Raw genomic sequence first — 55384 nt, 5'->3', positions numbered from 1 at the left:
CGTCGAGCCGGGCGACCTCGTGCTCGTGCACACCGGCTGGGCCTCGTGGTACCTGGCGCTGGACCGGAAGGCGCGCACCGAGGTCCGCGACCGTCGCTGCGCCACCGGGTTCGCGCAGCGTCGCGCGCTCCCCCGGTGGCTCTGGGACCACCGGGTCGCCCTGTTCGCCACGGACACGTTCGCGGTCGAGCGGCTGCCCGTGGTGCCCGACACCGAGTTCGCCGGGTCGGCCGTCGACGACGCCGGGATGATGCACCAGGAGCTCATCGCCTCCCTCGGGATGCCTCTCGGCGAGCTGTGGCGTCTCGACGCCCTCGCGACGGCGTGCGCGCAGGACCAGCGCTGGCACTGCCTCGTCGTCGTCAAGCCGCTGCACCTCGAGGGCGGGGTCGGCTCGCCGGCCAACGCGACGGCGCTGCGCTGAGCGAGAGGCGTCCTGGTCGACAGGGTCAGAGCCGGCGGCTGAGGGCCGAGGCGGCGTTGCGCACGGCTGCCGACCACGCCTCGATCCGCGACTCCGGGAACGTCTCGGTCGTGCCCGCCACCTGGAGGGCGGCCACGACGTCGTCGCCCAGGCGCACGGCGGCCGCGACGGAGCGGGCACCGATGACGCGCTCCCCCTCGGAGACCACGTAGCCGCGCGCTCGGATCGTCACGAGCGCCTCGCGCCACGCCTCGACGTCGATCTCGACGCCGCTGGCGGTGACGAACGGCACCGCCTCGTCGACCACCCGCTGCTGCAACGACTCCGGCAGGTAGGCGGCGAGCACCTTGCCCGCTCCCAGGTGCAGCGGCAGCCGCTCCCCGACGGGCAGCTCGTAGCGCAGCGGGTTGGACCCCTCGACGCGGGCGATGACGGCGCGGCTGGTGCCGGTGCGCACGAAGACCGACGAGGCGAGCCCGGTCTCGGCGGCGAGGTCCTGCAGCACGGGACGGGCGTTCAGCACCAGCGGGCTGCCGGTGAGGAAGGCGTGCGCCCCGAAGAGCAGGCCGACCCCGGCGCGGTAGCGGTTGTCCTCCCGCTCGACCCGGCCGCGGGTCTCGAGCGCACCCAGGATCCGCTGGGCGGTGGCCACGTGCAGCCCCGAGCGGCGGGCGATCTCGCTCAGCCGCAGGCCGTGGGGCGCGGCCTCGAGGACCTCGAGCACGTCGATGGCGCGGTCGAGCGAGCGCATCGTCGACGCGTTCGACTCCGCCACCACCATGCCTCCTCAGGTCTCGGGCGCGCTGCCCGACGAGAGCCGATCCTACGGGAGCGTCGACGTCGCCCCACGGACCCGCGGCAGCCGGTCGTGCCGCCGCGGGGACCACGACCGGGGCCGGTCCGCGCGTGCCGAGCACCTCGTCCGGGCGAGCCGCGGACCTCGTCCGCGAGCTGCCCGTCGTGATCTTGGTCACACCATGGGCCATTCTCCGGAGATCCCGTCTGACCTGCGCAGATCCAAGTTGGAACGGTGTAGTTCGCGACCTACAGTGGCGACATGGTCGTCGTCTTCCTCACCTTCCTCAGCCTCGTCCTGACGCTCTTCGTCGGCGCCATCTTCCTGCTCGGGGCCCACCGCCTCGTGACGATGGTCGTCCGCTACGTCGAGACCCATCCGACATACTCCGAAGATGCCCGCCGGACGCTTCGCTCCCTCGCCGTCCGGCGACCTGCACGTCGGTAACCTCCGCACGGCGCTGCTCGCCTGGCTGTTCGCTCGCTCGACCCGGCGATCCTTCGTGCTGCGCGTGGAGGACCTCGACCGCGTCCGTCCAGGCGCGGAGCAGCGCCAGCTCGACGACCTCCTCGCACTCGGGCTCGACTGGGACGGGCCGGTGGTCCGCCAGAGCGAGCGCCTCGCGGCGTACGACGCGGCCGTCCAGGCGCTCGCCGACGCCGACCTGGTCTACCCCTGCTTCTGCACCCGTCGCGAGGTCCAGGAGGCGCCCACCGCACCGCACCTGCCCCCGGGCGCCTACCCGGGCACCTGCCGCGACCTGACCGACGCGCAGCGCGACGCCCGGGCCACGGCGCGGCCGGCCGCCCTGCGGCTGCGCGCAGCCGTCACCTCCTGGACGGTGCACGACGTCCTCCACGGTGACGTCGAGGGCGTCGTGGACGACGTCGTGCTGCTCCGCAACGACGGCACCCCCGCCTACAACCTCGCCGTGGTCGTCGACGACGCGGCCCAGGACGTCGACCAGGTGGTCCGGGCCGACGACCTGCTCACGTCGGCGGCCCGCCAGGCCTACCTCGCGTCGCTGCTCGACCTGCCCCAGCCCACCTACGCCCACGTGCCCCTGGCGGTCAACGTCGACGGCCGTCGGCTCGCGAAGCGCGACGGTGCGGTGACCCTGGCCGACCTCGGTCGCGACCGCGCGTGGTCGATGGTCGTCGAGTCGCTGGGTCTCGTCGGAGACACCCCGGCCGAGCTGTTGGAGTCCTTCGACGCCGCGGCGGTGCCACGCCGACCCTGGACCGTGCTCGGCTGAGCCGCCGACGAGGCCGGTGGTCCGGGCGGTCAGTGATCGGCAAGGAACGACTCCATCAGCCGGGTGACCGCCTCCGGCTGCTCGACGGTGCTGGAGTGACCGGCATCCGGCACGACCTCGAGCCGCGCGCCAGGGATGGCGGCCGCGATCGCCTCCGCCTTCGCCACAGGCGTCGCGACGTCATCGGCGCCGACCACGACGAGCGTGGGGGCGGTGATCAGGGGCAGCTCGTCGACCACCGGCTGCCGGTCGGTGACCCCGAGGATGGCGGCGCGCATGCCGCGGCGGTCGACGGTGCGCAGCTTCGCCACCCACGGGTCGACGACCTCCGCGCGTCGCGGCGACGCGAGCAGGTGCGGACCGAACATGAGCGGCTCGACCTTGCCGCGCACCGGCCCGATGCCGAGCCAGCGGTACACCCGGGCGAGCAGCCGGTACTGCGCCACCTTGTCCGGGTCCTCGGGGCCGGCACTGGTGTCCAGCAGCACGAGCGAGCGGACCCGCTCCGGGTGCCGGGCGGCGAGGCGCATCCCGACGAAGCCGCCCATCGACAGACCGGCGTAGTGCACGGCCCCGAGACCCAGGTGGTCCAGCAGGGCCACCAGGTCGTCGGTCAGGGAGTCCATGTCGGCGGTCCCGTCCTCGGCCGCTGGCGTGTCGCCCTGGCCGCGCCAGTCGACGGTGATGCAGCGGTACCGGTCGCGCAAGGCCGCCACCTGCGGGTGGAACATCCACCCGCTGAACAGCAGACCATGACCCATCACGAGGGTCGGTGCACCCGGCCAGGGCTCGCCGGTGTCGGTGTGGTGGAAGGAGATCCCGCGCAGGTTGGCGTGTGGCACGGGTCACAGGGTGCCACAGGTCGGCGCGACGTGCCCGCGTGCGACGACGCCCCCTCCCCTGCCTCGAGTGAGGCCGTGGGGAGGGGCGTCGGGTGGGCGCGAAGGACCTCAGATGAGGTTCTTCTCCTGCAGCCACTCCTTGGCGACCGTGGCCGGGTCGGCCTTCTCGTCACCGTCGACGCGACCGTTCAGCTCGATGAGGTCCTCGGTGGTGAGCTGCTCCGACACGGCGTCGAGCGTGTCCTCGACCGTGTCGCTGGCCTTCGCCTCGTTGATCAGCGGCACGATGTTCTGCGCCGCGATGAGGTTCTCCGGGTCCTCGAGCGTCACCAGGTCGTTGGCGGCGATCGAGGGGGTCGTGGAGTAGATGTTCGCGACGTCGACGTCGCCGTCCTTCAGCGCCTTGACCGTGGCCGGTCCGCCGGAGTCGCTGATCGCCGTGAAGTCGACGTCCTCGACGCCGTAGACCTTCTTCAGGCCGGGCACGCCGTAGGAGCGGGTCTCGAACTCGGGGTTGCCGCCGACCTTGACGGTGCCGAGCTTCTTGAGGTCGCCGATGGAGGTGATGCCCTCCTTCTCCGACAGCTCCGACGTCACGTTGTAGGAGTCCTTGTCCTCGGCGGCGGCCGGCTCGAAGGTCTCCAGCTTCTCGGGCAGCGCGTCCTCGAGTGCGTCGTCGACGGCGCCGGACTCGGTGGCCGTCGCGTTCTTGTCGAAGTAGAGCAGCAGGTTGCCGGTGTACTCGGGGATGAGGTCGATCTCGCCGTTCTCGAGGGCCGGGATGTAGGCCTCGCGCGCGCCGATGCGCAGCTTCTTCTCGACCTTGACGTCCTTGGCCTCGAGCGCCTGGGCGTAGATCTCGGCGATGATCTCGGACTCGCCGAAGTCGGCCGACCCGATGACGATCGTGTCGGAGTCGGAGCTGGAGGCGCCCGACTCGGTGGGGTCGCCGCCGCAGGCGGTCAGCGTCAGGGCAGCGGCCGCGAGCGCGGCGCCGAGCCCGATCTTGTGCACGGACATGTCTCTCCTAGGGGGTGGTCGTGCTCTGGCTGGTGGGGGTCGGATCGGTGCTGGAGGAGGCGGTCGTGGCGCGTCGGGAAGGGCGGGCGCGCCGCTCGGCCGCCGCCTGCGCGACGGCGAACAGGCCGTCGAGCAGCAGCGCGAGGACGACCACCACGACCGACCCGCCGACCATCTGCGGGTAGTCGCGCACGGCCTGGCCGTCGAAGATGTAGCGCCCGAGGCCGCCGAGGGACACGTAGGCCGCGACGGTCGCGGTCGCGACCACCTGCAGCGTCGCGGCGCGGAACCCGCCGACGACGAGCGGCAGGCCCAGCGGCACCTCGACCCGCGTGAGCACCTGCCACTCGGTCATGCCCTGCGCGCGGGCGGCGTCGACGGTCTGGGGGTCGACGGACTCCACGCCCGCGTAGACGCCAGCGAGCAGCGGCGGCACCGCGAGCACCGTGAGCGCCAGGATCGGTGCGCCGAGGCCGATGCCGAGCAGGAGTGTGAGCAGCGTCAGCACCCCGAGCGTGGGCAGGGCGCGCAGCGCGCCAGTGACCCCGATCGCCAGGCCGCGGAAGCGGCCGGTGTGCCCGATGTAGAGGCCGAGCGGCACGGCGACCGCCGCGGCCACGACCAACGTGAGGCTCGTGTAGCCCAGGTGCTCGAGCACCCGGTTCGGGATCCCGGTCTGACCGGTCCAGTGCGCGCCGTCGGAGAGCCAGTCGACGGCGTCGGAGACGACGCTCATGCCTCGCCCCCGAGAGTCACGGCGCTCTCGGCGACCCGACCGCCCGCGAACCGACGCCAGAACGGGCCCTGGGCCCGCCGGCTCTGGCGGTCCCACGGCATGAGCAGCCGTCCCGCGAGCACCAGGAGCGCGTCGAGCACGAGGGCCAGCACCACGATGCCGACGAGGCCGACGACGATCTCGGTGAGGAAGTCGCGCCGGTAGCCGTTGGTGAACAGCGAGCCGAGGCTGGAGACGCCGATCAGGGCGCCGACGCTGACCAGGCTGACGGTCGAGACGCTGACCACGCGGACGCCGGCGAGCAGCACCGGGCCGGCGAGGGGCAGCTCGACGCCGAAGCCCCGCTGCCGCGAGGAGTAGCCGGTGGCGGTCGCAGAGTCGAGGACGGCCGGCGAGACCGACGTGAACGCGTCGGCGGCCGTGCGCACCATGATCGCGACCGCGTAGACGCTGAGTGCCACGACCACGTTGAGCGGGTCGAGGAAGCCCGTGCCGATGATGCCGGGCAGCGTGACGAAGAGGGCGAGCGACGGGATCGTGTAGAGCACGCTGCCCACCCCGAGCAGGGTGCCGCGCAGCCGTGGGTGCCGGCTCGCGTACCAGCCGATCGGCACGGCGAGGAGGAACCCGATGACGAGAGGGACGACGCTCAGCCAGGTGTGCTGCCAGAACAGCTCGAGCACCTGGTCACGGTTGCGCCACGCCCACTCCACGGGTCAGCCCTCCAGGACGCCGGCGGGACGTCCCGACGCGTCGACGACGACCTTGCGGCCGTCACGATCCTCCACGTGCAACGAGCGGCCGCCCTTGTCGAGGCCGACGAAGCTGGCGACGAAGTCGTCGGCGGGACGGGCGAGGATGTCGGCGGGGGCACCGACCTGGGCCACCTCGCCGCCCTTCTTGAGGATGACGACCTGGTCGCCGAGCGCGAACGCCTCGTCGATGTCGTGGGTGACGAACACGATCGTCTTGTCGAGCTGGGTCTGCAGCCGACGCAGCTCGACCTGCAGCTCGAGCCGGACGATGGGGTCGACGGCGCCGAACGGCTCGTCCATGAGGAGGATGTTGGGGTCGGTCGCGAGACCGCGGGCCACGCCCACGCGCTGCTGCTGCCCGCCCGAGAGCTGCCCGGGGTACTTGCGCGCCTGCGACTCGTCGAGCCCGACCGTGCGCAGCACCTCCAGCGCCCGCTCCCGCGCGGCCTTCTTGTCGGTGCCGTTGAGCCGGAGCACCGTGGCGACGTTGTCGACGACCTTGCGGTGCGGCAGCAGGCCGGCGTGCTGCATGACGTAGCCGATGCTGCGTCGCAGGGCGACAGGGTTCTGCGTGGCGACGTCGACGTCGTCGATCAGCACCTGGCCGGCGGTCGGGTCGACCATGCGGTTGACCATCCGCAGCAGCGTCGTCTTGCCACAGCCGGAGGAGCCGACGAACACGGTGGTGGTGCGTGAGGGGATGGTGAGGTCGAAGGAGGCGACGGCCTGGGTCCCGTCCGGGAACGTCTTCCCGACGGACCGGTACTCGATCATGGGACGACAGTCTCCCCGGCCCCACTGACATCGGCAATCGGAAGGGTCGAGACCGGGAGTCCGGCCGCACGCCAGGCATGGATCCCCCCGACGACGTCGGTGGCGTCGAGGCCGAGCGAGCGCAGCGCTGCCGCCGCGAGCGACGACGTGTAGCCCTCGGTGCACAGGACGATCCACTCGGCGTCCCAGGTCGCCTGCGGGAGGCTCGCCCCCGACTCGGGGTGCAGACGCCACTCGAGGTGGTTGCGGTCGACGTGCAGCGCACCCGGCACGACCCCGTCGGCCTCGCGCTGCCACTGCGGTCGGATGTCGACGAGGACGGCGCCGGCGCGGACCCGGTGGGCGGCCTGATGGGGCGTGACGCGCACGAGCTGACGTCGGGCGTCGGCGAGCAGCGCGTCGACGGAGGCGAAGCGCGCGCGACGTCGGGGCGGCTCGGCGGGCAGCGCGCTCACGATGCGACCCGTCCTGCCGCGGGGCCGCGGACGCTCTCGGGGGCGGCGATCTCGGGGTCGTCGCTCCAGACGTGCGCGAGGCGCACGAGCTGGTCGGCGCCGTCGGAGCCCCGCTCGACGTCGAAGAAGTCCATCCGCTCGAGCGGGGGCGAGTACACGTGGACGCTCACCGCGGTGGCCTCCCGCGTGTTGCGCACGTCGTGCACGTAGCCGGGGCCGAACGCCACCACGTCGCCGCGCGTGCGGGTGCTCTCCTCGAGCTCGCGCGCGGCCGGGTCCCACACGAGCTCGTCGAGCTCGCCGGCGACGACCGTGAACGCGCCGCTGGACCCGCCGTGACCGTGGAGCTGCGTGCCCTGCTCCTCGGTCCAGGAGATCAGCCAGACGTCGACGTCGGCGTCGTGGTGCAGGCGCACGTGCCACCGCTCGTCGGGGTCGGCGTGCACGGAGTGGAGCTCGGCACGCACCTGCTCGGCCACACAGGTCGCCTGCTCCACGAGCTGCGCGAGGGGCAGGGCGTGGCGGCGACGTCGTGGGCTCATGGGTCTGATCGAACCGTTCCCCGCGCCCCAGCGGACGACGTCCCACGATGCGGAAGGGTCGCTGACGAGGGGATGGTCGTGATAGATCCGCGCCGTCGCGCCTCTGGCCGCGCCGCCCAGGAGGGGGGCCTGGTGTGGGTGGTCGCGGGGATGGGATACAGTTGCGTCCGCGGTTGAGCCGCACTGCAAGGCCCCGTGGCGCAGTTGGTTAGCGCGCCGCCCTGTCACGGCGGAGGTCGCGGGTTCGAGTCCCGTCGGGGTCGCAGAGAAGCACGAGGAAGGGCCCACGCCGCCAGGCGTGGGTTCTTCCTCGTGCTGCGTGTCCTCTGCCCTTGGGGTTGGGCCCCACCGCAAGGGCGACTCCCCCACCCAGCCCTGCGTGGGGGAGATGCCTTGGGGTTGGGGGGACTGCCTGGCATGCACGTGACGGTGTCTGGTGGATCACAGCGGGAATGCTGCCGTTCGACCTTGTCGTTGAACGTTCCATGACTTCCACGAGCACGACGCCGTACGTCCTCGACGATGCGGCCCTCGACACCCTGTTCCGTGAGGCGCGCACCGCCAACACGTTCACCGACGAGCCGGTGACGGTCGACGACATCCGGGCGATCCACGACCTGTTCCGCTTCGGCCCGACGGCGATGAACAACCAGCCGCTGCGCCTCGTCGTGGTGCAGAGTCCCGAGGCCCGCGAGCGCCTGGTCCAGCACATGGGCGGCAGCAACAAGGCGAAGACCGCCTCGGCGCCGGCCGTCGTCATCGTCGCGGCCGACGAGGCGTTCCAGGAGCGTCTCGAGGAGCACTTCCCCCACGCGCCCGGCGTGCGGAAGATGTTCGACGACGATGCCGAGCTGCGCGTCGACAACGCACGTCTGAACACCGCACTCCAGACGGGCTACCTGATCCTCGCCATCCGCGCGGCGGGTCTGGCCGCCGGTCCGATGGCCGGCTTCGACCGCGCCGGCGTCGACGCCGAGTTCCTCGCGGGCACCTCATGGCGCTCGGAGTACGTCATCAACATCGGGCACCCCGGCCCCGACGCCTGGGCCGACCGGCTGCCGCGCATCTCCTTCGACGACGCCGTCACCGTCGTCTGAGCCCCTCGTCACGGGCGACGGTCACCGCCTGCGCGCTCTCCCGGGGGCGTGCGATAAGGTGATCGTCGCCCGGTACGACGACGGGCGAAGGTCAGGTAGCTCAGTTGGTAGAGCGTCCGCCTGAAAAGCGGAAGGTCAGCGGTTCGACCCCGCTCCTGACCACCTCCACGGTCCATCTTCCCGGACTGGCCCTCTCTTGTGGCACCACGAGCGCTGCGGCACGCGCTTCAGACGATCGCGTTCTGCTGGTAGAGCTTGGTCAGCGTGGTGCCGGGACCGTGCTCGACGACGTCGCCGTCCCCGATCCCGGCCCGGCGCATCCACGCGCAGCAGGCCCGCCGCTGCACGGGTGAGGCCAGCTGGCGGACGAGCAGCTCGCGGTACTCCGTGCTGGGCGTCGGCCCGGCAGTTCCGGTCCGGATCAGCCTCGGGTGATGTTGTGGTTCACCCGGAGCACGTTCATGGGGTCGTAGGCCTCCTTGGCCGCGCACAGCGCCTCCCAGTCGGCGTCGTCGTAGGCACGTCGGACCCGACGACGTGTCTGGTCCTTGCTGAACAGGAAGCCGGGCAGCGCCTTCTCGGGCAGCCACGGCGCCAGCGCGTCGAGCACGGAGCGCTGCGCGGCGAAGACCTCCTCGCGACGGTCCTCGAACGCCGGGTTGGTCACGAACAGCTGGTAGCCGCCGCGGGCGTGGCTGGCCGTCGACACCGAGACGGTCGAGGCGAGCACGCCACCCAGCTGGCGCAGCTCGACCCCGCCGAACGGGAGCGTCGCGTGCTGCCCGGCCACGGACACGAGCGCCTCGACCGCGTCGTCGGGAAGCTCGTCGAGCACCCTGGTCTCGATCCACGCCGGGGTGGCCCGCGGCGGGTCGAGGTAGACCTGGCCGATCTGGTCGTAGGGCATCGGCCTGACGGTGTCGGCCTCCACCGTCAGGGCGCGCAGCGGCTTCAGGAGTGCGTCGGCCGCGTCGAGGGACCCGACATAGGCCACCCGGACCTGGACGAAGTAGCGGTTGCGCTTCTCCGGCGGCGTCTGCGGCAGGTCGGGGAAGCGGAGCACGACGAGCGAGGAGCTCATCTCCTGCGGCAGGTCTCGGCTCCATGCAGCCCACGTGCGGATGACCTCGTCGACGTCCTCCTCCCCAAACGTGATGGTGCCGCCGACGAAGGACTCGAGCACCGGGGTGGCGATCTCGGCCGACACGATCACCCCGGCGTTGCCCCGGCCTCCGAGCGAGGCGGCGAACAGGTCGGGCCGCTGGGTCGGCGAGCAGACGTGGAGCTCGCCGTCGACCGTCGCCACCTCCAGCGACCGGACCGTGTCGGCCGCCAGTCCGTGACTGCGGGCGAGCACGGGCAGCCCCCACCGGAGAGGTAGCCCGCGACGCCGACGTCGGGCGAGGAGCCGCAGAGCGCGACCCGCCCGGCGGCGACGACGGTCGGCAGGACGTCGCGCCAGCGGACTCCCGCGCCGACGACGACCGTGTCGGGTCTCAGCTCGACGTCGTCGAGCCCGGACAGGTCGAGCAGGATCGAGCGGCCCAGCTCCACCGAGGCGCCGTGGCCGGTGGCCTGGACGGCCACGGGCCAGCCGTGCTCGTCGGCCACGCGGAGCGCCGCGGCCACCTGGCCCCCGGTCCGAGGACGCACGACGAGGGCCGGCGGGACGTCGAGGGTCAGGTTCCACCCGCGCCAGTCCTCGTCGGTCTGCGGCACGAAGGCCGCGACGGGCTCCGGCAGTGCCGCGAGCGTGCTGTCGAGATCCGCGCGCAGGTACCCCGGGCCCGGCTCGACGACGTGCCACGGCGCGACCCCCCGGTCCTGTCCGCGACGCGACGAAGTCGGTCGTCGTCGAGGCGACCGTCCGGCCGGCGACCTGGACCTCGGCCGTGCCGCTGCCCCGGTACGTCTCGCCGTCGATCACCGCGTCGACGGCGATGTGCACCTGGACCGGGTGCTCCCGGTCGAAGAGGGTCTCGACGAGCGTGTACGAGAACCCTTCGGCTCGCGACGTCCACGCGCCGTGGCCCTCGCTCGCCGGGGTCCGCAGGGCCACGGTGCCGTCGCCGGCGAACGACAGGAGGAACGCGTCCTCACGACCGTCGTGCGGCGCGACACCCTTCCAGGTGCCGACGGGGGTCTTCTCGATCGGGTCCATCGGTGGGTCTCCTTGTCTGGCCGGTGCGGCCGGTACGAGCCGTCCCGCTGGGGCGTGGGAGGCGGCGAACGATCAGGGCAACGCTTGTACACTCGTGACGGTCCGGCCGGCCCTCGACGGGCCGCGAGAGCTTCCCAGCGCTGCGTGACCCGCAACCGGGTCGAGTCGAGAGGACGTCATGGAGAAGACCGCACCACTCAGTCCGACCTCCAAGGGAGGGCTGACACGGCAGCGCATCCTCGACAGTGCTCGGCGGTGCTTCGCCACGCACGGGTACGAGCGGACGACGATCCGTCGCGTGGCCGAGGAGGCCGAGATCGACAAGTCCTCCGTCATGAAGTACTTCGGCACCAAGGAGAACCTGTTCCGCGAGTGCGTGGCCTGGGACATCCCCATCGACGCTCTGACCTCCGAGGGCCAGGAGGAGTCGGCGCAGCGGTACGTCTCCACGATGCTGCGCATGTGGGAGGCCGACCCGCACTCGCCGATGGCCGTCCTGCTGCGCACCAGCATGACGAGCGAGCTCGCCGCGTCGATGCTCCGAGAGCACATGACCCGTGCGTCGATCGACGTCATCGAGCGGCACATCGACGCCGACGAGGCCCGCCTGCGCGCGGCGATCTTCTCCGCGATCATGATGGGCCTGGCGAGCGGTCGGCACATCATCGGGCTGCCGGACCTCACCGACGCCGACATCGACCGCATCGTCGAGGTCGCGTCTCCTATGGTCGCCACGCTGCTGCACCCCTAGACCGGTCCAGCCGGGGTCGTCCGGCTCTCGCGCCGCCCCTCACGCTGCGACCCCTGCTGACCCTCGACCGCGGAGTCACGGCGCACGGTCAGCGCGACCACGACCGCCGCGAGGACGTAGATCCCCGCGACGGCGAGGAACGCGGTGGTGAATCCCTCCGAGAGTGCCGCGCGGGCGGAGGCGAGCAACGTCTCGTCCCCGGTGGACTCGGCCCGCAGCAGCTCCTGGGCCGCGGACGGCAGCTGGCCGGTGCTGACCTGGGTGGCCAGGACCACGAGCGTCGCGAGACCGATGGCGCCACCCACCTGCTGGGCGGTGTTCATGACCGCCGCCGCAGCACCCGAGTCGGGGCCGTCGACGCGGGACATCGCCGAGATCGTGAGCGGGACGAAGGTCGACCCCAGGCCGAGGGCCGTCACCACCATGGGCGCCACGATCGCCGTGGCGTAGCCGGAGTCGACGTCGAGGAAGCTCAGCCAGAGCATGCCGAGCGCGGTGACGGACAGGCCACCGCCGGCGATGACGGCCGGCGCGAGCCGCGGGAGGAGCCGCGGCGCCAGCACCCCGGAGCCGACGAAGATGGCCGTCGCCCAGGGCAGGTAGGCCAAGGCCGACTCGATCGCGGAGTACCCCAGCACCTGCTGCATGTAGAGCGTGAAGAAGTAGTACGTCGCGAACATCCCCGTGCCGAGCAGCAGCATCGCGACGTTGGCGCCCGCGCGGGTCCGGTCGCGCAGGATGGCGAGCGGCAGCAGCGGGTGCGCGACACGGTCCTGGGCGACCACGAAGACGCCGATGAAGACCGCGGCCGCTCCGTAGAGGGCGATCGAGGCCGGGTCGCCCCAGCCGTGCTCACCACTACGCGTGATCGCGTAGACGAGCGAGGTCACGCCGAGGGTGCCGAGGACCGCGCTCGGGATGTTGAGCTCGGAGCGGTGGCGCTCCCCCGACCGCAGGTAGCGGGCCCCGAGGAACAGGGCGACGGCGATCGGGATGTTCACCAGGAGCACCCAGCGCCAGCTCGCGTAGGACGTCAGCACGCCACCGAACAGCAGACCCGCGGTGGAGCCGAGCCCGGCCATCGCGCCGTACAGTCCCATCGCCCGACCTCGCGCCTGTCCCTCGAACGACGTGGCGATGAGCGCGAGGGCGGCGGGGGCCACGATGGCCGCACCCATCCCCTGCAGGACACGGGCGCCGATGAGGACCTCCTGCGACCAGGCCAGACCACCGAGCAGCGAGGCGCCGGCGAAGAGCACCAGGCCGACCCGGAAGATGGCGACGCGCCCGAGCACGTCACCGAGCCGGCCACCCAGCAGCAGGAAGCCGCCGAAGGCGAGCGCGTAGGCGTTCACGACCCACGCGAGCAGCACGCCGCTCATGTCGAACGCCTGCTGGATGCTGGAGAGCGCGATGTTCATGATCGTGCCGTCGAGCACCACCATGAACTGGGCGCCGGCGATCACGGCCAGGGCCAGCCCGGGCCTCGTGACCCCCGGACTGTCGGTGGCGGTGGTGACGGTCTTCTCGGTGGTCATGGAGGTCCCCTGTCGTCGGCGGTGGCGTCGCAGTCCCGTAGAAGTGTACAAGCGGTGCTTTCTCAGGATAGCGAAAAGTAGCCAGGTGTACACCCCCGCCGCCGTCGGTGTCCCTGGGGTGTGCGGACTGTGGCCCGACCGGCGGTCAGGACCAGGCGGCGCAGACCAGCAGACCGCGCGCCTGCACCCAGCGGCCGGGCACCTCCGCACGGACGACGGACGCGCTCGATCCGTCCGTGACCGTCGCGACGAAGCCGTCGCCGTCGTCCAGGCGCACCTCGGCGCCGCGGAAGCCGGGCGAGGTGCCGTGCACGGGGAACCAGGCCTTGAAGACCGCCTCCTTGACGCAGAACAGCAGGCGGTCCCAGGCGACCTCGGGTCGCGCGGCCGACCGCTCGGCCAGCCAGGTGCGCTCGGTCGCGCTCGCGATCCGCGCCAGCACGGTGGGTGGGAGCGCGGCAGCCGGCTCCGCGTCGATCCCCAGGGCGCGCCACCGCGACGCCTCCCCCAGCGCGGCGGCGACGTAGCCGTCGCAGTGCGTCACCGACCCCACGACACCGACGGGCCACGTCGGCGCCCCACGCGCGCCGGGAAGGATCGGCACGGGCGCACGCCCGAGGTCGACGAGGGCCTCGCGGGCGAGCCGCCGACCCGCGGCGAACTGGCGTCGCCGACGCGGCACGGCGGCAGCGACGACCGCGGCCTCGTCGGGGCTCAGGCCCGAGTCGTCACCCTGCAGGCGCAGGTCCGCCACGAGCTCGCGCGCCACCACCCCGGCGGGCACCAGCCCGGCGAGCAGCCCGCCGTCACCGCCGCCAGCTCGCGTCCCCATCGCCCCAGGCTAGGGCCGTCGCCCCGCTGGGGAACGTCACCGCCCGGTTCTCGGCGTCACTCCGGCGACGACGTCCCGAAGCGCGCGGGCTGCGGGTAGCGCGGGGAGAGCGTGTCGCCCGATGAGGTGCCGGTGAGCCGGCGCTTGATCCAGGGCGCTGCATGGGTGCGGGCCCAGGCCAGGTTCTCGGCACGCAGCTCACGCGGGGTGCGGACGACGGCCTCGCCGAGCGCGAGCGGCTCGAGGTCGTGCGCGACGCCGAGCACGTCGAGCACGGCGATGGCCATGCGCTGGTGACCCGCCGACGACATGTGCAGGCGGTCGACGTCCCACATCCGCGGCTCGCGGTACTCCCGCATGCGCCAGAAGTCGACCAGGCGCGTGCCGTGCCGTTCGGCCACCTCGCGGACGAGCTCGTTGTAGATCGCGAACCGGCCACGCCCGGCCGCGAAGATGGGGAACCCGGCCGGGTCGAACGCGGTGAACAGCACGACCGTCGCACCGGTGCCGACGAGCCGGCCGACCGCGTCGTCGTAGCGCGCCACGAGCGCGTCGACGTCGACCCTCGGCCGCATGATGTCGTTGCCGCCGGCGTAGAGCGTGACGAGGTCCGGCCGCGCCGCGAGCGCCGGCTCGAGCTGCTCGTCGAGCACCGCACCGAGCTTGCGACCGCGGATCGCCAGGTTCGCGTAGGCGAACGACGAGCCGACCTCCTCGGCCCGCGCGGCGAGCACCTCGGCGACCCGGTCGGCCCAGCCCCGCACCCCGTTCGGCAGCGTCAGGTCGTGGTCGCCGACGCCCTCCGTGAACGAGTCCCCGAGTGCGACGTAGGTGCGGTAGGTCATCGCTCCAGGCTAGGAGCCCGCTCCCGGCGGACCGCGGCCTGGTCCCCGTAGGCTGACGACATGGACCTCGGACTGGCAGGCAGGACGTACGTCGTCACCGGAGGCTCCCGCGGCCTCGGCCGCGCGAGCGCGGAGGTGCTGGTCGCGGAGGGCGCGAACGTCGTGCTGTCGTCGCGCTCGCAGGAGTCCGTCGACGCCGCCGTCGCGGAGCTCGGCGAGCTCGGACCGGGTGGGGTCGCGGGCCTCGCGGCCGACAACGCCGACACCGCCACCCCCGCCGCGCTCGTCGCGCTCGCCCAGGAGCGCTTCGGCGCCGTGCACGGAGCCCTCGTGAGCGTCGGCGGCCCGCCTCCGGGCACCGTCCTCGGCCGCAGCGACGAGGAGTGGCGCGGTGCGTTCGAGAGCGTCTTCCTCGGCGGCCTGCGGGTCGCCACGACGGTGGCGGAGGCGATCGAGCCGGGCCAGGGCGGATCGATCGCGCTCGTGCTGTCGACGTCGGCCAAGGCACCCGTCACGGGGCTCGGGATCTCCAACGGCCTGCGACCCGGTCTCGCGATGGCCGCCAAGGACCTCGCCGACGAGCTCGGACCCCGCGACGTGCGGGTCAACGCGCTGCTCCCGGGACGGGTCGACACCGAGCGCGTGCGGGAGCTCGACGCCCTGTCGGGCGACCCCGACGGGTCCCGCGAGCGCGCCGCCGCCGGCATCCCCCTGCGGCGCTACGGCCGACCCGAGGAGTTCGGGCGGGCGGCCGCATTCCTGCTCTCCCCCGCCGCCGGCTACCTCAGCGGCGTCATGCTCCCCGTCGACGGCGGGATCTCGCGCACCCTCTGACCAGCACCGGCGTCACCGGCGCGGCAGCACCGTGTCGGCCGGCGCGGTCCGGTCGGCGGGCGTCCACCCCGGCGGGCCGAACAGGTAGCCGAGCTTGTCGCGCAGCCGCGGGCTCGAGCGGACGTCGCGGACGATCTCGACGTAGTCGCCGTACTGCAGGCGGAGCAGGTTGTAGGTGTCGACCTGCTTCGTCAGCCCGTACCGGGGACGCTGCAGCTCCGGCGCGAACGACCCGAACAGGCGGTCCCAGACGATGAGGATGCCGCCGTAGTTCTTGTCGAGGTACTCGGGGTCGCTGCCGTGGTGCACGCGGTGGTGCGACGGCGTGTTCATGACGTACTCGACCGGTCGGGGCAGCCTCCCGACCAGCTCGGTGTGGACGAAGAACTGGTAGACGAGGTTGAACCCGAAGGCGACGTAGAGCGTCCAGGGCGCGAATCCGAGCAGCGGGAGCGGCAGCCAGAAGAAGAACTCGAACCACGGGTTCCACTTCTGGCGCAACGCGGTGCCGAAGTTCATGAACTCGCTCGAGTGATGGGCCTGGTGGCCCGCCCACGCGATGCGCACCCGGTGGCTGAACCGATGGTGCCAGTAGTAGCCGAGGTCGACGCCGAGGACGACGAGCACCCAGTACCACCAGGTGTCCGTCGGGAGGTGGAACGGCGCCACGTAGGCGTACACGGCGACGAAGCCGAAGAACGTCACCACCTTGAACGCCGTCAGGAACACCAGCGACAGGACCCCCATCGAGATCGACGTGCGGGCGTCCTTCAGGGCGTAGCCGCTCGTGCTGTCGTCGTGGTCGAGCCAGCGCAGGGCCGCCAGCTCCACGAGGATCGCGAGCACGAAGAACGGGGCGGCGTAGGTGACCGGGTTCTTGAGCGGGTCGAGCAGGTCGTGCACAGCGCCTCCAGGTATATGACTTGCGGGTAAGTTACCACCGGTTCATACCCGCGCGCCAGACCCGGATAGAGTCCGGGCCATGGCCGCTCGACCCAACGCCGGCACCAAGGGGGTCCCCCGCGCCGACCGCGAGCGCCAGATCCTCGCCGTCGCCTCGGTCGCCTTCGGCACCCACGGCTTCGTCGGCACGAACGTCGCCGACGTCGCCCGCGCCGCAGGCATCTCCAAGCCGCTCGTCTACGCCTACTTCGGGTCGAAGGAGGGGCTGTACGCCGCCTGCCTCGACCGCGCCGGCGCGCTGCTCGGCGACGAGATCGAGCGCGTGGCGCGTGGCGACGTCGTCGGCCTCGAGCGCGGCGTGCGGACGCTCGAGGGCATGTTCGACGTGCTGGAGGACCAACGGCACGTGTGGCGTCTGCTGCACGACCGCAGCGCGCCGTCCACGCCCGAGGTGGCCACCGTCGTCGCGGCGCACACGGACCGCATCCACGCCCTGGCCCACGAGGGGGTCAGCGAGCTGCTCGCCCTCGCCGGCGTGCAGGACGGCCTCGACGTCTCCGCGATGACCGCCACCTGGCTCGGCATCGTCGACTCGCTCATGGACTGGTGGGTCGCCCACCCCGAGCAGAGCGCCGCCGACATGGTCGAGCGGGTCACCCGCCTCGTCGCCGCCCTGTTCACCGACGCCGCCGGCGCCACGCGATGACGGCACGACCGGGCGTCGCGGTGCTCACCGGCTCCTCCAGCGGCATCGGCGCCGAGGCGGCCGTGCAGCTGGGACGTCGCGGCTGGACGGTGTGCCTGCTCGCCCGCCGCGCCGACGAGCTCGCCGCCGTCGCCCAGCGGGTCCGCGAGGCCGGCGGCACGGCGCACGTGCACCCGGTCGACCTCACCGACGACGCCGACGTCCGGTCGGTCGTCGACGTGCTGCTCGCCGAGCACCCGCGCATCGACGTGCTCGTCAACAACGCCGCCCGCTCCATCCGGCGCCCGATCCGCGAGTCCGTCGACCGGCTGCACGACTACGAGCGGACGATGGCGGTCAACTACCTGGGCGCCGTGCGGCTCACGCTCGCGCTGCTGCCCCGCCTGCTCGAGCAGGAGCGGGTCGACGGCTCCCGCGGTCACGTCGTGTTCTCCTCGACGATGTCGACGCAGCTGCCGATCCCGCTCTTCTCGGCGTACCTCGGCAGCAAGGCAGCGCTCGAGTCGTTCGCCCGGTCGCTGCTCGCCGAGCACGGCCACGACGGCGTGACGACGACGGTGGTGCACTTCCCGATGGTGCGCACGCCGATGTCCGGCGCGACCGCGATCTACGCGGCCATGCCGATGATGAGCCCGGACAAGGCGGGCGGCTGGCTCGTCCGCGCAGCCGTCGACCGGCCCACCCGGGTCACCAGTCTCGGCGGCGCGGTGTCCGAGGCCGGCATGTCCGTGCTCCCGGGCGTGCTCACCAAGGTGGTCACGCCCGGCATCCGCCGCATGGACCGTCGACTCGCGCGCCGCACCCGCGACGACTGAGCCGCGCCGTCAGCGGTCGTCGGAGCGCCCGTCGGCAGGCCCGATGACGCCGGCCCGCTCGAGGGCCCGCAGCACCAGCCCGGCGCCGATCACCGCGGCACCAAGGGCGAGGAGCACTGTCGAGGCGACCGTCACGGACGACAGCACGAGCAGGGCGCCGCGACCTCCCGAGAAGCCGTCGGGGACGAGGAGCTGCAGCACCAGGGGGATCGCCGCGCCCGTGACCAGCAGCACCACCCCACCGACGAGGATCGAGCGGGCCTCGACGTACGGGGGCGTCATCGCGTCTCCTGACCGGTCCCGGACCGCCCAGGAACCTGCGCGCAGCCTAGCGGCGGGAGTAGCATCCTGGGCAGACCTCACCACCCCCGAGGTCGACCGTCCGCGCGTCGGCCACCCCTACCGACGCCCTCTGCAAGGAGCCACCCATGCCCGACCCCGTCTTCAGCCACCCGCACGAACAGGTCGTGTTCTGCCACGACGAGGCGACCGGACTGCGCGCCATCATCGGCCTGCACTCCACGGCCCTCGGCCCCGGCCTCGGCGGCACGCGGTTCCACCCGTACGCGAGCGAGGCCGACGCCCTCGCCGACGTGCTGGCCCTCAGCCAGGGCATGGCGTACAAGAACGCCCTCGCCGGCCTCGACCTCGGCGGCGGCAAGGCCGTGATCATCGGCGACCCGCGCACCCAGAAGACCGAGGCGCTCCTGCGGGCCTACGGACGGATGGTCGAGTCGCTGAACGGTCGCTACTTCACCGCCTGCGACGTCGGCACGTTCAGCCCCGACATGGACGTCATCGCGCGCGAGACGTCGTACGTGACCGGTCGTACGGTCGAGCACGGCGGCGCCGGCGACTCGTCGGTCCTGACCGCGTTCGGGGTCTACCAGGGCATGCGCGCCAGCGCCCAGCACGTGTGGGGCGACGCGTCCCTGGCCGGACGCACGGTCGGCGTCGCGGGCGTGGGCAAGGTCGGCAAGCACCTCGTCGAGCACCTGGTGGAGGAGGACGCCCAGGTCGTCGTCACCGACGTCGACGCCGAGGCACTGGGACGCCTCACCGCCCGCTTCCCGCAGGTGCGGGTCGTCGGGTCCACCGACGAGCTCGTGCGCGAGCAGCTGGACGTGTACGCCCCCTGCGCGCTCGGCCGCGCACTGAGCGACGACGTCGTCGACGTGCTCAGCGCCCAGGTCGTCTGCGGTGGCGCCAACAACCAGCTCGCCCACGAGGGCACCGCGAAGCTGCTCACCGAGCGCGGCATCACCTACGCCCCCGACTACTGCGTCAACGCCGGCGGCGTGATCCAGGTGGCCGACGAGCTCGACCCGCAGGGCTTCAGCTTCGAGCGGGCGCAGGCGCGCGCCACCGGCATCTTCGACACCACGCTCGCGGTGCTGGAGCGGGCCGCCAGCGAGCACCTCACGACGGCCGAGGCGGCCGACCGTCAGGCCGAGCAGCGCATGCGGGAGGTCGGCGGCCTGGGCCGCATCCACCTGCCGCGCTGACTCACGACGACGCCACGCCCGGGTCCTGGGCGTCCACCGCCTCGACCATGGCGCCCAGGAACCGGCGGACGACGTCGATCTCGTCGTCGCTGAAGTCCTGCATCGCCTCGGTCATGGCCGCGGCAACAGGACCGAACATCGATCGCGCCGTCTCCCCGGCGGACGCGGTCATCTCCAGGCTCACCCGGCGTCGGTCGCCGGCGTCGTGGGACCGCTCGACGTGCCCGGACCGCTCGAGCCGGTCCAGCAGCGTGGTGGTGGCGGAGGGGCTGAGCATCAGCTCGCGCGCGAGCACCCCTGGCGAGAGCGGGGAACGCCCCTGCTCGCGGGCGCGCGCCAGCGCGAGCAGGGCCGACAGGTCGGAACGATGGAGGCCGCGCGCGGCCCCCGCGCGGTCGGCGTAGCGGGACGATCGCTCGGTCAGCTCGCGGACGAGGCGCACCACGTCCAGGCGCTCGCCGGTGGCCCAGGGCACCGCGCCCGCGCCGCCCTCGGGGTCCGTCGACCCGTCTTGCGCGCTCATGTCACCCATCCTATCCTTCTGGCGTGGAAACTTTCGATCATCGAACATTCTCCCTCGCCCGACTCGTCGGGCGTGGACGGTCCGTCGTCGTCCTCCTGCTCGGCCTCGTGATCGCCGGGGCCGTCCTCATTCTCGCGCCCGCAGCCACCCAGAGCACCAACGCCTCCGTGAACCTGCCTGACGACGCGGAGTCCGCGCTCGCCCAGCAGCGCCTCGCCGCACTCCCTGGCGGCGACGACGCCCCTGCGATCGTGGTCGCCTCCCGCGGCGGGGACCGGCTGTCGCAGACCGACCTCGCCGCGCTGGAGCGGCTCGGCGGCACCCTCGGCTCGAAGCTCGACACCCGGGTCGCCGGCCCGGTGCCGTCGCAGGACGGCACCGTCGCGCTGCTGACCGTTCCCCTGGAGGGCGACGTCGACGCCGAGCAGAACACCGAGCGGGTCGAGACCCTGCGCGCCGAGCTCCGCGACGGCCTGCCCGACGGCCTCGACGCCCAGCTGACCGGCGCCCCCGCGATCCAGGCCGACCTCGGCGCAGTCTTCGAGGGCGCCGACGTGCGCCTGCTGCTCGTGACGGCTGCCGTGGTGGCCCTGCTGCTGATCGTCACGTACCGCAGCCCGTGGCTCTGGCTCGTGCCCCTGGCCGTGATCGGTCTGGGCGACCGGGTCGCCGCGAAGGTGGTCGAGGCGGTCTCGCACTGGAGCGGCGTGCCGATCGACGGCTCCACCACCGGCATCACGTCGGTGCTCGTGTTCGGCGCCGGCACCAACTACGCCCTGCTGCTGATCGCGCGCTACCGCGAGGAGCTGCGCCGCCACGAGGACCGCCGCGAGGCGATGCGCCAGGCCGTCGGTGCCGCGGGCCCCGCGATCCTCTCCAGCTCAGGCACCGTGGTGCTCGGTCTGCTGACGCTGCTGCTCGCCGACGCCCCGTTCGTCAGCCGGATCGGCCTGGCGGGCGCCGCCGGCATCGTCGTCGCCGTGCTCTTCGCGCTCGTCGTGCTCCCGGCCGCCATGTCGATCCCGGGCCGCTGGTTGTTCTGGCCGTTCGTGCCGCGCGTCGGCGACCCGGACCCGTCGGAGCGCGGCGTGTGGCGCCGGGTCGGTCAGCGCGTGACGCGCCGACCCGTGCTCGTCACCGTCAGCGGCCTCGTGGTCCTGGTGCTCATGGCGCTCGGCACGCTCGGCCTGCGCACCGGACTCGGCCAGGACGAGCAGTTCCTCGACACACCCGAGTCGATCACCGCCCAGCAGACGCTCGCGTCGGCCTTCCCGGCCGGGTCGTCGTCCCCGACCACGGTCGTCACGACGCCCCAGCTCGCCGAGCGGGTGGTCCGCGCCGCGGCGGACGTGCCGGACGTGCGGTCCGCAGAGGTCGGGCGATCCGGCGACGGCGTGGCCGAGGTCAGCGTCGTCCTGGACGACGAGCCCGCGAGCGACGCCGCGCTCCGCACCGTGGAACGACTGCGCACCGCCGTCGACGACGTCGACCCGAAGGCGTTGGTCGGCGGGCAGGACGCGCAGGCGCTGGACGAGGCCGACACCGCACAGCGCGACCGCACGGTGATCATCCCGGTCGTCCTCGCCGTCGTCCTCGGGATGCTGCTGCTCCTGCTGCGCTCGGTCGTGGCAGCGGTGCTGCTGGCCGGGACCACCGTGCTGTCCTACCTGTCCGCCCTCGGCGTCGGGTGGCTGGTGTTCGACCACGTGCTGGGCTGGTCGGCCACGGACGTGAGCACGCCGCTGCTCGGGTTCATCTTCCTGGTGGCGCTCGGCGTCGACTACAACATCTTCCTCACCGCCAGGGCGCGCGAGGAGATGAGCCGGACCGGCGACGCCACCGGGTCGATCGTGACGGCACTGGCCGTCACCGGCGGCGTGATCACGAGCGCCGGCATCCTGCTCGCCGCCGTCTTCGCGGTGCTCGGGGTGCTGCCGCTGGTGCTGCTCGCCCAGCTGGGGGTCCTCGTCGGCTTCGGCGTGCTGCTCGACACCGTCGTCGTGCGCGGGGTCGTCACCCCGGCCCTCGTGGCGTGGTGCGGGCGTCGGTTCTGGTGGCCGAGCAGGCTCGCCCGGACGCCTCGGCTCCCGGGCTGACGGGCGCGAGCAGCACGATCAGCACGATCGACCGCGCACGCGCGAGCCGGTCCGGACCGACGTCCGGACCGGCTCGTCACGTCACCGACCGCCACGGCCAGACGTCAGGACGTCCGACGACGCGCGATCACGTCGACCACGTCCGCACGACTGCGGACGCACGCGAACAGTCGCCCCGACGGGCGACCGGGGGAACGGGCCTCAGCTGGCCGCTTCGTCCCCGTACTTCCTCGCGAGATCGGCGTACTGGTCCGGGATCGGGTCACCCGAGTCCTGGTGGAGTTCCTGTTGCAGATCGTCGAAGTCCGGATCGAAGGTCCGGTACTTCAGGTCGCGTGCGACCTTGGTCTGCTTTGCCTTTGCACGGCCGCGCCCCATGGGTCCGACCCCCTCGCAGAGAAATCGTCAGTATGTCGTGGTGCCTACCCTACCGAACAATCTCGAACGCGCTGGCAGCGGGGCCACGAGTCACGCGTGTCGGTTCTCCAGCGTGACCGTCCCGCCGGGACCGTGCACGCCCGCCTCGGCCACCTCACCCGCGACCCACGCCTGGATGCCGTGCTCGCCCAGCAGCCGCACGGCCGCGTCGGCGTCGTCCGGATCGACGAGGGCGACCATGCCGACGCCGATGTTCAGCGCCTCCTCCAGGTCGTGCTGGGAGACGTCGCCGAGGTCGGAGACGAGGTCGAAGATGGCCGGACGCGTCCAGGTGCTGCGGTCGACCCGCACGGACACGGTGTCGGGGACGACGCGCTCGAGGTTGGCCGCGAGTCCGCCGCCGGTGACGTGCGACATCGCGTGCGTCCGGGTGCGACGGACGAGGTCGAGGCAGGGCAGCGTGTACAGGCGGGTGGGCGTCAAGAGCGCCTCGCCGAGGGTCGCGCCGAGCTCGGGCACGTGGCGGTCGAGCGACCACTGCGCCTGGCCGAAGAACACGTGCCGGGCGAGGGAGTAGCCGTTGGAGTGCAGACCCGACGACGCCATGGCCACGACGACGTCGCCGGGGCGGACGAGCTCGGCACCGATCAGTGCGTCGGCCTCGACGACGCCGGTCGTAGAGCCGGCCACGTCGTACTCGTCGGGGTGCAGCAGCCCGGGGTGCTCGGCGGTCTCGCCGCCCAGCAGCGCGGTGCCGGCCTCGGCGCACGCCTGCGCGATGCCCTTGACGACGGCCGCGATGCGCTCGGGCACGACCTTGCCGCAGGCGATGTAGTCGGTCATGAACAGCGGCTCGGCGCCGCAGACGACGAGGTCGTCGACGAGCATGCCGACGAGGTCGTACCCGATGGTGTCGTGCACGTCCATGCGCTGGGCGATCTGCACCTTGGTGCCCACGCCGTCGGCCGACGTCGCGAGCAGCGGTCGGCGGTAGTCCTTCAGCGCGCTCGCGTCGAACAGGCCCGCGAACCCGCCGATGCCGCCGACGACCTCGGGGCGGCGGGCCTTGTCGACCCACTCCTTCATGAGCTCGACGGCGCGGTCGCCGGCCTCGATGGAGACGCCGGACGCGGCGTAGGCGCTCGGCTGCTGCGTGCTGGTCACTGGATCACCTTCAGCGGCTTCGCGTCGGTCTCAAGCAGGTGCTTGCCGATCAGATCGTCCTCCGGCAGCGGGACCGGGTAGATGCCGTCGAAGCAGGCGCGGCACAGCTTCTCCTTGGGCACGTTCGTGGCCTCGACGAGCTGGTCGAGCTCGACGTAGGCGAGGGAGTCGGCATCGATCGAGCGGCAGATCTCCTCCACGCTGATGCCGTTGGCGATGAGCTCGGCGCGCGAGGCGAAGTCGATGCCGTAGAAGCACGGCCACTTGACCGGCGGGCTCGAGATGCGCACGTGCACCTCCGCCGCACCCGACTCGCGCAGCATCCGCACGAGCGCGCGCTGGGTGTTGCCGCGCACGATCGAGTCGTCGACGACCACGAGCCGCTTGCCGGCGATGACGTCGCGCAGCGGGTTGAGCTTGAGCCGGATGCCGAGCTGGCGGATGGTCTGGGACGGCTGGATGAACGTGCGCCCCACGTAGGAGTTCTTGACCAGGCCGTGGCCGAACGGGATCCCGCTCTCCTCGGCGTAGCCGATGGCAGCCGGTGTGCCCGACTCCGGCACGGGGATGACGAGGTCGGCGTCGACCGGGTGCTCGCGCGCCAGACGTCGGCCGATCTCCGCGCGCACCGTGAAGACGCGCTGGTCGGAGATGGTGGTGTCGGGACGGGCGAGGTAGACGTACTCGAAGATGCAGCCCTTCGGCTCCGCCGGCGAGAACCGCTCGGTGCGCAGACCGTTCTCGTCGATGGCGATGAACTCGCCCGGCTCGATCTCGCGGATGAAGGACGCGCCGACGATGTCGAGCGCGGCGGTCTCGCTGGCGACGACCCAGCCGCGCTCCAGACGGCCGAGCACGAGCGGGCGGATGCCCTGCGGGTCGCGCGCGGCGTAGAGGGTGTGCTCGTCCATGAAGACGAGCGAGAAGGCGCCCCGCAGCTTCGGCAGCACCTCGATCGCGGCCTCCTCGACCGACCGGTCGGGGTAGGCGGCCAGCAGGCTCGCCATGACCGACGTGTCGGTGGTGGCGGTCTCGCCCTTGCCGCGCCGGCCAGGACCGTTCTCGGCCGTCCGCTCCTGCAGCATCGTGACGAGGTCGGCGGTGTTGGTCAGGTTGCCGTTGTGCGCGAGGGCGACGGATCCCTGCGCCGTGGGCCGGAACGTCGGCTGGGCGTTCTGCCACACGCTCGCGCCCGTGGTGCTGTAGCGCGAGTGCCCGATGGCGACCGAGCCCACCAGCGACTCCAGCGTCGACTCGTCGAAGACCTGGGACACCAGACCCATGTCCTTGTAGACGAGGATCTGCTTGCCGTTGCTCACCGCGATGCCCGCCGACTCCTGGCCCCGGTGCTGCAGGGCGTAGAGACCGAAGTAGCTGAGCTTCGCGACCTCCTCACCGGGAGCCCACACCCCGAACACGCCACAGGCGTCCTGGGGTCCGACGTCCTGAGGATCGATGTCGTGCGTCAGCCGACCGTCTCCGCGTGCCACCGCACCAGTGTAGGGGCCCGCCAGCACCCTCGGGACCGCCCTGGGCGTGACGTGGGCGGTAAGGGCTGGTGGTGCGATGGCTGAGGGGCTTCGTCCTGCTGGTGCGCTGCCTGCAGTGGTCTCGTCGCCTGCTGCGCTGCCTGCGGTCGCCGCGACCTTGCCGGTGCGCTGCCTGCGGGGGTCTCGCCGTGCTGGTGCGCTGCCTCGGCTGGCGCTGGGTGTGGTCTCCGAAGGGCCTCGACCGGGCGGCTGGCGGGCGCGTTGGGTTGGGCCCTCGGGCTGCGGCCCGCGTCGGACGCAAGGATCTGCGTTCTAGCGTCGGAGGCCAAGGATGTTGCGTTTGCCACGGGATCCCGTCACCAACGCAGAAGCGTTCGACGGTCAGCGCACGAAGGAAGAAGCCTGAGTGCACTTGGGGGTGGGGTGGGCAGCGCTTCTCCCTTCTCGTGGCACGGTCCACGAGAAAGGAGAATCTCTGCCACGTCTGACCCCGCCGGCGGTGGATCCACCACCTGTAGAGCCCTCAGAAGGTTGCAGATCCGCCGATGGGACGCGCACACGAAGAACCTTGGTCCGAGAACGCAGAAGCGATGAATCGTGTGTCCAAAGGCGAGCTCAGGCCAGACCCCGAGACCCGGAGCCGCCCCCAGGCCCACTGCCGGTCGAGGCCCTTTCGGAGACCAGACCCAGCGCCAGCCGAGGCAGCGCACCAGCAAGGTCACGACCCCCGCAGGCAGCGCACCAGCAAGGTCACGACCCCCGCGCGCAGCGCAGCAGCAAGGTCGTGAACCCACCGCAGAAGCACCAGCGAGCCCACCCGCGCCCACCCCGCCAAGAGGCGCCCCCGCCCCGACCGCCCTAGCGTGGACGGGTGCTCACCGCTGCTCTCTACGGTGCCGCGACGGCCGTGCCGCTCGTGGGGGGCGCGGCTGTGGGTCTGCGGTGGCGGATCCCGAAGCCGGTGCTCGCTGCGCTGATGGCGTTCGGGGCGGGGACGATGATCGCGGCGGCGTCGGAGGAGCTGTTCGGGCCGGCGTTCACGGAGGTGGGGGCCGGGCTGGCGGGTCTCGGGCTCATCGGGGGCGCGGCGGCGTACGTCGTCCTCAGCCACCTGCTCGACACCCGGCTCGGGACGTCGGCGGTCGGGCTCGGTCTGCTCCTGGGCGCGTTCCTCGACGGGGTTCCGGAGAACACCGCGCTGGGGGTGTCGCTGCAGGAGGGCGGGCTCGCGCTGCTGGTCGCGATCGCCGTCGGCAACACCCCCGAGGCGATCGCCAGCGCCGCCTCCCTGCGCGAGGACCCCGCGCTCGGGCCGCGCCGCGGACTGCTGCTGTGGGCCGGCGTCGGCGTCCTGCTGACCCTCGTCACGGTCGCCGCGCACGCCGGCAGCGACGTCGTCTCCCCCGCGGCGATCGCCGTCGCCCAGGCCGTCGCCGGCGGTGCGACCCTGGCCGTCCTCGCCGACACGCTCCTGCCCGAGGCCTACCGCGACGGCGGCTGGTGGATCGGGCTGTCCACCGCGCTCGGGTTCTGGCTGGCGTTCGTGCTCGGCTGACCCGCCGCGCCTCGTCGTGCGGCGCCCGGGCACCTCCGCCACGATGGACGCATGACGTCCGACCAGGTCACCGCCGAGCGGCTCGTCGCCGCGCCCGCCGACCGGATCTTCGCGATCCTCGCCGACGCGGGACGGCACCAGCTGATCGACGGGTCGGGCACCGTGCAGGGCACCACGGCCGAGAGCGAGCCGCTCTCGATGGGCTCGACGTTCGGCATGTCGATGAAGATGGGCCTGCCCTACACGACCCGGAACGAGGTCGTGGAGTTCGAGCCGAACCGGCGCATCGCCTGGCGCACCACCGGCCTGTTCGGGATCATCGGCGGACGCACCTGGCGCTACGAGCTCGTCGACCAGGGCACCAGCACCATCGTCCGCGAGACGTGGGACATCAGCGGCGACCGGCAGCGGATCTTCCTGCGTCGCGGCAACCTGCCGCGCACCACCAAGCGGAACATGGAGCGGACGCTCGAACGTCTCGCCGAGGTCGTCGAGCAGGCCTGAGCCACGCTCGACCCTTTCCCCGGTGACCCGGGGCCCTCTAGGCTGGCGTGACCCACGCCACAGAGGAGCGCCCGTGCCCGACCTGCCCGACGCCACGTACCTGTCCGACTTCCACCAGCACCGCGCCGAGCAGGACCCCGACGGTCGGTGCTGGACCTACCTCGACCGCACGTGGACGTGGGCCCAGGCCTGGGACGACGTGCGGCGCTTCGCCGGCGCCCTGCAGGCCGAGGGCATCACGCGCGGCGACCGGATCGCCTTCCTCGACAAGAACAACCCGGCGATCCTCATGGCGACGCAGGCGTCGTGCCTGCTCGGCTCGGCCAACGCGATCGTCAACTGGCGGCTCGCCGGCGACGAGCTCGACTACGTCATCAACGACGCCGGGGCGCGCATCCTCTTCGTCGGCCACGAGCTGGTGCCCACGATCGACCTCATCCGCGACCGGCTCGTGGGGGTCGAGCGAGTCGTCGTCGTGGGCGGCGAGCACGACGAGCTCGACGCGTTCCTCGCGTCGGCCGAGCCGGTCGGCCGCCAGCCGGGCGTGGAGCCGTCGGACGTCTGCCTGGTCATGTACAGCTCGGGCACCACCGGGCGCCCGAAGGGCGTGATGCTCACGCAGCACAACATGGTCGAGCACACGCGCAACGCGAAGGGCGACGTCGAGTACGGGCCCGACGACACGATGCTCGTCGCGATGCCGATGTTCCACGTCGGCGGCTCGTCCTACGCCCTGTTCGGCCCGGCCACCGGCACCCACGGGTACATCATCCGCGAGGTCGACCCGACGCTCCTCGCCGGCGCGATGGCGGCCGGGGTGACCCACGCGTTCCTCGTGCCGGCCGTCGTGGCAGGGCTGCTGCAGGCCGGACCCCAGGCGATGCAGCTGTTCAGTCGGCTCAAGGTCTTCTCCTACGGCGCGGCGCCGATGCCGTTGCCCGTCCTGCGCGGCGCGCTCGAGCACTGGCCCACGACCCAGTTCATGCAGGTGTACGGCATGACCGAGATGGGTGGCGTCGTGACGATCCTCGACGATGCCGCACACCGCGACGAGGACCACCCCGAGCGGCTCGTCTCGGCCGGTCGGCCGATCCCCGGCGTGGAGCTGCGTGTCGTCGACGTCGCCACCCTGCGCGACGTCGAGCCCGGGCAGGCGGGTGAGCTGTGGTGGCGCACCGAGCAGAACACGGTCGGGTACCTCGGCCGCCCCGACGCCACCGCCGAGCTCCTCCAGGACGGCGGCTGGCTGCGCTCGGGCGACATCGGCCGCGTCGACGACGGCGGGTTCGTCTTCATCGAGGACCGCGTGAAGGACATGATCATCACCGGCGGCGAGAACGTGTACTCCCCGGAGGTCGAGCGCGTGCTCGCGGAGCACCCGGCGGTGCTGGAGACCGCCGTGATCGGCGTCCCGGACGACACGTGGGGCGAGTCGGTGAAGGCCGTCGTCGCGTTCCGGCCCGAGCACCAGATCGACCCGCAGGAGCTCATCGACTACGCCCGCGAGCGCCTCGCCCACTACAAGGCACCGAAGTCGGTCGACGTCGTCGAGGCGCTGCCGCGCAACCCGTCGGGCAAGATCCTCAAGCGCGACCTGCGCAAGGGCTACTGGCCGCAGGACGGGCGCCAGGTCTGACGGCACGACGCGGGCCCCTGGACGCAGCAACGGCCCCGACCCTCCAGGGGTGTGGGCCGGGACCGTTGTGGTCCACAGCATACACCGGGTGAACAGGTTCTCGCGCGGTCGGGAAAGTTCTCAGCGGTGTGGAAAGCGCACCGGATCAGGCGTCCGGGTCGGCCGCCTCGGGCACGTCGAGCGGCAGGTGCGGCGACAGGTCGGACCGCTGGCCCGACGCCCGGACCCGCGTCCGGTCGGCAGCGGCCTCGGCCCAGGCGACCTGGCCCCGCGCGAGCGCGATCCAGGTCGCCGCGTCCATCTCGACGACGGCCGGCGGCGTCCCCCGCGTGTGGGTGGACCCCTCGATGCACTGCACCGCCGCGTAGGGCGGCACGCGCACCTCGACGCTGCGGCCGGGCGCACGGCGCGCCAGCTCGCCCAGGTAGTGCTTGACGAGCGGCTTGAGCACCTCGCGCGAGGCGTCGCCGTCGTCGAGCCGGGCGAGCAGGCCGTCGACCACCTCGGGCGTGAGCCCCACGGTCGGCCGCGCCACCGGCCTCAGGCCTCCAGGATCGGGCCGAGCGCCGCCGGCAGCGTCCGCCGCCAGGCGTCGCGCAGGTCATCGACGTCGATGGTGAACTGGCCCGCCACCTCGAAGGAGCACCCGCCGGTGCGGCCCACCGAGGTGAGCGTGACGCCGTGCTCCTGCGCGATCTGGACGACCTCGTCGTGGTGGTGCTCCGGCACGGCCAGGAGCGCGCGGGCGGCGGACTCGCTGAACAGCTGCAGGAACGGGTCGTCGTCGAGCTGCAGCTGCACGCCCACGCCGTGCGCGAAGGACCCCTCGGCGAGGGCCATGGCCAGGCCGCCGTCGGAGAGGTCGTGCGCCGACGTCAGCAGGCCCAGACGGCCCGCCTCGCGCACCACGGCCGCCAGGGCCTGCTCGGCGGCGAGGTCGACCGCAGGCGGCAGACCGCCGAGGTGGCCGTGCACGGTGTGCGCCCACGCGCCGCCCGAGAGCTCCTCACGGGTGTCGCCGAGGACCAGCAGGTGGTCGCCGTCGCGGGTGAAGCCCTGGCGCACGCGCTGCCGGACGTCCTCGATGACGCCGAGCACGCCGACGACCGGCGTCGGGAGGATGGCGGTCTCACCGGTCTGGTTGTAGAAGCTGACGTTGCCGCCGGTGACCGGGATGCCGAGCTCGGCGCACGCGTCCTTGAGACCGTGCGTGGCCTGCTCGAACTGCCACATGACCGCCGGGTCCTCGGGCGAGCCGAAGTTGAGGCAGTCGGTGACCGCGAGCGGCAGCGCACCCGAGACCGCGACGTTGCGGAACGACTCGGCGAGCGCGAGCTGCGCACCGGCGTAGGGGTCGAGCTTCGCGAACCGGCCGTTGCAGTCGGTCGAGACGGCCACGCCCAGGTGGGTGCTCTCGTCGACCCGGACCATGCCGGCGTCCTCGGGCTGCGCGAGCACGGTGTTGCCCTGCACGTAGCGGTCGTACTGGTCGGTGACCCACGACTTGTCAGCGAGGTTCGGACTCGTGACCACCTGCACGACCTGGCGGCCGAGCTCCTCCCCGGTGCTGGGCCGGGGCAGCTGCTCGGCGGTGTCGGCCTGCAGCGCGTCCTGCCAGTCGGGGCGGGCGTACGGGCGCTCGTAGGTGGGTCCGTCGTGCGCGACGGACCGCGGCGGCACGTCGACGATCGTCTCGCCGTGCCAGTCGATGACCAGGTGGTCGCCGTCGGTGACCTCGCCGACCACGACGGCCTCGACGTCCCACTTCTGGCAGATCGCCATGAACGCGTCGAGGTGCTCGGGCTCGACGACCGCCATCATGCGCTCCTGGCTCTCGCTCATGAGGATCTCCTCGGGCGAGAGCGACGGGTCGCGCAGCGGGACGGTGTCGAGCTCGACGTGCATGCCGCCGTCGCCGGCGCTGGCCAGCTCGCTCGTGGCGCACGACAGGCCGGCGCCGCCGAGGTCCTGGATGCCGTTGACGACCTTGGCCGCGAACAGCTCGAGGGTGCACTCGATGAGCAGCTTCTCCATGAACGGGTCGCCGACCTGGACGCTGGGACGCTTGGCCGGGCCGTCGGCGTCGAACGTCTCGGAGGCGAGCACGGACACGCCGCCGATGCCGTCGCCACCGGTGCGGGCGCCGTAGAGGACCACCTTGTTGCCGACGCCGGACGCGAACGCGAGGTGGAGGTCTTCGTGGCGCAGGACGCCGACGCAGAGGGCGTTGACGAGCGGGTTGCCGAGGTAGGTGTCGTCGAAGACGACCTCGCCGCCGATGTTGGGCAGGCCGAGGCAGTTGCCGTAGCCTCCGACGCCGGCCACGATGCCGGGCAGCACGCGGGAGGTGTCGGGGGCGTCGAGGGGGCCGAAGCGCAGCGGGTCCATGACGGCGACCGGGCGGGCGCCCATGGCGAGGATGTCGCGGACGATGCCGCCGACGCCCGTGGCGGCGCCCTGGTAGGGCTCGACGTAGGACGGGTGGTTGTGCGACTCGACCTTGAAGGTGACGGCGTAGCCCTGGCCGATGTCGATGACGCCGGCGTTCTCGCCGATGCCGGCGAGCGTCTTGCCGAGCGGCGTCTCCTGGGGCAGCTCGCCGAACTTCTTGAGGTGCACCTTGGAGGACTTGTAGGAGCAGTGCTCGCTCCACATGACCGAGTACATGGCGAGCTCCGCGCCGGTGGGGCGACGGCCGAGGATCTCGACGATCCGCTCGTACTCGTCGGGCTTGAGCCCCAGCTCGGCCCACGGGAGCTCGCGCTCGGGCGTCTCCTTCGCGTGGGCGACGGTGTCGAGCTGGCGCGGGCTGTCGGGCAGCGGGGCGTCGGTCACCTGAGAATCCTATCGGCGGGCGCGGCCGGGCCGGTGGACTGTCGGCGCGTCAGGCGGTGACGTCGCCGATCGCGAGCGCCGCGGCCGTGTTGACGAGCCACGGCAGGGCCGCGAAACCGACCAGTACGCCGACCACGACGAGCGCGATCGCGGAGCCGCGCAGGGCGCGCGGCCGCAGCACCCAGAGGGCGACGAGGCAGCCGACGAGCACCACCCCGCTGGCGATGGCGGTCACGAGGACGTAGCGCCCGAGGTCGGTGCTCGGGAACGACGCCTCCGGGGCCCCTCCGGGCAGGATCAGCACGTCCGTGCCGAGGAGGTAGCGGGCGGCCACCGAGAACAGCAGCGTCAGCGTCGTGCCCAGGGCACCCCCGAGCGCCACGCCCCAGCCGAGGCTGCGCCCCACGTCGGTCCGTTCCACGCGCCCGAGCCTAGACCGTCGCACCGACCCCGCCGCCCGGCCCGTGCCCGCCCCCTGGGCGGTAGGTGGGCCGCGGAATGCGGGCCGAGGGTAGGTCGGCCGCGCTACCGGGCCCGGGTAGGGCGCCTCACCTACCTCCCGCGGACAGACTCACCAGCGCCAGCAGCAGACCGTCGCGACGGACCGACGCCGAGATGGCGTCCGCGGCCGACGCGGGGAGGTCGGGGCCGGTCTCGACGGGCGTCGTGCTCATGAGCAGCATCTGGCCTGCCAGCACGAGCACCAGCGTGCCGGACCCGGCGATGCCGGCACAGGCAGCCCACGCAGCCGGGCGTCGGACGTCGCGGTGCAGCACGCCGTCACCCTAGTGCGCGAGCACGCGCAGCGTGAACGACGCCGTGCCGCCCTCGTCGAGGCCCTCGGCGGTCCGCACGGGCTTCTTGACCGGCAGCGCGTAGGCGCGCTGCTGCGCGGACGGGAACACCGACGTGCGCCACGTGGTCGCGCCGACGGTCACCTCGACCCGCACCGAGCCGAAACCTGCGGCCGTCGGACCGAAGCGCTCCTCCACCTCGTCGGAGACGTCGTCGGGCACGGTCACGAAGTGCCAGGCGCCGTCGCGCCAGAGCTCGGCGTCGAAGGTCCACGTCGCGTCGTCCACCCGCTCATGGTGGCGGGGCCGGCGGGGTCAGCGCCAGACGCCCCGCTCGTACTGCGGCGGGTACAGGCCCGCGGGCGGGTCGCCGAGCTCGTGGGCGGCGCGCTGGGGCCAACCCGGCTCGCGCAGGGCGGCCCGCGCCAGCAGCACGACGTCGGCGTCGCCCCGTTCGAGCACCTCCTCCGCCTGCCGCGGGTCGGTGATCAGGCCCACCGCGCCCACGGGCAGGCCCGATCCCTCGCGCACCTCGCGCGCGAGCGGCACCTGGTAGCCGGGCCCGACCGTGATGTCGGCGGGCAGCAGGCCGCCGCTGGAGACGTCGACGAGGTCCACGCCGTGATCGGCGAGCTCGCGCGACAGTCGCGCGGTCTCGGCCGACGTCCAGCCGCCGTCGAGCCAGTCGGTCCCCGAGAACCGCACCACGAGCGCCTTGTCGTCGGGCCAGACCGCGCGGACCGCGTCGACGACCTCGACGACCAGCCGGACGCGGTTCTCGTAGGAGCCGCCGTACTCGTCGTCGCGCTGGTTCGACAACGGCGACAGGAACTGGTGCAGCAGGTAGCCGTGGGCGGCGTGCACCTCCACGGCGTCGAACCCGGCGGCGTCGGCGCGGCGGGCGGCGTCGGCGAAGCGCGCCGGCAGCTCGCGGACCTCCTCGAGCGTCAGCGCGCGGGGCGTGGCGTACCCGGGGAAGGCGACGGCCGACGGCGCCACGGTCTCCCAGCCGCCGTCCTCGACGGGCACGCTGCCCTCGCCGGTCGCGGCAGCGCGCGGGTCGGCGAACGGCGCGAAGGTCGACGCCTTGCGCCCTGCGTGCGCGAGCTGGACCCCGATCGGCACGCCCTGCTCGTGCACGGCCGCGACCACGCGGCCCCACGCCTCCTGCTGGGCGTCGTCCCAGAGCCCGGTGTCCTCGGGGCTGATGCGACCCTCGGGCACCACCGCGGTGGCCTCGGTCAGGAGCAGCCCGAAGCCGCCCGACGCCCGGGCGACGAGGTGCGCCAGGTGCCAGTCGGTCGGCACGCCGTCGCGCGCGAAGCACGAGTACTGGCACATCGGCGCCAGCCAGACACGGTTGCGGGCGGTGACGCCGCGGAGGGTGACGGGTTCGAGAAGAGCACTCACGTCAGCGGTGCAACGTCCTCGACCGTCCGGATCTTCCCCGCCCGGTCGCCACGCCCGCCTGGCCCGTTCGGCGCGGCAGGACGGCTCAGGGCTCGCTGACCTGGCGGTCGAGCAGGTGCCCCTCGACACCTCTCCTCATCTCTGGTCCTTCATCCTCGGGTCCTGCCCCGAGCGCCTCGTACGTCGCGTGGTCCTCGGCCCCAGGTGAGGAGGGCGACGACGAGCGCCACCACGACGACCAGCCACACGACCAGCTCGACCGTGCCGTAGCCCACGCTCCCGCCCAGGCCCACGAGCCCGAACGGGAGCAGGACCACCACGACGAGCAGGACGGCGAGGACCTGCCGGCGCCCGCTCACGTCTCCTCCGATCTCGGCACCTGGGAGGTGCCGGTCCCCCACACGACGGAGGGGCTCGCAGGAGTGCGACAGACTTCTTCAGCGTTGCGGTGGATGGCCTTGACAGGGCGCGCGAGCCGACGTACTGGGAGCCGTCAGCCCTCGTGGATCGGGTCCTTCGGGAGCCGCTTGACCTTGCGGATCCGCTTGCGGCGGCTCGGGATCATCGAGCGCATCTCCTCGAGCTTGCCGAAGCACAGCAGCCGGTCGCCGGCCTCGAGCACGTGCGAGCGACGGGGGTTCGGGATCACCTGGGTCCCGCGCTGCAGCGTGAGGACGGAGATGTCGCGGTCGCGCAGGCCGCTCTCGCCGAGGGGCGTGCCGACCAGGTCCGACGCCGCCTGCACGAGCAGCTCGGCGACGCCGTAGCCGGTGGAGACGGTCAGCCGCTGCCGGACGTCGATCTCGGGGAAGGCGACCTGGTTGTCGATGTGGTCGATGATCGCCCCGGCGACGTCGAGGTTGGTGGCCGCCTCGATGCCCTCCAGGCCGGGCGAGGAGTTGACCTCCATGACGAGGGGCCCCTCGTCGCCCTCCAGCATGTCGACACCGGCGACCCGCAGACCCATGATCTGCGCCGCCCGTACCGCCACCCGCTCGTACTCGGCGTCGAGCGTGACCGGCTCGACGGAGCCGCCGCGGTGCACGTTGGAGCGGAACTCATCGCCCTTCGCCACGCGTCGCATCGCCGCGACCACACGGTCGCCGACGACGAGCGCACGGATGTCGCGACCCTTGCTCTCCGCGACGAAGTGCTGGATGAGCACGTTCTGGCGGGTGCTCTGCAGGGTCTCGATGATCGCCTCGGCGACCTTGATCTCCGGGGCCAGGATCACGCCGATGCCCTGGGTCCCCTCGAGCAGCTTGATGACGACCGGCGCGCCACCGACCCGCTCGATCGCGGGGATCACGTCGGCCCGGTCGCGCACGAACGTCGTGGCCGGCATGCCGATGTCGTGGCGCGAGAGGATCTGGCTCGCGCGCAGCTTGTCGCGCGAGTTCTGGATGCCCCACGACGTGTTCGGCGTGTACACGTCCATCTGCTCCAGCTGCCGCACGACGGCGGTGCCGTAGTAGGTGATGGAGTTGCCGATGCGCGGCAGCGCGGCATCGTAGTGCGACAGCGGCTTGCCGCGGTACTGCAGGTCGGGCTCGTCGCCCGAGAGGTCGATCGCGAAGCGCAGGGTGTTCAGCACCTTGACGGTGTGACCACGGTCGAGCGCCGCGGTGCGCAGGCGCTGCGTACTGTACGACCGAGGCGCACGTGACAGGATCGCGAGCTTCATGGACTCCCCGAGCTGGAAGGACGGACGGTTGACGCAACCCCCTTCCTACACCTCCGCCCCGCAGTCCGCTCCCCCTGGCGGGCCCGACGCCGACCGTCCGGCGCCGACGCTGGTGGGCTGGCGCGAGTGGGTCCGTCTGCCCGACCTGGACGTGCCGTGGATCAAGGCCAAGATCGACACCGGCGCGCGCACGTCGTCGCTGCACGCCTTCGACCTCGACGACGACGGAGGACGTCGGGTCCGGTTCAGCATCCACCCGTGGCAGGGCAGCGACGAGGACCCGACGCAGGTCGAGCTCGACGTGCTCGACCTGCGCGAGGTGCGGTCGTCGTCGGGCCACGTCGAGGAGCGCTACGTCGTGATGATCGACCTGCACCTCGCCGGTCGCGTGGTGCCCGCCGAGGTGACGCTGTCGCGGCGCGACGAGATGGGCTTCCGGATGCTCGTGGGACGTGAGGCGCTCGCGCAGGGGTTCCTCGTCGACTCCAGCGCGTCCTACCTCGGCGGCCGTCCGCCCGTGCGCGTGCGCCGCCGGAACCGGGGACGGTGATGGTGCGCCCGTCGTTCGAGATCGGCCCTATCCGGGTGCGTCCGGGGCAGGTGAAGTCGGTGTCGCTGCCGATCACCCGACTCGTGACCGGTGCCGACGTCGACCTGCCGGTGCGTGTCGTGCACGGACGTGAGGACGGGCCGACCGTGTGGGTCGACGCCGCCATCCACGGCGACGAGGCGGTCGGCGTCGAGGTGGTCCGCCAGGTGCTCGCCGAGCTCGACCCGAAGACGATGCGCGGCACCCTGATCGCCGTGCCGATCGTCAACGTTCTCGGCTTCATGACCGGCGACCGCTACCTGCCCGACCGCCGCGACCTGAACCGCTCGTTCCCCGGGTCCGCGCGCGGGTCGCTCGCGTCGCGCATCGCGCACCTGATGATGACCGAGGTGGTCGCCAAGTGCGAGGTCGGGATCGACCTGCACACCGGGTCCGATCGCCGCACGAACCTGCCGCAGATCCGCGCCGACCTCGAGGACCCGCGCACGCGCGAGCTCGCGGAGGCCTTCGCCGCCCCCGTCATGCTGCACGCGCGCATCCGCGACGGGTCGCTGCGCGCCGCCGCCCGCGAGGCCGGCGCCACGGTGCTCCTCTACGAGGCCGGCGAGGCGTGGCGCATGGACGGGTGGGCGATCGAGGCCGGTGTGCGCGGCGTGCGTCGGGTGCTCGCCGCGCTCGGCATGACCGACGCGCTCGAGGAGGACCCGCCCACCCCCAGCCAGGCGTCGTTCAAGAGCAGCTGGGTCCGGGCCCGCGGCACCGGCATGCTGCACCTGGAGGTCGCGCTCGGCGAGCACGTCAGCGAGGGCCAGCGCCTCGGCGGCCTCTTCGACTCCTTCGGCAAGCGCGTCCGCCTCGTCCACGCCGAGCGGTCCGGCGTCGTCATCGGCCGCACCGAGGCCCCCGTGGTCAACAGCGGCGACGCCGTCGTGCACGTCGCCGAGGTCTGACCCGAGGGAGAGATTCCCAGGTCGACCTGGGAATCTCCGGACGCAGCACGGAATTCTCAACGAAGCACGGAAAGCAAGCCGTGCCTGGCTGAGATTCTCGTGCCTGGGCGAGATTCCCAGGTCGACCTAGGAATCTCCGGACGCAGGTCAGGCGAGGGCGGAGAGCTCGACGGAGGGGTCGGCGAGGCGCTCGGGGTCGACCTCGCGGCCCACGAGGGCGCGCAGGTCGTCCTGGACGTCCCAGATGTTGACGTTCATGGCGGCGGACACGACGCCGTCGTGCAACCAGAAGACGATGAACTCGCCCTCGCCGCTGCCGTCGTCGAGCTCGCCGCGCACGACCACGTCGTCGTCGCCGGACCCGTGGCCGACGTACTCCATGCCGAGGTCGTACTGGTCGGTGAAGAAGTACGGCTCCCAGTCGTAGGTGACGTCCTGGCCGAGCAGCACCTGCGCGACGGCCTCGCCCTGGCGCACGGCGTCGTCCCAGTGCTCGACCCGCACGGCGTGGCCGCGACCGAGGTGCAGCGTGGCCGACACGTCGCCGATGGCGTACACGTCGGGGTGGCTGGTGGCGAAGTGCTCGTCGGTGACGATGCCGTCGTCGACGAGCAGTCCCGCCTCCTGCGCGAGCTCGACGTTGGGCGTCGCACCCACCGCCAGCACCACGACGTCGGCCTCGAGCACCTCGCCGCCGCCCAGCTTCACCGTGCGTGCGGTCACCGCGTCGACCCGTTCGCCCGCCCGCAGCGTCACGCCGTGCGACGTGTGCAGCGACGCGAAGTAGCCGCCGATCCGCTCGCCCATGACCTTCTCCAGCGGCACGTCGTCGCGCAGCACCACCGTCGTCTCGAGGTCGTGGTGGCGCGCCGCGGCCGCCACCTCGAGCCCGATCCAGCCGCCGCCCACGACGACGACCGACGACGCGTCGGCGAACGCCGTCGACAGCCGCTCCACGTCGGCCGCGTTCCGCAGGAAGAAGGCGTCGGCGGCACCCGCGATGGCGTCGGGGACGGCGGGACGCGCGCCGGTCGCGATGACGGCCTTGTCGAACGGCACGACCTGGCCGCCCGCCAGGTGCACGCGGTGACCCTCGACGTCGAGCCGCTCGGCCTCGGTGCCGGTGACGAGACGCACGTCGTGCTCGGCGTACCACTCCTGGGGCTGCACGACGGCGTCGTCGAGCGTGCCCTCGCCGAGCAGCACGTCCTTCGAGAGGGGCGGACGCTCGTACGGCAGGCGGTCCTCGTCGCCGATGATCGTCAGCCCGCCGTCGTGCCCGTTCTCGCGCAGCGCCGCTGCAGCCTTCGCGGCCGCGAGACCGCCTCCGATGATGACGATGTCCATGCGTCGAGCCTCGCACGGACCTCGACGTCGGCAAGCCGAACGGACGGCCCTCAGGAGCTCGTGCGGCTCAGCGACCCGAGCGGCTCGTGGCGTCGGTCGAGGGCCACCAGGCGCCCTTCCTCCACGCGGAACGACGAGGACTCGGACAGCCACTGTCCCGGGACCGTCGAGCAGGCGACAAGCGACGTGAGCGGGGCTCCCCGCAGCCGCACCCGATCACCGTCGAGCGACCATCGCCGACCGCTGAAGGAGTTGCACCCGTCGGAGCCGGACACGCCGCCGTCGGCGCGGAGCTCGACCTGCACCGGCAATCGCGAGCTCGAGCGGCCCGCCGTCCAGAGCCCCACGACCTCGGCCCTGGTGGCGTCGTGTGCCGTCGGGGGCGACGACGACGCCGAGGGAGCCGGGTGCGACGACCCACCCTGACAACCGCCCACGGCGAGCGCGGTACCCACGACGAGCGCGACGACCACGACCGTCGGACGCCTGAGCCCTTGACGAGGCACGACCGTCAGCCTCGGGCGGAGGCGTCAGGGTCGGTGAGCAGCAGACCGAGCTCGTCGCCGTCGGGTCCGGTCGCCCTCAGCGTGCCGTCGTCCCAGCGGAACGACACCGCCCGGCCCAGCCAGGTGTCGACGCCGTCGCAGGCCATGAGGGTCGAGACGCGGGTGCCCGACGTGGTGACGACGTCGCCCTCGAGCGACCAGTGCTCGCCGCCGAACCGGTTGCACCCGTCGTGCCCGGCGAGGTCGCCGTTGTCGCGCAGCTCGACGAACGCCCGGTCGGGGCCGTTCTCGGGGAGCCAGCGGCCGACGACGTCGGACCGTGCGGGGGCGCTCACTCGCCGTACAGCTCGTTCGTGGGGGTCGACCCCGACGGACCGGACGACAGCACCCGACGGCGGCCGCCGGGCAGCCGCTGGGCGAGCGTGCCGAGCGGCTCGACGGCGCCGCTGAGCACCGACACCGCCTGGTTGAGGCTCGGGATCGCGTTGCCGAGCGCCTCCAGGCGCGGGACGATCGCGTCGATCGTCGACCCGAGCGCGACCAGCTGCTCCAGCGTCCCGCCCGGACGCAGCAGGTTCTCGAGGACGCCCTCCTCCTCCAGCAGCTGCTCCAGCAGGCCACCGGGTCGCAGCACGTTCTCGAGCGTCCCGTCCTGCTCCAGGAGCCGGTCGAGCGGACCATCGGGTGCCAGCATGCGCTCGATCGGGCCGTCCGGTGCAGTGAGCCGCTCCAGGGGGCCGTCGGGCGCGAGCAGCCGGTCGAGCGAGCCGCCGGGCGCCAGGAAGCGGTAGAGCGGGCCGTCCTCGGCGAGGGCGCGGTCGAGTGGACCGCCGGCCTCCAGGAGTCGCACGAACGGGCCGTCCTCCGACGCCATCCGGTCGACGAGGCCGTCGCGCTGCAGCGCCTTGCCCACGGGCCGGTCCTCTGCCGTGATGTCGGCGACCAGGTTGCCGAGCGCGACGATGCCGCGGTCGTCGGCGAGCAGGCGACCCAGCTGCTCCAGCAGCCCGTCCTCGCCGATCAGCACGGCGATCCGGCTCCCGTACCCGCCCTCGCGCAGGATCGGGCCGTCCGGCGACGCCAGCTGGCCCAGCGCCAGGGTCGTGCGGGTGGCCGAGATGGTCACGCGCAGCGGCAGGGTGGCGAGGCCGACGAGGTTCATGCCCGCAGCGTAGGACCGTGACAGCGACGATGTCACGCGCTGCGCACCAGACGCACCGCCCCGTCGCGCCTCGGGTCGGCGGCGGCCTCGAGGTGCAGCGCGCCCGTGGCGTCGCGTCGCAGCAGGGTCGCGGCCACGCCGCCGTAGTACATCGTGAGGTCCGCCGGGTCCTCGACCTTCACCACCTCGTCGGGGCGTCCGGCCCGGTGCACGTGCACGCGCGGGTGGTCGACGGCTCCCTGCAGGGTCAGGCCGCCGTTGACGAAGCCCGCCACGACCTGCGCGACGGCCGTCGAGATGCGGTCGGCCCCGGGCGAGCCGATCGCCAGCGCCGCGCCGTCGCGGTGGTGGGCCACGGTCGGTGCCATGTTCGACAGCAGCCGGGCGCCCGCCGGCAGGCCGTGCAGCCCACGCGGGTTCAGCTCCTGCTCGCCGAGGCAGTTGTTCAGCCAGATGCCGGTGCCGCGGGCCACCATGCCCGAGCCGTAGCCCGAGGACACGGTGACGGCGCACGCGCCACCGTCGCCGTCGGTGGCCGACACGTGGGCGGTGGAGCCCGACGAGCGCACCGTGTCGTCGACCGAGGCCAGGTACGCGAGGGCGTCGGCGACGAGGTCGTCACTGTGGTCGAGCACGTCGAGCCGGTGCCCGAGGACGGTGCGCTGCACCTCGACCAGGCGGTCGACGTCGTGGGTCGACCACCGGCCGTCCACCACATCGAAGGGGACGCCGTCGAGCAGGCGCAGCATGGCCGCGACGCACACCCCACCGATGGCCGGCGTCGGGTTGGTGCCGAGCGTCCAGTCGCCGAGCTCGACGCGCAGCGCCGGCCGGACCACCGGCTGGTACGCCTCGAGGTCAGCGCGGGTCAGCAGACCGCCGCGCGCGACGACGTCGTCGCTGATGAGGTGTCCGAGCTCCCCGGCGTGCAGCGCCGTCGCGCCCTCCTCGGCGATCAGCTCGAGCGAGGCCGCCAGGTCGGCGACCACCACGAGCCCGCGCGTCACCGTGCCGTCGACGTCGTGCACGGCCGCCCGGCTCTGCTGGTCCCAGCCGTAGATGTCGTCGTGCACGTAGTCGAGGTAGTAGCGCGACGCCGAGCCCAGCCGGAACCCTCCGCGGGCGACGTCGACCGCCGGGGCCACGACCTCACGCCACGGGACGCTCCCCCAGCGTCGGTGCGTCTCCTCGAACGCCGCCACCGCACCGTGGGTCGCGACCGACCCGGCCCCGATCGTGACGGTGACCCCACCGCCGTACTCGGTCGTCACGTCCCACGTGCCCGAGCCGCGCGCGGCATCCGCTCCCCGGCCCGGCATGTCCATCCAGCCGTCGACGGTGACGGGGCTCGAGCCGTCCGGGGGCTGGACGGTGACGAACCCGCCCGAGCTGAGCGAGACCAGGCCGACCTCGTTGACCATGGTCACCAGGGCGGCGGCGAGTGCCGCGTCGACGGCGTTGCCGCCCGCGCGGGCCACCTCCGCGCCGGCATCGGCGGCGGCCTCGTTGGGTGCGGCGAGCGCGACGTCGGACATCCCCGCAGGCTAGCCGCGCCGACCGCCCCCGCGCGATCCGACGGTAGGATGGACCCCGGTGTGCCGGGAAGTCTGGTCGGCGTCCTGTCGTCGACCCCTGGAGAGCGATTCCCTGTGAACACCACCCGTCCCCGCCTGTTCGGCCGCGGCTCCTGGCCCGAGGCCCAGCGCATCGGCGAGCTGGTCCGCGCCGAGACGTTCGGCGGTGCGCTCCTCGTCGTCGCCGCCCTCGTCGCGCTCGTCGCCGCCAACACGACCGACGCCTACGCGCGGCTGCGCGACACCGTCGTGGGACCGTCGGCGCTGCACCTCGACCTGTCCCTCGGCACCTGGGCCGCCGACGGCCTGCTCGCGATCTTCTTCTTCGTCGTCGGCCTGGAGCTCAAGCGCGAGTTCGTGGCCGGCGACCTGCGCGACCCCTCGCGTGCCGCGGTGCCGATCGTCGCGGCGGTCGGCGGCATGGCCGTCCCCGCCGGCCTCTACCTGCTCGTCAACGGCCTGCACCCCGAGGGACGCCTGGTCGGCTGGGCGATCCCGTCGGCCACCGACATCGCCTTCGCCGTCGCCGTGCTGGCGGTGGTCGGGTCGTTCCTGCCGACCGCGCTGCGGCTGTTCCTGCTGACGTTGGCCATCGTCGACGACCTGCTGGCCATCACGATCATCGCGCTCTTCTACACCGCCGAGCTCGACGTGCTCTGGCTGCTGGCCGCCCTCGTGCCGATCGGCCTGTTCGGGCTGCTCGTCCAGCGTCGCGTCCGCTCACCCTGGCTGCTCGTCCCGCTGGCCGTCGTCGCCTGGGTGCTGGTGCACGAGTCGGGCGTCCACGCGACGGTCGCGGGCGTGCTGCTGGGGTTCACCGTGCCGGTGCTGCGCCGCGACGGCGAGACCGGGCCCGGCCTGGCCGAGCACCTCGAGCACGTCGTGCGCCCGGTGTCGTCGCTGTTCGCGGTGCCGGTGTTCGCGTTCTTCTCCGCCGGTGTGGCGGTCGAGGGGGCGTCGGGCTTCGTGCAGGCCCTGCGCGACCCGGTCACCCTGGGCATCGTCGCCGGGCTGGTGGTCGGCAAGCCGCTCGGCGTCCTCGCCGCGACCTGGCTCATGGCGCGGTTCACCCGCGCCGAGCTCGACGACGACCTGACGTGGACCGACCTGCTCGGCGTGGGCCTGCTCGCCGGCATCGGGTTCACCGTCGCTCTGCTGGTCGGCGAGCTGGCGTTCGGGCCGGGCAGCGAGGCCGACGAGCACGTGAAGGTGGGCGTGCTGCTCGGCTCCCTCACGTCGGCGCTGCTGGCGGCGGTGGTGCTGCGTTCACGCAATCGCACCTACCGTCGCCTGCACGAGCGCGAGACCCGCGACGACGACGGCGACGGCGTGCCCGACGTCTACCAGGCCTGAGCCCTCATCCCTCCCCGTCGCGGAACGTGAGGACTACTCCCACTCGATGGTGCCTGGGGGCTTGCTGGTGATGTCGAGGACGACGCGGTTGACGTCCTCGACCTCGTTGGTGATGCGGGTGGAGATGCGCTCGAGCAGCTCGTAGGGCAGGCGGCTCCAGTCGGCGGTCATCGCGTCCTCGCTCGACACCGGCCGCAGCACGATGGGGTGGCCGTAGGTGCGACCGTCGCCCTGGACGCCCACCGAGCGGACGTCGGCGAGCAGCACCACCGGGAACTGCCAGATGTCGCCGTCGAGTCCGGCGGCCGTCGTCTCCTCGCGCACGATCGCGTCGGCGCGACGCAGGATCGCGAGGCGCTCGGCGTCGACCGCGCCGACGATCCGGATGGCCAGGCCCGGACCGGGAAACGGGTGGCGGCCGACGATCGCCTCGGGGATGCCGAGCTGGCGGCCCACCTCGCGCACCTCGTCCTTGAACAGGGTGCGCAGCGGCTCCACCAGCGAGAACTCCAGGTCCTCGGGAAGCCCGCCGACGTTGTGGTGGCTCTTGATGTTGGCCGCGCCCTCGCCGCCGCCGGACTCGACGACGTCGGGGTAGAGCGTGCCCTGCACGAGGAACTTGACCGGAGGCCCGGGGGTGGCGAGCACCTCCCGCTCCGCCTCCTCGAACACGCGGATGAACTCGCGGCCGATGATCTTGCGCTTGGTCTCGGGGTCGCTCACGCCGTCGAGGTGCCCGAGGAACCGCTCGCGCGCGTCGACGACCTTCAGGTCGACCCCGGTCGCCTCGACGTAGTCGCGCTCGACCTGCTCGGCCTCGCCCTCGCGCAGCAGCCCGTGGTCGACGAACACCGCGGTGAGCCGGTCGCCGACCGCGCGCTGCACGAGCGCCGTCGACACGGCGGAGTCGACACCACCGGACAGTGCGGAGATGACCCGGGCGTCGCCGACCTCGGCGCGGATCTTCTCGACCTGCTCCTCGACGATGTTGACGCTGGTCCACGTCTGGCGGCAGCCCGCGATCTCGACGAGGAAGCGCTCCAGCACCTGCTGGCCGTGCTCGGAGTGCAGCACCTCCGGGTGCCACTGCACGCCCGCGAGCCGGCGTCCGATGTCCTCGAACGCGGCGACGGTCGCACGCGGCGAGCGGGCGTTCACCGTGAAGCCCTGCGGCGCGCCGACGACCTCGTCGCCGTGCGACATCCACGACGTGAGGCTGCCCGGCAGGCCCTGGAGCAGGGTGCCGGGGTCGAGCACCTCGACGGCCGTGCGCCCGTACTCGCGCTGCCCCGTCCGCGCGACGTCGCCGCCGAGGGCGGCAGCCATGGCCATGAAGCCGTAGCAGATGCCGAACACCGGCACGTCGGACTCGACCATCGTCGGGTCGAGCTGCGGCGCACCCGGCTCGTAGACCGACGACGGACCGCCGGACAGGATGATCGCGGCGGGCTCGCGCGCGAGGATCTGCTCCACCGGCATCGTGTGCGGGACGATCTCGGAGTACACCCGGGCCTCGCGGACGCGACGCGCGATCAGCTGGGCGTACTGGGCGCCGTAGTCGACGACGATGACGAGGTCGTGGTCTGGGGTCACCGCGTCATCGTATCGGTCGAGAAATTTCTTCAGACGGCTCGTAACCCCCTCCGAGGAGCGTCGTTGAACAGGATGGATCTCGCTACACTCCCTCCCGCGAGATCCACATCGTGCCCGCTCCTCGTGGCACATGACAGGACCCGGCCCGTGAGCTCCCTCCAGGCCGGGTCCTGTGCGTTCCGGTACGCCGAGCAAGCCGCAGCGGCTCCACCCCTCCCCCGTCCTCGCCGTAGATTGGTGCCGATGTCCGGTCTCGAGGTCGCCCTCTCGCTCACCGCCGCCGCGCTGGGCGTGCTGCTCGTGGTGACCTGGGGCCTGCTCCTGGGCGCGCGGCGCCGGATCGCCCAGCTGAAGCGGTCGCTGCAGGCCGAGCGGCCCCGACCCCGGCTCACCGTGCCGCGACCCGCCGACGCCGTCCGCACGGTCGTGGGCACGGCGATCAGCCTGAAGGACAAGGGTCTCGGCGGCACGCTGCGCAGCTCGATCGACGACCTCGCGCGCTGGGCCGACGTCGAGCGCCCCGACCTCGCGCGCATGGCCACGCCCGACGGCACCGTCGCGATCCTGTTCTCCGACATCGAGGGCTCCACCGCCCTCAACCACGAGCTGGGCGACGGGGGCTGGGTGCGGCTGCTCGCCAAGCACGACGCCGTCGTCACCCGTGCGGTCGGACGCCACGGCGGCCACGTCGTGAAGACGCAGGGCGACGGTTTCATGGTCGCGTTCCCGTCGGCGACCGCCGCTGTCGCAGCCGCGGGCGAGGTGCAGCGCCGGATCACCCGTGCCCGGCCGGGGTCGCGCCTGGCGGGCGTGGCCGTCCGCATCGGCGTGCACCGCGGCTCGGCGGTCCACCGCGACGGCGACCTCTTCGGACGCAACGTCGCCTACGCCGCGCGCGTCGCCGCGCAGGCAGACGGCGGCGAGGTGCTGGTCAGCGACACCGTCCTCGAGGCGCTCGAGGCCGACGGCACGCCCGTGCCCGTGCTGGAGAGCCGCGAGGTCGGCCTCAAGGGGATCCCGGGCACCCAGGTCGTGCACGCCCTCGACTGGCAGGTCTGAGCCCGGACGTGCGACGGCCCGGCGCCTCCGGGGAGGGGCCGGGCCGGGCAGCCACGAGCAGGACGGTCAGTCGAGCCGCTCGGTGGCCTTCTTCTGCAGCTTCTCGGCGAAGTTCGGGTCGTGCTCGAGCAGCTCGGCGACGTCGGAGTCGGTGAGGTGCAGCGCCTTGACCGGCGTCTTCGCCACGACGGTCGCGTTGCGCAGCTTGCCGTTGACGAGCGCCATCTCGCCGATGACGTCGCCGGCACCCAGCTCGGCGATGGACTCCTGGTGGCGACGGATCTCCACCGTGCCCTCGAGGATGATGTACGCCTTGTCCGCGGGAGTGTTCTCGATCATCACGGCCCAGCGCTCGGGGATGTTCACGGGACGACCGACACCGGCGAGCTTCTCGATGGTCTTGGCGTCGAAGTCGGTGACGCGGGTCAGCGCGTCGATGGTCTCGCGGTCTGCCTTGCGTGCCATGGCTTCCTCTCGGTCGAACGGCGCGGGGGTGGGAGGGCGCCGCAGCCGGTCCAACGACCTGGAGCGAAGGAGGACACGCCCGCAGCATGCTGACGGTACGCTGCCCGACGTCCCCTCCGCCAGCCCTGGAAGGCAATGACGTGGCCTCTCGTGACGCGCGTACGGCCCGGTCCCGCCGCGCGTTCGGCTCGGTGCTGCTCGGATCGGCCGAGCAGGACACCAGCCGGCTGCGGGTGCGCATCCAGCTGCTGCTCACCCTCTTCCTCGTCAGCACGAACGTCATCGGCGCCGGCATCGTCGTCGCGCTGTCGGTGTTCGTGGTCCCGAGCCCCCGCCCGACGCGCGACATGGGCGTGGCCCTCGCGGTGGCCGTGCCGATCTACGTCGGGCTCGCCGTGCTCGTGGGCGCGACGTGGGGCACGCGCCGCACGGTCCGCGCCCAGCGGTGGGCGCTGGAGGACCGCGAGCCGACGTCGCGCGAGCGACGCCGCGCCCTGCGCGCCGCACGGTCGCTGACCGTCATGCAGGCGGCCCTGTGGGTGCTGGCCACGGTGCTCTTCACGCTCCTGTCGGTCGCCGTGCAGCCCGAACGCGCGCTCTCGACCGGCCTCACCGTCGGTATCGCGTCGATCGTGGTGACGACCATCGCCTACCTGCTCGCCGAGTTCGCGATGCGACCGATCGCCGCGCGCGCCCTCCGAGGCGCCGTCATGAAGCGTCCGCGCGGGCTGGGTGCCGCGACCCGTGTGCTGATGTTCTGGTGGCTCGGCACCGGCGCACCCGTCGTGGGCCTCGTCGTGGTGGGCATCCTCGCGCTCTCCACCGACCAGCTCACCCTCAGCGAGCTGGCCGTCGTCACGCTCATCATCGGCACGGTCGTGCTGTTCTTCGGCTTCTTCGTCATGTGGCTCACCTCCCGTGCCGTCGTCCAGCCGATGACCGGCGTCACCGAGGCGATGCGTCGGGTCGAGCGCGGCGAGTTCGGCACCACGATCGAGGTGTTCGACGGCTCGGAGCTGGGCATGCTGCAGTCGGGGTTCAACCAGATGTCGACGGGCCTGCTGGAGCGGGAGCGGCTGCGCGACGCGTTCGGCCGCCACGTCGGGCGCGACGTCGCCGAGGCGGCGCTGGACGACGTGCGGCTGGGCGGTGAGACGCGCGAGGTGTCGGTGCTGTTCACCGACCTCGTGGGGTCCACGTCGTACGCCGAGGAGCGCGAGCCGGACGAGGTCGTGGCCATGCTGAACGCCTACTTCGGCGTGATCATCGCCGAGGTCGACGCGCACGGGGGTCTGGTCAACAAGTTCATGGGCGACGCGGTGCTCGCCGTCTTCGGCGCGCCGCGCCACCTCGACGACCACGCGGGTCAGGCGCTGGCCGCCGCCCGGCGCATCGGCGAACGGCTGGAGTCGGAGCTGGTCGGGGTGCGGGCGGGCATCGGCGTCGCCACGGGGCGCGCGGTCGCGGGCTACGTCGGCGACGAGACCCGCTACGAGTTCACCGTGATCGGCGACGCCGTCAACGCCGCCTCCCGCCTGACCGAGCTGGCCAAGGACGTCGACGGCGGCGTGCTGGCAGACCTCCAGGCGGTCACCTCCGCCGATGCTGACGAGGCCGCCCACTGGCGTCGCGAGGGCAGCACCGTGCTCCGCGGCCGGTCCGAGGAGACCGAGACCGCCGTCCCGCGGCGGGCCGACGGTCCCCGGCCTGAGTCCTCGCCCATCGACTGATTCCCATCAGGTCATGGGAATCCCTCGCTCCCCTGCGGATGCATCCGCCGGGGAGCGACGAAGAACCGTGGTGAGCTGCTGATTCCCATCACGTGATGGGAATCAGCAGCGCCAGGCGGAGGTCAGCTGACGCCGACGATGGGCAGGCGCAGGGCCGCGGGGGCGTCCTCGGGGACCACGGGGTTCTTCGGGGCGATCGGCTCGAGCGAGCGGAAGCCCTCCCCCACCGCGGGCCGTGGGTCCGCCTCGCCGCGGTTCGGCCAGTAGGCCATCGCGCGCTCGGCCTGGGCCGTGATGGTCAGCGAGGGGTTGACGCCGAGGTTGGCGCTGATCGACGAGCCGTCGATCACGTGCAGCCCCTCGTGCCCGTAGAGACGGTGGTAGGGGTCGATCACGCCGGTCTCCGGCGAGTCGCCGATGCACGCGCCACCCATGAAGTGCGCCGTGAGCGGCACGTTGAAGGGCTCGCCGATCGTGCCGCCCGGGGTGCCGCCCATGTGCTCGGCCATCCGCTGCACGGCCACGTGACCCGGCTCGATGAACGCCGGGTTCGGCGCACCGTGGCCCTGACGCGACGTCAGCACCTTCCTGCCGAGCACGTTGCGCTTCGTGAACGTCGTGATCGAGTTGTCGTGGGTCTGCATGACCAGCGCGATGACCGTGCGCTCCGACCAGTGCCGCAGGTCGTAGAGCTTGAACATGTTGCGCTTCTGCCGCCACATCTCCTTGAGCCACGTCTTCCAGCGCGCCGTCGGCAGGCTTCCGTCGGTGAGGACGGTCTGCATCAGCGACATCGCGTTGGAGCCCCGCCCGTAGCGGCACGGCTCGATGTGCGTGAACTCATCGGGGTGGAACGACGACGTGATGGCCACGCCCTCGGAGTAGTCGACGTCCTTGCCGTCGGCGATGGAGCCGAGCAGGGCCTCGGAGTTCGTGCGCGTCAGCAGACCGAGCCGGTCCGAGACGTTCGGCAGGACACCCTGGTCCTTCATGCGGTGCAGCAGCTTCTGCGTGCCCATCGTGCTGGCCGAGAAGATCACCTGCTCGGCGGTCATCACGCGGTGCTTGCGGAAGCGCTTGTTGGTACGTCGCGTCTCGACCGCGTAGCCGCCGCCCGGCAGCGGTGTCACCGACACCGCCGTCGTCATCGGGTGGATCTCGGCCCCGTTCTGCTCGGCGAGGTAGAGGTAGTTCTTGACGAGCGTGTTCTTCGCGTTGTGTCGGCAGCCGGTCATGCACTCGCCGCAGTTGGTGCAGGCGTTGCGGTCGGGGCCGGCGCCGCCGAAGTAGGGGTCGGCGATCTTCTGGCCCGGCTCGTCACCGAAGAGGACGCCGACGGGCGTGTGGTGGAACGTGCCCTCGACACCCATGTCCTGCGCGACCTTCTTGATCACCCGGTCGGCCGGGGTCTCGAACGGGTAGGTCGCGACGCCCAGCATGCGCTTGGCCTGGTCGTAGTACGGCGCCAGCTCGCTCTTCCAGTCGGCGATGTGGCCCCAGGCGGGATCCTTGTAGAACGGGTCGAGCGGCTCGTACAGGGTGTTGGCGTACACCAAGGACCCGCCCCCGACGCCCGCCCCGGAGAGGATGAGCACGTCCTTGAGCTTGTCGATGCGCTGGATGCCGTAGCAGCCCAGCTGCGGCAACCACAGGAACTTGCGCAGCCGCCACGACGTCTTGGCGAAGTCCTCGTCGCGGAAGCGCTTGCCTGCCTCCAGGACGGCGACCTTGTAGCCCTTCTCGGTCAGCCGCAGGGCGGACACGCTGCCGCCGAATCCGGAGCCGATGACGATGACGTCGTGGTCGAAACCCATGGGAACCTCTCGTGGTGCTGCTGCGGGGTGGTGGTGCCGTGTGCTGCGGGAGGACGCGCGGGGCGTCCAGGTGCGGTGGCCTCAGGCGCGCGGGGTGCGACGCAGCACCTTCAGCCCGAGGGTGAGGGCCTGCGCGTAGCGCCGCGCGGGGACGAACGCCGGTCCGCCCATCGGCACGGCCCGCTGGACCGCGACGGCCTGCGGCTCGGTGTAGCGCAGGATGCCCTCGGCGCCCTGGCGACGGCCGACGCCCGACGTGCGCATGCCGCCCATGGGGGCGTCGATGCTGCCGAACGTCGCGGCGAAGCCCTCGTTGACGTTCACGGTGCCGGCCTTGATGGCGGGGGCGATGCGACGGGCCTCGCGGACCGGGCCGAAGATGCTGGCGTTGAGGCCGTACTCGCCGGCGTTGGCGAGCGCGACGGCCTCGTCGACCGTGCGGTACTGGTAGAGCGAGACGAGCGGACCGAACGTCTCCTCAGCGAAGCACGCGGCGGCCTCGGTGACCCCCTCGAGCACCGTCGGCTCGAAGAAGTACGGACCGAGGTCGGGTCGGGCCCGACCGCCCGTGAGCACGGTGGCGCCGTTCGCGACCGCGTCGTCGACGTGCTTGGCGACGGTCTCGACCTGGCTCTGGGAGATGAGCGAGCCCATGTCGGCGTCCCAGTCGAGGGACGCGCCGAGGCTGAGGGCCTGCACCCGACGCACGAAGGCGTCGCGGAAGCCGTCGTACAGCGCCTCGGGCACGTAGACGCGCTCGATCGACACGCAGAGCTGGCCGGCGGAGGAGAAGCAGGCGGTGACCGCACCGGCCGCGGCCCGCTCGACGTCGGCGCCGGGCAGCACGATCATCGGGTTCTTGCCGCCGAGCTCGAGGGAGCAGCTGACGAGCCGCTCGGCCGCCTGCTTGGCGACCAGGGTGCCGGTCGCCGTCGAGCCGGTGAAGCAGATGTAGTCGGCGCGCTCGATGATCGCCGAGCCGACGACCGAGCCCGCACCGCTGACGACCTGCCACACGTCGGTGGGGATGCCGGCGCGACGCAGCAGCTCGACGCCGGCGAGCGCGATGAGCGGGCTCTGGCTGTCGGGCTTGTGCACCACGGCGTTGCCGGCGGCGACGGCGGGCAGCCCGTCGGAGATGGCCATGGTCAGCGGGTAGTTCCAGGGGCTGATGATGCCGACGACGCCCTTGGGCACCTGGTTCACCTCGACCCGCGTGAGCCCCGGCAGGGCGCCGTTGCGTCGCGTGGGGCTGAGCTGGCTCTTCAGACGACGCGCGTAGAACCGGGCGGTCAGCGCCAGGTGGGCGACCTCGTCGAAGGCGTGGGCGCGCGCCTTGCCCGACTCGAGCTGGATGAGGTCGAGCAGCTCGTCCTGGTGCGCCAGCACGAGGTCGTGCAGACGCAGCAGGGCCGCGGAGCGCGCCTCCAGCGGGGTCTGCGCCCAGCGCTGCTGCGCGGCGCGGGCGGCGTCGAACGCAGCCTCGACGTCGTCGATCGACGACACGGGGATCTGCGCGACGGGCTCGCCCGTGAGCGGGGTGGTGGTCGTGCGGGTCTCGCCGCTGGTGCTGCGGATCAGCGCCGTCAGGCTCTGGACACGGGAGGCGGGGACCACGTCGGCGAGTGACATGCTCTCCAGGATACCGCCGGTATGTCGAATGCGACAGGGCTTGTGTCACATCCGGCCGGTCCGTCGGACGGACGTCGACGCGACGCGGTCAGCCGAGCAGCGTCTCGCCCCAGAAGCCGCGCGGCCCGACGCCGGGCGGGCAGGCGAACAACCCGGAGCTGCGGTGCACGAGGTACTCGTTGAGGGCGTCGTTGGTCGGCCCGGCGAGGTTGCGCTGGATCCGCACGAACTGCTCGGGCGAGCGCTGGTAGCTGATGAAGAAAAGCCCGGCCGCCAGCTGTCCGAGGCCGTCCGTGCCGTTGACGAAGTTGTAGCCGCGTCGCAGGATCCGGGCGCCGCCGTTGTTGTCGGGGTGCGCCTTGGCGACGTGGGAGGTGACGGGGATGAGGGGCTGGCCGTCCGACCCGCGCTTGCCCAGGTCGATGGTGGCGTGCTCGTCACCGCCGGACAGCGGACCGCCCGAGCCCTTGGCCCGGCCGATGATCGCCTCCTGCCCGGCGAGCGGCTCACGGTCCCACGTCTCGATGCGCATGTCGATGCGTCGCGCCACCAGGTAGGAGCCGCCGACCATCCAGTCGGGACCGTCGCCCTGCTGGACCCACACCACGTCGTCGACGTCGCGGTCCTCGGACTTCACGTTCGCCGTGCCGTCCTTGAAGCCGAACAGGTTGCGCGCCGTGGCCTGGGACGCCGACGTCGACGACGTGCGACCGAAGCCGAGCTGGGAGTAGCGCACCGATGCACGCCCGAAGGCGATGCGGACGAGGTTGCGGATGGCGTGGACGGCCACCTGGGGGTCGTTCGCGCAGGCCTGGATCGCGACGTCGCCGCCCGTCAGCGACGGCTCGAGGCGGTCGCCGGAGAACAGCGGCAGGTCGACGAGGTCGGCGGGCCGCGCGTCGCCGAGGCCGAACCGAGCGCGACCGTCGCGCTCGAACAGGCTCGGCCCGAAGCCGATGGTCAGCGTCAGGCCCGACGCGGGCAGGCCGAGGGCCTCGCCGGTGTCCTCCGGTGGCGCCTCCGGGGCGCCCGCGACGGCACCGTAGACGCCCACCTCGTTGCCCTGCGTGAGCTTGCGCGCCGCCTGCGTCCACTCCTTCAGGAGGCCGACGAGCTCGTCACGGCTCTCGGTGGTCACGTCGAGGACGACGAAGTGCAGCCGGTCCTGCGCCGGGGTCAGGATGCCCGCCTGGTGCCGACCCTCGAAGGCGACCGGGACCGCCTCGGGGTCGGGGCGGACGGGTTCGTCGCGCGTCGCGCCGACGGCGTAGCCACCGGCGACGCTCGCGGCCACCGCACCGGCGCCGGCCGCGCCGAGCAGGGCGCGGCGCGAGAGCGGGGAGCGCTCGCTCACGCCGAGGCCGCGACCACGGCCGCCACCTTGCTGATGGGCTCGCTGAGCGCTGCCACGGAGTCCGAGAGCCGCTTGACCTGCTCCTTGCTGAGCGTGTCGTAGCCGGCCCACTCGCCGGTGTCGGCGTCCTGGTACTGGTCGAGCTCGGTGTCGAGGGCCTTGAACCGCTGGTCGATCAGCGTCACGAGGTCGGGGTCTGCCTCCTCGAGCACCGGACGCAGGGCGGCGATCGCGGCCTGCGAGCCCTCGATGTTGGCCTTGAAGTCCCAGAGGTCGGTGTGGCTGAACTCGTCCTCCTCGCCCGTGATCTTGCCGGTGGCGACCTCGTCGAGCAGGCCCTTCGAGCCCTGGGCGAGCTGGAGCGCCGTGAGGGGCTTGTCCTTGCTCTCCTGGACGACCTTCGTCACGTTGGCGAGCAGCTGGTCGGCGTAGGGGTCCATGCCGTCGGTGTTGCCGGCGACCCAGAGCTGCTTCTCGATGCGGTGCCAGCCCGTGAAGTCGCGCCCCTCCGCCTTGGCGTCGGGCTCGCGGCCGTCGGTGATCGGGTCGAGGTCGCCGAAGATCTCCGCGACCGGCTCGATGCGCTCCCAGTAGGTGCGCGCCCGCGGGAAGAGCGCCTTCGCCTCGTCGACCTTGCCGGCCTTGACCGCGTCGACGAACTCGGTGGTCTTGTCGATGAGCGCCCCGGTCTGGCTCTCCACGTAGCGCTGGTAGCTGGCGGCGGCGGCCTTGAGCTCGGCGGAGTCCGAGAGCTCCTTGGCGGCCTTGCCGGACACGCTGAGGTCCTGGCGGATGCCGTCGCCGACCATGCCCGGCTTGCACGCGCCCTGGTAGTCGCCCTTCGGCAGGTCGACGACGAGGTCGCGCGACAGGCCCGGGCCGATGTTCTCGACCTCGCCCATGATCCGGTCGCCCTCGGCGTACACGTAGAACTCGGTGACCTTGGAGCCCGCGTTGGTCACGGCGAACGTGGTGGGGCCGGCCTTGAGCTGCGTCGCCGAGACCTTGCAGGAGGAGTCGGCAGCCTTCACGGAGACGGTGCCGTCGGCCTCCGACGGCTTCTCGGCACAGGCGGCCAGGAGGACGAGCGACGTGGCGGCGAGGCCGGTGGCGATGAGGGTGCGGCGCATGGTGGTTCCTTCGGTGCGGGCGTCCAGGTGAGGACAGCCTCACCATGCTAGACCCCCGACCGTTCCCCGCGGCAACGGTTTCGGATGTGATGTGGCCCGAACCGCTGGCAGCGGCGTCAGCGGGTGATGACCGCCAGGTCCAGGACCATGAGGACGACGCCGAGCAGCGCGATGCCGAGACCGACGAACGGCCAGGGCCAGACGGGCCGTCCGGACGTCGCGGCACGCACGATGCGGAAGGCGCTGAGCAGCACCGCCACGAGCAGCAGGACCCAGAGCAGGCCCAGCCCGCCGAAGAACAGGAGCGAGCCCTCCGGCCGGCAGATGAGCGCCCCGCCGTCGGACGAGCCGCCGCACCCGTCGGACGCCATCGCGGTCAGCGGCGCGAGCGCGCCGACCAGCAGAGAGCCGAGCGCGAGGCCGACCCACAGCACCCCGGCCACCACGACCTCGACGATCCGCGCGGCGGTCGGCGGCTGTCGGTCCGGTGGCGGCTCGTCGACCGGCCAGGCGCCGGACCCGCTCGGCGGGGTCGTCGCCATCAGGCGACGACCACCTCGACGCGCTGGAACTCCTTGAGCTCGGTGTAGCCGGTGGTGGCCATGGCGCGACGCAGGGCGCCGATGAGGTTCATGGTGCCGTCGGGAACGGACGACGGACCGAACAGGACCGACTCGAGCGACCCGACCGTGCCGATCTCGACCCGCTTGCCGCGCGGCAGCTCGTGGTGCCAGGCCTCGGCGCCCCAGTGGAAGCCGCGACCGGGAGCCTCGGTGGCCCGCGCGAACGGCGAGCCGATCATGACGGCGTCGGCACCGCAGGCGATCGCCTTGGCGATGTCGCCGCTGCGCCCGATCGAGCCGTCGGCGATGACGTGGACGTAGCGGCCGCCCGACTCGTCGAGGTAGTCGCGACGCGCGGCGGCCACGTCGGCCACGGCGGACGCCATGGGGACGGCCAGGCCCAGCACGGAGCGGGTGGTGTGCGCCGCGCCGCCGCCGAAGCCGACCAGCACGCCCGCGGCGCCGGTGCGCATGAGGTGCAGCGCGGCCTGGTAGGTGGCGCAGCCGCCGACCACGACCGGGACGTCGAGCTCGTAGATGAACTGCTTGAGGTTCAGCGGCTCGGTCTGGCTCGACACGTGCTCGGCCGAGACGGTCGTGCCACGGATGACGAACAGGTCGACGCCCGCGTCGACCACGACGTCGGCGAACTGCTTGGTGCGCTGCGGCGAGAGCGCGGCGGCCACCGTGACGCCGGCCTCGCGGATCTCGGCGAGCCGGTCCTTGATGAGCGCCGGCTTGATCGGCTCGGCGTAGATGTCCTGCAGACGTGCGGTGGCGGCGACGGGATCGAGCGACGCGATCTCCGCGAGCAGCGGCGTCGGGTCCTCGTAGCGGGTCCAGAGGCCCTCGAGGTCGAGGACGCCGAGACCACCGTGGCGACCGAGCGCGATCACGGTCTCCGGGCTCATCACGCTGTCCATCGGGGCGGCGATGACGGGCAGGTC

General features: G+C 72.5%; 58 protein-coding genes and 2 tRNA genes (2 of these 60 running past the window's edge). 20 read left to right on the top strand and 40 right to left on the bottom strand.

The genetic code is table 11. The annotated features are described in order from the left end of the window. Positions 1-424, top strand: partial view of a cyclase family protein gene (locus Aeryth_RS02740; RefSeq protein WP_067854351.1) — the 3' portion only. Its footprint begins 563 nt before the window's first position; only the last 424 of its 987 coding nucleotides appear in the window; the start codon falls outside the window, past its left edge; it ends in the stop codon at positions 422-424. Between the two features lie 25 nt (positions 425-449). On the opposite strand, the gene Aeryth_RS02735 is transcribed toward Aeryth_RS02740, so the two are convergent. Beyond that, positions 450-1199, bottom strand: a complete 750-nt coding sequence (locus Aeryth_RS02735; protein ID WP_158509168.1) for an IclR family transcriptional regulator — start codon at positions 1197-1199, stop codon at positions 450-452. A gap of 282 nt (positions 1200-1481) precedes the next feature. Between Aeryth_RS02735 and Aeryth_RS17810 the strand changes: the two genes are divergently transcribed. After that, positions 1482-1667, top strand: coding sequence for a hypothetical protein (locus Aeryth_RS17810; RefSeq protein WP_067854345.1), 186 nt, complete (start codon positions 1482-1484; stop codon positions 1665-1667). Then, complete coding sequence (gene gluQRS / locus Aeryth_RS02725; protein ID WP_067854342.1) at positions 1615-2475, top strand: tRNA glutamyl-Q(34) synthetase GluQRS; 861 nt, start codon at positions 1615-1617, stop codon at positions 2473-2475. The genes Aeryth_RS17810 and gluQRS overlap by 53 nt, the downstream gene beginning before the upstream one ends. Positions 2476-2504: 29 nt before the next feature. On the opposite strand, the gene Aeryth_RS02720 is transcribed toward gluQRS, so the two are convergent. The 7 genes from Aeryth_RS02720 to Aeryth_RS02690 form a co-directional block, all read right to left on the bottom strand. After that, positions 2505-3317: an alpha/beta fold hydrolase gene (locus Aeryth_RS02720; RefSeq protein WP_067854339.1), complete on the bottom strand. Its 813-nt coding sequence runs from the start codon at positions 3315-3317 to the stop codon at positions 2505-2507. A 108-nt stretch (positions 3318-3425) separates the two neighbouring features. Then, positions 3426-4337, bottom strand: coding sequence for an ABC transporter substrate-binding protein (locus Aeryth_RS02715; RefSeq protein ID WP_067854336.1), 912 nt, complete (start codon positions 4335-4337; stop codon positions 3426-3428). A gap of 7 nt (positions 4338-4344) precedes the next feature. Further along, positions 4345-5073, bottom strand: a complete 729-nt coding sequence (locus Aeryth_RS02710; protein ID WP_083516204.1) for an ABC transporter permease — start codon at positions 5071-5073, stop codon at positions 4345-4347. Continuing rightward, complete coding sequence (locus Aeryth_RS02705; RefSeq protein ID WP_067854334.1) at positions 5070-5786, bottom strand: ABC transporter permease; 717 nt, start codon at positions 5784-5786, stop codon at positions 5070-5072. The genes Aeryth_RS02710 and Aeryth_RS02705 overlap by 4 nt, the downstream gene beginning before the upstream one ends. Positions 5787-5789: 3 nt before the next feature. Further along, the gene (locus Aeryth_RS02700; protein ID WP_067854331.1) at positions 5790-6602 is read right to left on the bottom strand and encodes an ABC transporter ATP-binding protein; all 813 of its coding nucleotides are present in this window, start codon (positions 6600-6602) and stop codon (positions 5790-5792) included. Continuing rightward, positions 6599-7057 (bottom strand): rhodanese-like domain-containing protein, encoded by a 459-nt coding sequence (locus Aeryth_RS02695; protein ID WP_067854328.1) that lies wholly within the window; start codon positions 7055-7057, stop codon positions 6599-6601. Before Aeryth_RS02695 ends, Aeryth_RS02700 begins: the two co-directional genes overlap by 4 nt. Further along, entirely contained in the window at positions 7054-7599 is a 546-nt protein-coding gene (locus tag Aeryth_RS02690; RefSeq protein WP_067854326.1) for a cysteine dioxygenase, read from the bottom strand. The genes Aeryth_RS02695 and Aeryth_RS02690 overlap by 4 nt, the downstream gene beginning before the upstream one ends. A 189-nt stretch (positions 7600-7788) precedes the next feature. On the opposite strand from Aeryth_RS02690, the gene Aeryth_RS02685 reads away from it, so the two are divergent. The 3 genes from Aeryth_RS02685 to Aeryth_RS02675 all read left to right on the top strand — a co-directional run bounded on the left by Aeryth_RS02685 (position 7789) and on the right by Aeryth_RS02675 (position 8858). Next, positions 7789-7862, top strand: a tRNA-Asp gene (locus Aeryth_RS02685). A 222-nt stretch (positions 7863-8084) separates the two neighbouring features. Further along, on the top strand, positions 8085-8696 hold the full coding sequence (locus tag Aeryth_RS02680) for a malonic semialdehyde reductase (RefSeq protein WP_067854324.1): 612 nt from the start codon (positions 8085-8087) through the stop codon (positions 8694-8696). A gap of 89 nt (positions 8697-8785) precedes the next feature. Then, positions 8786-8858, top strand: a tRNA-Phe gene (locus Aeryth_RS02675). Between the two features lie 259 nt (positions 8859-9117). Here Aeryth_RS02675 and Aeryth_RS02670 read toward each other — a convergent pair. Beyond that, positions 9118-10002: an FAD-binding oxidoreductase gene (locus Aeryth_RS02670; RefSeq protein ID WP_067854322.1), complete on the bottom strand. Its 885-nt coding sequence runs from the start codon at positions 10000-10002 to the stop codon at positions 9118-9120. Beyond that, entirely contained in the window at positions 9906-10415 is a 510-nt protein-coding gene (locus Aeryth_RS02665) for an FAD-binding oxidoreductase (protein ID WP_067854320.1), read from the bottom strand. Before Aeryth_RS02665 ends, Aeryth_RS02670 begins: the two co-directional genes overlap by 97 nt. Positions 10416-11035: 620 nt before the next feature. On the opposite strand from Aeryth_RS02665, the gene Aeryth_RS02660 reads away from it, so the two are divergent. Then, on the top strand, positions 11036-11608 hold the full coding sequence (locus tag Aeryth_RS02660; RefSeq protein WP_067854317.1) for a TetR/AcrR family transcriptional regulator: 573 nt from the start codon (positions 11036-11038) through the stop codon (positions 11606-11608). On the opposite strand, the gene Aeryth_RS02655 is transcribed toward Aeryth_RS02660, so the two are convergent. The 3 genes from Aeryth_RS02655 to Aeryth_RS02645 form a co-directional block, all read right to left on the bottom strand. Then, positions 11605-13146, bottom strand: coding sequence for an MFS transporter (locus tag Aeryth_RS02655; RefSeq protein ID WP_067854314.1), 1542 nt, complete (start codon positions 13144-13146; stop codon positions 11605-11607). The genes Aeryth_RS02660 and Aeryth_RS02655 overlap by 4 nt on opposite strands. Before the next feature lie 145 nt (positions 13147-13291). Continuing rightward, a complete protein-coding gene (locus Aeryth_RS02650; RefSeq protein ID WP_083516202.1) occupies positions 13292-13978 on the bottom strand; it encodes a 4'-phosphopantetheinyl transferase family protein in 687 nt (228 codons plus the stop codon). 56 nt (positions 13979-14034) lie between these two features. Further along, the gene (locus Aeryth_RS02645) at positions 14035-14823 is read right to left on the bottom strand and encodes an SGNH/GDSL hydrolase family protein (RefSeq protein ID WP_067854311.1); all 789 of its coding nucleotides are present in this window, start codon (positions 14821-14823) and stop codon (positions 14035-14037) included. Positions 14824-14883: 60 nt separating this feature from the next. Between Aeryth_RS02645 and Aeryth_RS02640 the strand changes: the two genes are divergently transcribed. After that, positions 14884-15657, top strand: a complete 774-nt coding sequence (locus Aeryth_RS02640; protein WP_067854308.1) for an SDR family oxidoreductase — start codon at positions 14884-14886, stop codon at positions 15655-15657. 12 nt (positions 15658-15669) lie between these two features. On the opposite strand, the gene Aeryth_RS02635 is transcribed toward Aeryth_RS02640, so the two are convergent. Next, the gene (locus tag Aeryth_RS02635) at positions 15670-16560 is read right to left on the bottom strand and encodes a sterol desaturase family protein (RefSeq protein ID WP_067854305.1); all 891 of its coding nucleotides are present in this window, start codon (positions 16558-16560) and stop codon (positions 15670-15672) included. A gap of 79 nt (positions 16561-16639) precedes the next feature. Here Aeryth_RS02635 and Aeryth_RS02630 point away from each other — a divergent pair, with 79 nt between their 5' ends. Together Aeryth_RS02630 and Aeryth_RS02625 are read left to right on the top strand one after the other, a co-directional pair. After that, a complete protein-coding gene (locus Aeryth_RS02630) occupies positions 16640-17266 on the top strand; it encodes a TetR/AcrR family transcriptional regulator (protein WP_067854301.1) in 627 nt (208 codons plus the stop codon). After that, the gene (locus Aeryth_RS02625; protein WP_067854300.1) at positions 17263-18081 is read left to right on the top strand and encodes an SDR family NAD(P)-dependent oxidoreductase; all 819 of its coding nucleotides are present in this window, start codon (positions 17263-17265) and stop codon (positions 18079-18081) included. The genes Aeryth_RS02630 and Aeryth_RS02625 overlap by 4 nt, the downstream gene beginning before the upstream one ends. A 9-nt stretch (positions 18082-18090) precedes the next feature. Here Aeryth_RS02625 and Aeryth_RS02620 read toward each other — a convergent pair whose 3' ends face one another. Next, complete coding sequence (locus Aeryth_RS02620) at positions 18091-18363, bottom strand: hypothetical protein (RefSeq protein ID WP_067854299.1); 273 nt, start codon at positions 18361-18363, stop codon at positions 18091-18093. Positions 18364-18509: 146 nt separating this feature from the next. Here Aeryth_RS02620 and Aeryth_RS02615 point away from each other — a divergent pair, with 146 nt between their 5' ends. Continuing rightward, complete coding sequence (locus Aeryth_RS02615) at positions 18510-19586, top strand: Glu/Leu/Phe/Val dehydrogenase dimerization domain-containing protein (RefSeq protein ID WP_067854296.1); 1077 nt, start codon at positions 18510-18512, stop codon at positions 19584-19586. Position 19587: 1 nt separating this feature from the next. On the opposite strand, the gene Aeryth_RS02610 is transcribed toward Aeryth_RS02615, so the two are convergent. Next, positions 19588-20109, bottom strand: a complete 522-nt coding sequence (locus tag Aeryth_RS02610) for a MarR family winged helix-turn-helix transcriptional regulator (RefSeq protein ID WP_158509167.1) — start codon at positions 20107-20109, stop codon at positions 19588-19590. A 23-nt stretch (positions 20110-20132) separates the two neighbouring features. On the opposite strand from Aeryth_RS02610, the gene Aeryth_RS02605 reads away from it, so the two are divergent. Beyond that, on the top strand, positions 20133-22205 hold the full coding sequence (locus Aeryth_RS02605; protein ID WP_067854291.1) for an MMPL family transporter: 2073 nt from the start codon (positions 20133-20135) through the stop codon (positions 22203-22205). A 201-nt stretch (positions 22206-22406) separates the two neighbouring features. Here Aeryth_RS02605 and Aeryth_RS17260 read toward each other — a convergent pair whose 3' ends face one another. The 3 genes from Aeryth_RS17260 to purF all read right to left on the bottom strand — a co-directional run bounded on the left by Aeryth_RS17260 (position 22407) and on the right by purF (position 25237). After that, positions 22407-22583 carry a DUF3073 family protein gene (locus Aeryth_RS17260; protein ID WP_083516201.1) on the bottom strand — a complete coding sequence of 59 codons (177 nt, stop codon included), beginning with the start codon at positions 22581-22583 and terminating at the stop codon, positions 22407-22409. 90 nt (positions 22584-22673) lie between these two features. Continuing rightward, on the bottom strand, positions 22674-23747 hold the full coding sequence (gene purM / locus Aeryth_RS02600; RefSeq protein ID WP_067854288.1) for a phosphoribosylformylglycinamidine cyclo-ligase: 1074 nt from the start codon (positions 23745-23747) through the stop codon (positions 22674-22676). Next, positions 23744-25237 carry an amidophosphoribosyltransferase gene (gene purF, locus Aeryth_RS02595; protein ID WP_067854285.1) on the bottom strand — a complete coding sequence of 498 codons (1494 nt, stop codon included), beginning with the start codon at positions 25235-25237 and terminating at the stop codon, positions 23744-23746. The genes purM and purF overlap by 4 nt, the downstream gene beginning before the upstream one ends. 871 nt (positions 25238-26108) lie before the next feature. Here purF and Aeryth_RS02590 point away from each other — a divergent pair. The 3 genes from Aeryth_RS02590 to Aeryth_RS02580 all read left to right on the top strand — a co-directional run bounded on the left by Aeryth_RS02590 (position 26109) and on the right by Aeryth_RS02580 (position 28932). Further along, positions 26109-26792, top strand: a complete 684-nt coding sequence (locus tag Aeryth_RS02590) for a ZIP family metal transporter (RefSeq protein ID WP_067854282.1) — start codon at positions 26109-26111, stop codon at positions 26790-26792. Between the two features lie 51 nt (positions 26793-26843). Further along, positions 26844-27296: an SRPBCC family protein gene (locus Aeryth_RS02585; RefSeq protein ID WP_067854280.1), complete on the top strand. Its 453-nt coding sequence runs from the start codon at positions 26844-26846 to the stop codon at positions 27294-27296. Between the two features lie 73 nt (positions 27297-27369). After that, on the top strand, positions 27370-28932 hold the full coding sequence (locus tag Aeryth_RS02580; protein WP_067854278.1) for a long-chain-fatty-acid--CoA ligase: 1563 nt from the start codon (positions 27370-27372) through the stop codon (positions 28930-28932). 145 nt (positions 28933-29077) lie between these two features. Here Aeryth_RS02580 and Aeryth_RS02575 read toward each other — a convergent pair whose 3' ends face one another. The 8 genes from Aeryth_RS02575 to Aeryth_RS02540 all read right to left on the bottom strand — a co-directional run bounded on the left by Aeryth_RS02575 (position 29078) and on the right by Aeryth_RS02540 (position 35655). After that, on the bottom strand, positions 29078-29467 hold the full coding sequence (locus tag Aeryth_RS02575; protein ID WP_083516199.1) for a sterol carrier family protein: 390 nt from the start codon (positions 29465-29467) through the stop codon (positions 29078-29080). Positions 29468-29472: 5 nt separating this feature from the next. After that, positions 29473-31767: a phosphoribosylformylglycinamidine synthase subunit PurL gene (gene purL / locus Aeryth_RS02570; protein WP_083516198.1), complete on the bottom strand. Its 2295-nt coding sequence runs from the start codon at positions 31765-31767 to the stop codon at positions 29473-29475. Positions 31768-31816: 49 nt separating this feature from the next. Beyond that, a complete protein-coding gene (locus Aeryth_RS02565) occupies positions 31817-32188 on the bottom strand; it encodes a hypothetical protein (protein ID WP_144433642.1) in 372 nt (123 codons plus the stop codon). A gap of 127 nt (positions 32189-32315) precedes the next feature. Then, positions 32316-32543: a hypothetical protein gene (locus Aeryth_RS02560; protein WP_067854273.1), complete on the bottom strand. Its 228-nt coding sequence runs from the start codon at positions 32541-32543 to the stop codon at positions 32316-32318. Between the two features lie 9 nt (positions 32544-32552). Continuing rightward, positions 32553-32849 (bottom strand): DUF1905 domain-containing protein, encoded by a 297-nt coding sequence (locus Aeryth_RS02555; protein ID WP_067854271.1) that lies wholly within the window; start codon positions 32847-32849, stop codon positions 32553-32555. Positions 32850-32876: 27 nt separating this feature from the next. Beyond that, positions 32877-33971, bottom strand: coding sequence for an NADH:flavin oxidoreductase/NADH oxidase (locus Aeryth_RS02550; RefSeq protein WP_067854269.1), 1095 nt, complete (start codon positions 33969-33971; stop codon positions 32877-32879). A 149-nt stretch (positions 33972-34120) separates the two neighbouring features. Continuing rightward, complete coding sequence (locus Aeryth_RS02545) at positions 34121-34330, bottom strand: hypothetical protein (RefSeq protein WP_067854266.1); 210 nt, start codon at positions 34328-34330, stop codon at positions 34121-34123. 134 nt (positions 34331-34464) lie between these two features. After that, the gene (locus Aeryth_RS02540; RefSeq protein WP_067854263.1) at positions 34465-35655 is read right to left on the bottom strand and encodes a RimK family alpha-L-glutamate ligase; all 1191 of its coding nucleotides are present in this window, start codon (positions 35653-35655) and stop codon (positions 34465-34467) included. Between Aeryth_RS02540 and Aeryth_RS02535 the strand changes: the two genes are divergently transcribed. Beyond that, positions 35654-36205, top strand: a complete 552-nt coding sequence (locus Aeryth_RS02535; protein ID WP_083516197.1) for an ATP-dependent zinc protease family protein — start codon at positions 35654-35656, stop codon at positions 36203-36205. The genes Aeryth_RS02540 and Aeryth_RS02535 overlap by 2 nt on opposite strands. A 59-nt stretch (positions 36206-36264) precedes the next feature. Beyond that, complete coding sequence (locus tag Aeryth_RS02530; protein WP_202967701.1) at positions 36265-37155, top strand: succinylglutamate desuccinylase/aspartoacylase family protein; 891 nt, start codon at positions 36265-36267, stop codon at positions 37153-37155. A gap of 147 nt (positions 37156-37302) precedes the next feature. Here the strand turns inward: Aeryth_RS02530 and Aeryth_RS02525 are convergent, their stop codons facing one another. The 5 genes from Aeryth_RS02525 to Aeryth_RS02505 all read right to left on the bottom strand — a co-directional run bounded on the left by Aeryth_RS02525 (position 37303) and on the right by Aeryth_RS02505 (position 41705). After that, entirely contained in the window at positions 37303-38502 is a 1200-nt protein-coding gene (locus Aeryth_RS02525; RefSeq protein ID WP_067854255.1) for an NAD(P)/FAD-dependent oxidoreductase, read from the bottom strand. Positions 38503-38552: 50 nt separating this feature from the next. Beyond that, positions 38553-38807, bottom strand: coding sequence for an META domain-containing protein (locus Aeryth_RS17805; RefSeq protein WP_158509166.1), 255 nt, complete (start codon positions 38805-38807; stop codon positions 38553-38555). A 206-nt stretch (positions 38808-39013) separates the two neighbouring features. Further along, positions 39014-39343 (bottom strand): META domain-containing protein, encoded by a 330-nt coding sequence (locus Aeryth_RS17560; protein WP_067854250.1) that lies wholly within the window; start codon positions 39341-39343, stop codon positions 39014-39016. Then, positions 39340-40170 carry a hypothetical protein gene (locus Aeryth_RS02510; RefSeq protein WP_067854248.1) on the bottom strand — a complete coding sequence of 277 codons (831 nt, stop codon included), beginning with the start codon at positions 40168-40170 and terminating at the stop codon, positions 39340-39342. The genes Aeryth_RS17560 and Aeryth_RS02510 overlap by 4 nt, the downstream gene beginning before the upstream one ends. Before the next feature lie 32 nt (positions 40171-40202). Beyond that, entirely contained in the window at positions 40203-41705 is a 1503-nt protein-coding gene (locus tag Aeryth_RS02505; protein ID WP_067854244.1) for a gamma-glutamyltransferase, read from the bottom strand. Positions 41706-41819: 114 nt separating this feature from the next. On the opposite strand from Aeryth_RS02505, the gene nhaA reads away from it, so the two are divergent. Then, positions 41820-43097 carry a Na+/H+ antiporter NhaA gene (gene nhaA, locus Aeryth_RS02500; RefSeq protein WP_067854241.1) on the top strand — a complete coding sequence of 426 codons (1278 nt, stop codon included), beginning with the start codon at positions 41820-41822 and terminating at the stop codon, positions 43095-43097. Positions 43098-43130: 33 nt separating this feature from the next. On the opposite strand, the gene guaA is transcribed toward nhaA, so the two are convergent. Then, on the bottom strand, positions 43131-44690 hold the full coding sequence (gene guaA, locus Aeryth_RS02495) for a glutamine-hydrolyzing GMP synthase (protein WP_067854238.1): 1560 nt from the start codon (positions 44688-44690) through the stop codon (positions 43131-43133). Between the two features lie 243 nt (positions 44691-44933). On the opposite strand from guaA, the gene Aeryth_RS02490 reads away from it, so the two are divergent. Next, complete coding sequence (locus tag Aeryth_RS02490) at positions 44934-45749, top strand: adenylate/guanylate cyclase domain-containing protein (RefSeq protein WP_067854235.1); 816 nt, start codon at positions 44934-44936, stop codon at positions 45747-45749. A gap of 66 nt (positions 45750-45815) precedes the next feature. Here the strand turns inward: Aeryth_RS02490 and Aeryth_RS02485 are convergent, their stop codons facing one another. Then, positions 45816-46214, bottom strand: coding sequence for a cyclic nucleotide-binding domain-containing protein (locus Aeryth_RS02485; RefSeq protein WP_067854232.1), 399 nt, complete (start codon positions 46212-46214; stop codon positions 45816-45818). A 140-nt stretch (positions 46215-46354) separates the two neighbouring features. Between Aeryth_RS02485 and Aeryth_RS02480 the strand changes: the two genes are divergently transcribed. Beyond that, on the top strand, positions 46355-47944 hold the full coding sequence (locus Aeryth_RS02480) for an adenylate/guanylate cyclase domain-containing protein (RefSeq protein WP_067854229.1): 1590 nt from the start codon (positions 46355-46357) through the stop codon (positions 47942-47944). A gap of 122 nt (positions 47945-48066) precedes the next feature. Here Aeryth_RS02480 and Aeryth_RS02475 read toward each other — a convergent pair whose 3' ends face one another. The 6 genes from Aeryth_RS02475 to Aeryth_RS02450 form a co-directional block, all read right to left on the bottom strand. After that, positions 48067-49758 (bottom strand): GMC oxidoreductase, encoded by a 1692-nt coding sequence (locus Aeryth_RS02475; protein ID WP_067854227.1) that lies wholly within the window; start codon positions 49756-49758, stop codon positions 48067-48069. An 81-nt stretch (positions 49759-49839) separates the two neighbouring features. Further along, the gene (locus Aeryth_RS02470; protein WP_067854225.1) at positions 49840-51390 is read right to left on the bottom strand and encodes a succinic semialdehyde dehydrogenase; all 1551 of its coding nucleotides are present in this window, start codon (positions 51388-51390) and stop codon (positions 49840-49842) included. Positions 51391-51478: 88 nt separating this feature from the next. Further along, positions 51479-52744, bottom strand: coding sequence for an iron uptake transporter deferrochelatase/peroxidase subunit (gene efeB, locus Aeryth_RS17555; RefSeq protein WP_067854223.1), 1266 nt, complete (start codon positions 52742-52744; stop codon positions 51479-51481). Next, on the bottom strand, positions 52741-53874 hold the full coding sequence (efeO, locus tag Aeryth_RS17550) for an iron uptake system protein EfeO (RefSeq protein WP_067854221.1): 1134 nt from the start codon (positions 53872-53874) through the stop codon (positions 52741-52743). The genes efeB and efeO overlap by 4 nt, the downstream gene beginning before the upstream one ends. A 116-nt stretch (positions 53875-53990) precedes the next feature. After that, the gene (locus Aeryth_RS02455) at positions 53991-54416 is read right to left on the bottom strand and encodes a hypothetical protein (RefSeq protein ID WP_067854218.1); all 426 of its coding nucleotides are present in this window, start codon (positions 54414-54416) and stop codon (positions 53991-53993) included. Beyond that, positions 54416-55384: the 3' portion of a GuaB3 family IMP dehydrogenase-related protein gene (locus Aeryth_RS02450; protein ID WP_067854215.1), read on the bottom strand. Its footprint extends 138 nt past the window's final position; 969 of the gene's 1107 nt are visible here — the last part of the coding sequence; the start codon falls outside the window, past its right edge; its stop codon occupies positions 54416-54418. The genes Aeryth_RS02455 and Aeryth_RS02450 overlap by 1 nt, the downstream gene beginning before the upstream one ends.

It is taken from the genome of Aeromicrobium erythreum (assembly GCF_001509405.1).
GTDB lineage: Bacteria > Actinomycetota > Actinomycetes > Propionibacteriales > Nocardioidaceae > Aeromicrobium > Aeromicrobium erythreum.
This window is presented reverse-complemented; position numbering and strand designations above follow the sequence as displayed.

Excerpts from the sequence above, each read along its gene's own strand:
- Aeryth_RS17810 (WP_067854345.1), top strand. The coding sequence starts at position 1,482 with ATGGTCGTCGTCTTCCTCACCTTCCTCAGCCTCGTCCTGACGCTCTTC.
- gluQRS (WP_067854342.1), top strand. The coding sequence starts at position 1,615 with ATGCCCGCCGGACGCTTCGCTCCCTCGCCGTCCGGCGACCTGCACGTC.
- Aeryth_RS02715 (WP_067854336.1), bottom strand. The coding sequence starts at position 4,337 with ATGTCCGTGCACAAGATCGGGCTCGGCGCCGCGCTCGCGGCCGCTGCC.
- Aeryth_RS02710 (WP_083516204.1), bottom strand. The coding sequence starts at position 5,073 with ATGAGCGTCGTCTCCGACGCCGTCGACTGGCTCTCCGACGGCGCGCAC.
- Aeryth_RS02700 (WP_067854331.1), bottom strand. The coding sequence starts at position 6,602 with ATGATCGAGTACCGGTCCGTCGGGAAGACGTTCCCGGACGGGACCCAG.
- Aeryth_RS02690 (WP_067854326.1), bottom strand. The coding sequence starts at position 7,599 with ATGAGCCCACGACGTCGCCGCCACGCCCTGCCCCTCGCGCAGCTCGTG.
- Aeryth_RS02680 (WP_067854324.1), top strand. The coding sequence starts at position 8,085 with ATGACTTCCACGAGCACGACGCCGTACGTCCTCGACGATGCGGCCCTC.
- Aeryth_RS02660 (WP_067854317.1), top strand. The coding sequence starts at position 11,036 with ATGGAGAAGACCGCACCACTCAGTCCGACCTCCAAGGGAGGGCTGACA.
- Aeryth_RS02655 (WP_067854314.1), bottom strand. The coding sequence starts at position 13,146 with ATGACCACCGAGAAGACCGTCACCACCGCCACCGACAGTCCGGGGGTC.
- Aeryth_RS02650 (WP_083516202.1), bottom strand. The coding sequence starts at position 13,978 with ATGGGGACGCGAGCTGGCGGCGGTGACGGCGGGCTGCTCGCCGGGCTG.
- Aeryth_RS02645 (WP_067854311.1), bottom strand. The coding sequence starts at position 14,823 with ATGACCTACCGCACCTACGTCGCACTCGGGGACTCGTTCACGGAGGGC.
- Aeryth_RS02640 (WP_067854308.1), top strand. The coding sequence starts at position 14,884 with ATGGACCTCGGACTGGCAGGCAGGACGTACGTCGTCACCGGAGGCTCC.
- Aeryth_RS02630 (WP_067854301.1), top strand. The coding sequence starts at position 16,640 with ATGGCCGCTCGACCCAACGCCGGCACCAAGGGGGTCCCCCGCGCCGAC.
- Aeryth_RS02625 (WP_067854300.1), top strand. The coding sequence starts at position 17,263 with ATGACGGCACGACCGGGCGTCGCGGTGCTCACCGGCTCCTCCAGCGGC.
- Aeryth_RS02620 (WP_067854299.1), bottom strand. The coding sequence starts at position 18,363 with ATGACGCCCCCGTACGTCGAGGCCCGCTCGATCCTCGTCGGTGGGGTG.
- Aeryth_RS02615 (WP_067854296.1), top strand. The coding sequence starts at position 18,510 with ATGCCCGACCCCGTCTTCAGCCACCCGCACGAACAGGTCGTGTTCTGC.
- Aeryth_RS02610 (WP_158509167.1), bottom strand. The coding sequence starts at position 20,109 with ATGAGCGCGCAAGACGGGTCGACGGACCCCGAGGGCGGCGCGGGCGCG.
- Aeryth_RS17260 (WP_083516201.1), bottom strand. The coding sequence starts at position 22,583 with ATGGGGCGCGGCCGTGCAAAGGCAAAGCAGACCAAGGTCGCACGCGAC.
- Aeryth_RS02585 (WP_067854280.1), top strand. The coding sequence starts at position 26,844 with ATGACGTCCGACCAGGTCACCGCCGAGCGGCTCGTCGCCGCGCCCGCC.
- Aeryth_RS02535 (WP_083516197.1), top strand. The coding sequence starts at position 35,654 with ATGGACTCCCCGAGCTGGAAGGACGGACGGTTGACGCAACCCCCTTCC.
- Aeryth_RS02540 (WP_067854263.1), bottom strand. The coding sequence starts at position 35,655 with ATGAAGCTCGCGATCCTGTCACGTGCGCCTCGGTCGTACAGTACGCAG.
- Aeryth_RS02525 (WP_067854255.1), bottom strand. The coding sequence starts at position 38,502 with ATGGACATCGTCATCATCGGAGGCGGTCTCGCGGCCGCGAAGGCTGCA.
- Aeryth_RS02510 (WP_067854248.1), bottom strand. The coding sequence starts at position 40,170 with ATGAACCTCGTCGGCCTCGCCACCCTGCCGCTGCGCGTGACCATCTCG.
- Aeryth_RS02505 (WP_067854244.1), bottom strand. The coding sequence starts at position 41,705 with ATGTCCGACGTCGCGCTCGCCGCACCCAACGAGGCCGCCGCCGATGCC.
- Aeryth_RS02490 (WP_067854235.1), top strand. The coding sequence starts at position 44,934 with ATGTCCGGTCTCGAGGTCGCCCTCTCGCTCACCGCCGCCGCGCTGGGC.
- Aeryth_RS02485 (WP_067854232.1), bottom strand. The coding sequence starts at position 46,214 with ATGGCACGCAAGGCAGACCGCGAGACCATCGACGCGCTGACCCGCGTC.
- Aeryth_RS02475 (WP_067854227.1), bottom strand. The coding sequence starts at position 49,758 with ATGGGTTTCGACCACGACGTCATCGTCATCGGCTCCGGATTCGGCGGC.
- Aeryth_RS02470 (WP_067854225.1), bottom strand. The coding sequence starts at position 51,390 with ATGTCACTCGCCGACGTGGTCCCCGCCTCCCGTGTCCAGAGCCTGACG.
- efeO (WP_067854221.1), bottom strand. The coding sequence starts at position 53,874 with ATGCGCCGCACCCTCATCGCCACCGGCCTCGCCGCCACGTCGCTCGTC.
- Aeryth_RS02455 (WP_067854218.1), bottom strand. The coding sequence starts at position 54,416 with ATGGCGACGACCCCGCCGAGCGGGTCCGGCGCCTGGCCGGTCGACGAG.